Source organism: Massilia sp. 2TAF26 (assembly GCF_052115005.1).
Lineage (GTDB): Bacteria > Pseudomonadota > Gammaproteobacteria > Burkholderiales > Burkholderiaceae_D > Telluria.
In genome coordinates this window covers 1-55,701 of the sequence record NZ_JBFRFV010000019.1, presented here as the reverse complement: position 1 = coordinate 55,701, position 55,701 = coordinate 1, and the positions used below count along the sequence as shown (strand labels likewise).

Here is a 55,701-nt window from a genome sequence, read left to right as displayed (position 1 = left end):
TTGTACCTCGCCCCAGGTGCCGCGCGTCTTCACATTGGTCAGCACGCGTTTCAGGTCGCCCACGCCGATGGCCAGCTGCTGCATCTCGCCCAGGCCCTGGTGCACGCGCTCGAGGCGGTCGGACACCTGGCGGAAGGATTCGGTCAGCCTGGTCTCCAGCGTCGCGTGCAGCTTTTCGTCGACGGTCTGGCGCATCTCTTCCAGGCGGCGCGCATTGTCGGCCTGCAGGTCGCGGATCTTGGTCTCGAGCGTGCCGCGAACTTCCAGCATGCGCTGGGCGTTCGATTCGGTCAGCGTGGCGATGGCCGTGTTCATGCTGTCGGCGAAGCGCTTCAGCACGCGCGCCTGTTCTTCGCGTCCGCCGGCGGCGTGCAGCTGGATCTGCTGGCGCATCGCTTCCAGCTGCTGGGCGGTGGCGGCCTGGTTCTGGGCCAGGTGGGCGGCCAGTTCCTGGCGCGTGGCCTGGGCGCTGGTCTGCAGCTCGTGGCGCAGCTCGCGCTCCAGGCGTTCGAAGGCGTGGGCCGGGCCGTCCGCGTCTTTTCCGTTGCCGCGGCTGCGCGCGAACAGGGCGAACTGCAGGGCGAGCACGGCCAGCAGGCCGATCGCGAGGACGATGAACTCGATCGTGGACATATCAGTGCGGGCGATTCCGCATCCAGTCGGCGGTCTGGTAGAAGGCGCCCATCAGGCGCAGGCGCAGGTCGTAGTCGTAGCCGAGATCTTCCAGCGCCATCGCCATGCAACGCAGCCATTGGTCGCGTTCGGTGGTGCCGATCGCGAACGGCAGGTGGCGGGCGCGCAGCATCGGGTGGCCGTAGAGTTCGATGAAGAGGTTGGGGCCGCCCAGCCAGCCGGACAGGAACATGAACAGCTTCTCGCGCGAGCTGTCGTTGGGCACCGGGTGCATGGCGTGGATGCCGGCGAAGTCCGGCTCGAGCTGCATGATGTCGTAGAAACGGTCGACCAGTTCGCGCAGGCGGGACTCGCCGCCGATCAGTTCATAGGCGCTGCGTTCGTCCGCGGCTTCCTGGTCTTGGGGGGTGGTCTGAGATTCTTGCATCTGCCCATGATAGCGCAGCGGACAAGGCCCGTGGGAGGGCCTTTTGTCCCAGGTCGGCGATGCGCAACAGATGCGTGGGCACGATGTGCCCACGTTCTCCGCCTCGATTACGCCTCGCGCAAAGTCTGCAGCGGCGGCTGCCGCAACACATTGCGCAGTCCCAGCCAGCCGCCGATCAGCGCGCACGCCGCCCCCACCAGCAGCCCGGCCGCCCACACCTGGGGCTCGAAATGCCAGGGGAATTTGAACTGGTATTCGGCCAGCGCCCAACCCAGTCCCGCCGCGCCGGTCGCCGCCAGCAGGCCGGACAAGCCTCCCACCAGCGCGAACTCGATCCGCTGCGCGCTCGCCAGCTGGCGGCGGGTGGCGCCCAGCGCGCGCAGCAGGCCGGCTTCGCGGGTGCGCTCGGCCGTCGATCCCATCAGGGCCGCGTACAACACCAGCACGCCGGAGACCAGGGTGAACAGGAACAGGAACTCGACCGCGGTCACCACCTGGTCCAGCACGTCCTGCAGCTGGCGGATGATGCCGCTGACGTCGATCACGGTCAGGTTCGGATACTTTCGCGTGAGCGTGTTCGCCAGGCCAACGCCGCGCGCCGGCAGGTGGAAGGCGGTCATGTAGGTGGTCGGTGCGTCGCGCATTGCGGCCGGGTTGATGACGACGAAGAAGTTGGCGCGCATCGAGCCCCATTCCAGCTTGCGCAGGCTGGTGATCTTCGCATCGACCTGCAGGCCGCCCATGTCGAAGCGCATGGTGTCGCCGAGCTTCAGGCCCAGGGTCTGCGCGATACCCTGCTCGACCGAGGCTTCGGCCACGCCGGGAGCGTCGCGATACCACTGGCCGGCCACGACGTCGTTCCCTTCCGGCAGATCGTTCACGCTGGAGAGGTTGAATTCGCGGTCCGACAGCGCCTTGGCGCGCTCGCTGGTGTAGGTGGCGGCGGTGATCTCCTTGCCGTTCACCGCCACCAGGCGGCCGCGGATCATCGGATAGAGCATCGGGTTGTCGACGCCGGCCGCGCTGATGGTCTTTTCCACGCCCTCCTTCTGGTCGGGCTGGATGTTGATGATGAAGCGGTTCGGCGCGTCGGCCGGGGTGGCCAGGCGCCAGGCGTCCATCAGGTCGCCGCGCACCACGGTCAGCACCAGCAGCGCCATCAGGCCCAGTGACAGCGAAACGATCTGCACCACCGTGGCGCCGGGCCGCCGCTGCAGCGAGGTGATGGCGAAGCGCCAGCCCTGGTTGCGGGAGACGCCGCGCAGGCTGCGCAAGCCCAGCAGCGCCAGCCAGCCGACCAGCGCGAACACGGCCAGGCCGCCGAGGAAGCCGCCGGCGGTCAGCAGCGCCAGTTTGAGGTCGCCTGCCTGCCACAGCAGCAGGCCGACGAAGACCGCGGTGCCGAGGCCATAGGTGGCAAGCGCCATCGGCCGCGGCGGCGCTTGCTCGCGGCGGATCACGCGGTTGTGCGGCACGTTGCGCAGCTGGAGCACGGGCGGCAGCGCGAAGCCGACCAGCAGCAGCAGGCCGGTGGCCACGCCCTGCAGCGCCGGCAGCAGCGATACCGGCGGCAGCTCGGTCGGGATCAGATTGCCGATCAGTTCCAGCAGCACGTAGTGGGCGGCGAAGCCGACCAGCACGCCGAGCAGGCTGCCCGCCAGGCCGACCAGTGCGAACTCGATCAGGAACAGCAGCCCGACCTGGTTCTGGGTTAGCCCCAAGCAGCGCAGCATGGCCACCGAATCCAGGTGGCGCTGCATGAAGCGGCGCGCCGCCATCGCCACGGCCACCGCCGCCAGCATCGCCGACAGCAGGCCGACCAGGGCCAGGAAGCGCTCGGCACGATCGAGGGTCGAGCGCATCTCGGGGCGGCCGTTTTCCAGGTTCTCGATGCGCACGCCCTTGACCTTATCGAGCGCGATGCGTTCGCGCACCCAGCGCTCGTAACCGGCCACCGCGGCCTGGTCGTTCGGCGAACGCGCGGCGACCTGCATGCGGTAGGTGATGCGCGCGTAGTTGTCGGCCAGGCCGGTGGCTTTCAGGTCCGACAGCGCCAGCATCACGCGCGGCGCGAAGTTCGAGAACGAGGCGCCGCGATCGGGTTCGGTGGCGATCAGGCGGGCAATCGTGAAGCTCTTGTCGCCCAGCTGGATCACGCTGCCGATCTTGACTTTCAGCGGTGGCAGCAGGTTGACGTCGACCCAGACCGTGCCCGGGGCCGGGGTGTCGCGGGTGGCGTCGCCGAGGGCCTCGCTGGCGTCGACCGGGCTGGTGGTGATCTTCAGCTGGCCGCGCAGCGGATAGGTGGGCGAGACCGCCTTCACCGATGCCAGCACGGCCTGGGATGCATCCCCGGTTCCGGCCTGGGCCATGCTCGGGAAGGTGACGGTGTCGGCCAGCCGCAGGCCGCGCCGCCGGGCTTCATCGCGCCAGTCCTGGCGCAGCGGCTGGTCGGCGTTGATCAGGAGGTCGGCGCCGAGCAGCTGGTGGGCGTCGCGGTTCAGGCCGGCGCGCATTCGGTCCACGAAAAAGCCGACCGCGGTGAGGGCCGACACCGCGACCACCAGCGCCACCAGCAGGAAGCGCAGTTCGCCGGCGCGCCAGTCGCGCGCGGTCATGCGCAGGGATTGCATCAGCATTAATTGGCCTCACTGAAAAAACGGTCGACTTCGGCCAGCCAGGCGCGCTTCTGTTCCGGCTCGAGGAAGGCGGCGGCAAAGCTGTTGCGCGCGAGCTGGCGCGCATGCGAGCGGTCCAGCGGCAGCGCCTCGAAGGCGGCGACGTAGTTCTCGTTGAGGTAGCCGCCGAAGTAGGCCGGATCGTCGGAGTTGACGGTGGCGACCAGGCCGGCGTCGAGCAGGCGGCGCAGGTTGTGCTCGCCCATCACGTCGAATACGCGCAGCTTGATGTTCGACAGCGGGCACACCGTCAGCGCCATCTGCTCGCGCACCAGGCGCTGCACCAGGGCGGGATCGTCGAGGCAGCGCACGCCGTGGTCGATGCGCTCCACGTTCAGCACGTCCAGCGCGCTCTCGATATAGGCGGGCGGCCCCTCCTCGCCCGCGTGCGCGACCAGGTGCAGGCCGAGATTGCGGGCGCGTTCGAACACGCGCGCGAATTTTTCGGGCGGGTTGCCGACTTCGGAGGAATCGAGGCCGACGCCGATGAGCTTGTCGCGGTAGGGAATCGCCTCCTCCAGCGTGGCGATCGCCTCTTCCTCCGACAGGTGGCGCAGGAAGCACAGGATCAGGCTCGCGCTGACCGGGCTGTCCTGGCAGGCGCGCCAGATGCCGTTGATGACGGTCTCGAAGGCGACGCCGCGCGCGGTATGGGTTTGCGGGTCGAAGAAGATCTCGGTGTGGCGCACATTGTCGGCTTGCGCACGCCGGAGATAGGCGGCGGTCATGTCGTAGAAATCCTGCTCGGTCAGCAGCACACTGGCGCCCGCGTAATAGATATCGAGGAAGGATTGCAGATCGCTGAAGGCGTAGGCCTGCCGCAACGCTTCGACGGTGGGGTAAGCGAGGGATACGCCGTTTCTTTGCGCTAGCTCAAAAATCAGCTCGGGTTCCAAAGAGCCTTCGATATGGATGTGCAATTCTGCCTTCGGCATTGCCTGCAGGGTGAGGCGCAGCTCTTCGTTCAGCATGAGGGATCTCCACGGTGGACCGGCGTTTGTCGCCATTTGGAGAAGTGTAGCGCATGCGCTCTCCAGGCTCATTTCACCCTGGAATTTTATAGACGGCCGACGGCATACGCGCGTGCGCCACTGCTTAGCAAGTTGGTGCACTATTGACTTACCTTTTGACAAACACGACGCTGTCCAACGGGGCCAAAAACCCTGTCAAACATGACCTCGCCAGGACCCTGCAAAACGGCGTCAAGACTGGATCCGCAGGCTCGTCAAAATGGTTTTTTTCGACGCACGACACTGTTTTGACTTCGAGAACTAATAGGCACATAATAAATTTCATAAGCGTAAGAAGACGCTCTCTGCGGGCGCTAACCAACCGGTTTTCATAACCGGATGAGAACAAGAAAATCGCCCTCCGTTTCATGTCAGGTCACATGCCTGACCTCTCAAACGTAGACGGCGACCCCACAACAGCTTGATGCCAGAACCGGGGCCTGGGCAGTCGTCTTTCATCGGCTGCCGCGACAGTGATCAGTGTTAGCACATTAGAGGACATTCACATGACCATTTTTGATAACTACGCAGCCCGCTATGAGCGTACCCGGGAAGAGGAATACTCCCTGTCGGAGTATCTTCAACTGTGCAAGAAAGACCCCCTGACTTACGCCAGCGCTCCCGAGCGCATGCTGGCCGCCATCGGCGACCCCACCCTGGTCGACACCCGCCTCGACCCGCGCCTGTCGCGCATCTTCGCCAACAAGGTCATCAAGATTTATCCCGCCTTCCGCGAGTTCTACGGCATGGAGGAAGTGATCGAGCAGGTCGTCTCCTACTTCCGTCACGCGGCCCAGGGCCTGGAAGAACGCAAGCAGATCCTTTACCTGCTGGGCCCGGTTGGCGGTGGCAAATCGTCGATTGCCGAAAAGCTCAAGCACCTGATGGAACAGATTCCGTTCTTCGCGATCAAGGGCTCGCCGGTGAACGAATCGCCGCTGGGCCTGTTCAACGAAGAGGAAGACGGCGCCATCCTGGAAGAGGACTACGGCGTCCCGCGCCGCTACCTGCGTGGCGTCCCCAGCCCGTGGGCAGTCAAGCGCCTGCACGAGTTCGGCGGCGACATCAACAAGTTCCGCGTCGTCAAGCGCTACCCCAGCATCCTCAAGCAGATCGCGATCGCCAAGACCGAGCCGGGCGACGAGAACAACCAGGACATCTCCTCGCTGGTGGGCAAGGTCGACATCCGCAAGCTCGAAGACTATTCCCAGGACGATCCGGACGCCTACAGCTACTCCGGCGGCCTGTGCCTGGCCAACCAGGGCCTGATGGAATTCGTCGAGATGTTCAAGGCCCCGATCAAGGTCCTGCACCCGCTGCTGACCGCGACCCAGGAAGGCAACTACAAGGGCACCGAGGGCTTCGGCGCGATCCCCTTCGAGGGCATCATCCTGGCGCACTCGAACGAGTCCGAGTGGAAGACCTTCCGCAACAACCGCAACAACGAGGCTTTCCTCGACCGGATCTACATCGTGAAGGTGCCCTACTGCCTGCGCGTGTCCGACGAGATCAAGATCTACGACAAGCTGCTGCGCAACTCCTCGCTCGACAAGGCGCCCTGCGCACCGGGCACGCTGCGCATGATGGCCCAGTTCGCGATCCTGTCGCGCCTGAAGGATCCGGAAAACTCCAGCATCTATTCGAAGATGCTGGTGTACGACGGCGAGAACCTGAAGGATACCGATCCGAAGGCCAAGTCGATGCACGAATACGTCGACTACGCCGGCGTGGACGAAGGCATGAACGGGCTGTCGACGCGCTTCGCCTTCAAGATCCTGTCGAAGGTCTTCAACTTCGATAACACCGAGGTCGCGGCGAATCCGGTCCACCTGCTCTACGTTCTCGAGCAGCAGATCGAACGCGAGCAGTTCGCCGGCGAGACCGAGCAGCGCTACATGTCCTATATCAAGGAACACCTGGCGCAGCGCTACGTCGACTTCATCGGCAAGGAGATCCAGACCGCCTACCTGGAAAGCTATTCCGAGTACGGCCAGAACATCTTCGACCGCTACGTGACCTTTGCCGACTTCTGGATCCAGGACCAGGAATTCCGCGATCCGGACACCGGCGAGAGCTTCGACCGCGAATCGCTGAACGCCGAGCTGGAGAAGATCGAGAAGCCGGCTGGCATCTCGAATCCGAAGGATTTCCGAAACGAAATCGTCAACTTCGCCCTGCGTGCGCGTGCGACGAACGGCGGCAAGAATCCGGCCTGGACGAGCTACGAGAAATTCCGCACCGTGATCGAGAAGAAGATGTTCTCGAACACCGAGGAACTCTTGCCCGTCATCTCCTTCAATGCGAAGGCGAGCACGGAGGATGCAACCAAGCACGCCGACTTCGTGGCCCGTATGGTCGAGAAGGGTTATACGCCGAAGCAGGTTCGGCTGCTGTGCGAGTGGTACCTGAGGGTTCGCAAATCCTCGTAACCAGGCCATTGCCACACCAGGTGCGTGGTTGGGCGGACCAGATTTCTGGTCCGCCCGTAGGCTTTGTCCCACCAAAATCCGGGACGCCAACCACGTTGATGCGCGGCGCGTTAATATAGGGGTACCGGTGGTGACCCGGCCCGCCGCGAATTTGAGCAGGAGGCCTGTTTTGACTTACCTCATCGACCGACGCTTGCAGGGCAAGAACAAGTCTGCGGTCAACCGCGAACGCTTCTTGCGCCGCTACAAGGCGCAAATCAAGGATGCGGTCGGTCGGGCGATCAAGGGTCGCTCGATCACCGACATCGAAAATGGCGAGAAGGTCTCGATTCCCGTCAAGGACGTGAACGAGCCCAAGTTCGGGCACGCCCATGGGGGTGTCTGGGAAGTCGTCAACCCCGGCAATACCGAATACCAGAAAGGCGACCAGATCAACCGTCCGCGCAGCGGCGGCGGCGGCAGTGGACGCGGCCGTGCCGGCAACAGCGAGCAGACCACCGAAGACGATTTCATCTTCGAACTGAGCCGCGAAGAATTCATGAATTACTTCTTCGAAGACCTCGAGCTGCCGAACATGATCAAGACGCAGCTGACCCAGGTCGTCGAATTCAAGAACCAGCGCGCCGGCTACAACATCTCCGGCACGCCGTCCAATATCCACGTGCTGCGCTCCCTGCGCGGCGCGCTCGGCCGCCGCATCGCCGTGGGCGGACCGAGCCGCAAGAAGCTCGCCAGCCTGGAACAGGAGCTCGAAGAGATCCAGGCGCTGGGCGCCGAGGACGACGACCCGCGCGTACTCGAACTGAAGCACAAGATCCACGCGCTGCACACGCGGCTGCTGGCGATCCCCTTCATCGACCCGATCGACCTGCGCTACAGCAACCGGATCAAGGTACCGAAGCCGTCGACCTCGGCCGTGATGTTCTGCATCATGGACGTCTCCGGCTCGATGGACGAAAGCCGCAAGGACACCGCCAAGCGCTTCTTCATCCTGCTCTACCTGTTCCTGAAGCGCGCGTACGAGAAGATCGACGTGGTCTTCATCCGCCACCACACGGCCGCCGCCGAGGTCGACGAGAACGACTTCTTCCACTCGCGCGAATCGGGCGGCACCGTCGTGTCCTCGGCGCTGCACCTGCTGAACAAGGTCATCAGCGAGCGCTACAGCAGCGGCGACTGGAATACCTACGTGGCCCAGGCTTCCGACGGCGACAACTGGGACAACGACTCGGTCCTGTGCAGGCAGATCCTGACCAATGCGATCATGCCGCGGGTCCAGTACTACACCTACGTCGAGATCACGGACGGCCCGCCGCAGAACCTGTGGGAGCAGTATTGCGAGGTGGCGGCCACGCATGCGAACTTCGCGATGCAGAAGATCGTGACCCCGGCCGACATCTACCCGGTATTCCGCGAATTGTTCAAGAAGCAGCCCAAGTAGACGAGGCCCGCTCATGCCAAGAGATCCCAAGAATCCGCGTGCCCTGCCCGACCAGTCGGAGTGGACCTTCGACCTGATCGAGCAAGCCCACGAGGAAATCCGCCGGGTGGCCAGGAAGTTTGGCCTGGACACCTACCCCAACCAGCTCGAGATCATCACCGCCGAGCAGATGATGGATGCCTACACCTCGGTAGGCATGCCGGTGTCGTACAACCACTGGTCTTTCGGCAAGCATTTCCTGACCACGGAAAAAAGCTACCGCCGCGGCCAGATGGGCCTGGCCTACGAGATCGTGATCAATTCCAACCCCTGCATCGCCTACCTGATGGAGGAAAACAGCCTGACGATGCAGGCGCTGGTGATCGCCCACGCGGCCTATGGCCACAATTCCTTCTTCAAGGGGAATTACCTGTTCCGCACCTGGACCGACGCCGACGCCATCGTCGACTACATGGTCTTCGCCAAGAACTACATCGCCGAGTGCGAACAGCGCCACGGCATCGACGCCGTCGAGGAACTGCTCGATTCCTGCCACGCGCTCCAGAACTATGGCGTGGACCGCTACAAGCGTCCGGCCAAGCTGTCCGTGGCCCAGGAACAGAACCGGCAGAAGGAGCGCGAGGAATACGCCCAGTCCCAGATCAACGAGATCTGGCGTACCCTGCCGCGGCGCGAGGAATCCCACCGGGATGCGCCGCCGCCGCGCTTCCCGGTCGAGCCCGAGGAAAACCTGCTCTACTTCATCGAGAAGTACGCGCCGCTGCTGGAACCCTGGCAGCGCGAGCTGGTGCGCATCACGCGCAAGATCTCGCAGTATTTCTATCCGCAGCGCCAGACCCAGGTGATGAACGAGGGCTGGGCCACCTTCTGGCACTACACGATCCTGCAGGAACTATATAAAGAGGGCATCGTCGGCGACGGCTTCATGCTCGAGTTCCTGCAGAGCCATACCAACGTGGTCTACCAGCCGCCGGCGACCAGCCCCTATTACAATGGCATCAATCCTTACGCGCTCGGCTTTGCGATGATGACCGACATCAAGCGCATCTGCGAAGACCCGACCGACGAGGACCGCGCCTGGTTCCCGGACATCGCCGGCAGCGACTGGATCAAGACGCTCGATTTCGCGATGCGGAACTTCAAGGACGAAAGTTTCATCGCCCAGTACCTGTCGCCCAAGCTGATCCGCGACTTCCACTTCTTTGCCGTGCTCGACGACGACCGCAGCGACAAGCTGACGATTTCGGCGATCCACGACGAAGCCGGCTACCGCTACGTGCGCCAGCAGCTGGCCGAGCAGTACAACCTGGGCAACCGCGAGCCGAACATCCAGGTCTGGCAGGTCAATACCCGCGACGACCGCGCGTTGACCCTGCGCCATACGCAGTTCCAGCGCCGTCCGCTGAACCAGCAGGCCCATGAAGTGCTCAAGCATGTGGCCCGGCTCTGGGGTTTCGATGTCAGATTGGAAACGGTAGACCCATCGGGGCGCGTGGTCAGCAGCCTCGAGTGCCGCCGCGAGAAGCGCGCGCGCTACTAATATATATATGCTGGTGCCAACGGTGCCGCCAGGCCTGTCTGCTTAGGACAGGCCTTTTTTCTGTGTCAACGCAAAATTCTACATGCGTGGCAAGTGAGCCATATCAAACAGGGGTCCGTACATAAGTGCCTCTTATGGCCTTCACTCCTACCACAAGGGCGAGGCCGTTTCAACAGTACGCCCCCCATGAATGAATATGGCTATAGTTTGCAGAAACGCCATTATTGAATCATATCTTATTTGCCAACTGGCAAAATCGGCATGGAAAATTTGGCGGAAGGGGCTATTTGGCCTGATCTTCTACACATCGGCAAGGGGATAACGCTAACATTGCCATAAAGATAACTGCATTCTCGATTATGCACCCCATCCTTCCTCATTACGGATGAGCTTGTTTGCTTGTTTTTACAGGCAGTTAGCCCCTCTTTGGAGGTATAAAAATGTATGTGCAAAAAAGAATTCGTAGGTATAATTCCTCGATGTCCCGGATGCGGCCCTGAGTTTTTGTCGTGTTTAGTGGGTTTAGTAGCAACAAAAAAGAGATGGTATTGGAGAAATATGGCATGAATTTTTCGCATGAGAAAAACCCCGGGAAGAATTTCACAGGAATAGCCATCGTCGTTCTGTTGCACGTTCTGGTCGCTTGGGCAATCGTTAATGGCCTTGGCACCAAGATCGTCAGCAAGGTGACGGAAGCTGTGGAAACGAAACTGATCGAAGACGTGAAACCGCCGCCACCGCCGGAAACTCCGCCGCCGCCGCCGCCGCCAGAAATGAAGGCGCCGCCGCCGCCGTTCATCCCGCCGGTCGAGGTGCAGGTGCAGCAACCGCCGCCGCCGCAGAACACCATCTCGGCTGCGACCAACACGCCTCCGCCGTCCCGGGACCTGGCTCCGCCCGCTCCTCCGGCAAACCCGGCTCCTTCGGCTCCGCCGTCCAAGGGTCCGAGCCGTACCGAGGCAGTGGCCGACTTCAATACCTGCGCGAAGCCGGAATACCCGAAATCGTCGCTGCGTAACGAGGAAACTGGTATCTCCACTATTTCGTTCCTGATCGGTGCCGACGGTCGGGTGATGGATTCCAAGATCACGAAGTCGAGCGGCTTCCGTGACCTGGACAAGGCAGCTCAGGCAGCTCTGGGTAAGTGCCGCTTCAAGGCAGCAACGGAGAATGGCGTGCCCGTGCAAGCATGGCAGCCGGTGCAGTACGTCTGGACGCTTGAATAAGAGAGACGCTCGTAAGAAAGTCTCAAGTTTTAAATTTCGTTGTCATTTGTTCAGCGAACTGTTCATTTTAAATTTTTGGAGGAAGCATGTTTAAGAATACCCGTTTGTCCGCTCTCCTGGCGGCAGTCCTGTTCTCGGTAACGGCAGCATCGGCCCTGGTGTCTGCACCGGCCTTCGCTGACGCACCAGCAGGCGCCGCAGCTCCGGCGGCAAGCGCACCGGCCGCCGACGCAGCAGCTCCGGCTGCCGACGCAGCAGCTCCGGCTGCCGCTCCGGCCGCCGAAGGCACCAAGGAAAAGGTCGAGAACCCGTACGGTCCCGCAAAAATGTGGGCAGAAGGCGACTTCGTCAACAAGGGCACCATCATCATCCTGTCGCTGATGTCGATCGGTTCGTGGTACATCATCATCACCAAGCTGCTGGACCAGGCCAAAGTGATGCGTCAGTCGAAGGAAACCACCCAGAAGTTCTGGAAAGCTCCGTCGATCGCTGCCGGCTCGGCACAACTGAAGGATGGCTCGCCGTTCCGCTTCATCGCTGAAACCGGCACCAAGGCAACCCAGCACCACGACGGCGCCCTGCTCGAGCAGATCGACCTGTCGACCTGGGTGACCATGCAGATCCAGCGCGCCGTGGACAAAGTCCAGTCGCGTCTGCAGGATGGCCTGTCGTTCCTGGCAACCGTCGGTTCGACCTCGCCGTTCATCGGTCTGTTCGGTACCGTCTGGGGCATCTACAACGCACTGACCGCTATCGGTATGTCGGGTAACGCCTCGATCGACAAGGTTGCAGGTCCGGTCGGTGAAGCACTGATCATGACTGCATTCGGTCTGTTCGTCGCAGTTCCGGCAGTTCTGGGTTACAACTGGCTGGTTCGCCGCAACAAGGCAGCCATGGAAGACATCCGTTCGTTCAGCGCCGACGTTCACTCGGTCCTGATCTCGGGCGCAATGTCGACCTCGGAAGCTGGTCGCGCGGCAGCGAGCGCCAAGAAAGTGGGATAAATTATGGCAATGAGTGTCGGCTCCGATTCCGGAGATGAAGATACCGTGATGTCAGAGATCAACACGACGCCGCTCGTCGACATCATGTTGGTTCTCCTGATCATCTTCCTTGTCACCAGCCCGGTGGTCCTGAAGTTGAAGAATGTCCACCTGCCGATTGAAGCGAACCAGGTCACCAAGACCAAGCCGGAAGACATCAACATCACTGTGACCTCCGAAGGCGAGATGTACTGGAATCAGAAACACATCGCTAACACGGATGAACTGTTCAAGTTCTTCGCGGAACAGTCGGTGAAGGTGCCGCAGCCTGCAGTCAAGATTCGCGGCGACCAGACCACCCGCTACGAAGCGATCGGCCGGGTGATCTATACGGCACAGCGTGCTGGGGTACAGAAGGTCGGTTTCATCATCGAACCGCCTGACAAGGGCTAAACCCCTCGGTGGCGCCGGGCTAGCCCGGCGCCACCGCCGTGCCCCGACATTTGAAAGGAAACACCATGGGTATGAACGTAGGTGGCGGCTCCGCCAGGAACGCAGAGCCGGAAGCAATGATGGAAATGAACATGACGCCGCTGATCGACGTCCTGCTCGTTCTCATCGTTATGATGATCATCACGATTCCGAAGCAAAACCACTCGGTCAATCTGAACATGCCGGTTGGCACCCCGCCGCCGCAGACGGAAAAACCGCAAGTGGTCACGATCGACGTGGACTTCGACGGCACCATCCTCTGGGATGGCCAGGCGATTCCTGATCGTGCAACTCTGGAAGCCAAGATGAACAGCATCGCTGCAATGCCTAACCAGCCGGAAGTGCATCTGCGTCCGAACAAGCTGGTTGAGTACAAGGCGGTTGCTGGCGTCATGGCGACGGCGCAGCGCCTGGGCGTTACCAAGATCGGTATGGTCGGTAACGAACAGTTCCAGTAAAGTCACTTTGGCTATAATGAACACGGCAGGGATTCCCTGCCGTGTCTATTTTGAAGGAAGAAATCTAACAATGTCCAAGTTCCGCCTCGCACATCTCGGCCTCGCACTGGCCGCACTCGGATTCACCGCTGCCGCTCCCGTGGTTGGCCTGGCTCCGGCTTACGCCGCCGAAACGGTCCGTCCGGAAATCGGCAAACCGCTGCAGCAAGCCCAGCAACAGATGAAGTCGGGCAAGAACAAGGAAGCTCTGGCGACACTGCGCCAGCTCGACAGCGTCAGCGGCAAATCCGCCAACGAAACCTATCTGATCGAAATGACCCGTCTCGGCGCGGCCGTGCAGGCCGGCGACTACGACACCGCCGCCAAGGCCTCCGAGACCCTGCTCGCCTCCGGTAAGCTGTCCGCCGCTCAAAAATCGCAGGTCTCCGATGGCCTGATCGGCATCTACATGCGTGCCGGCGACCTGAACAAGGCGAACGCCGCGATCGAGAAGCAGCTGAAAGAGCGCGACGATCCGAAACTGCGCGCCTACCTGCTGCAGAACTACTACAAGCAGGGCAACGTCGCCGCGCTGGAAAACGAACTGCGCACCGCCGAGAAGCGCGGCTCGCTCAGCGAAGACCAGCTGGGCATGCTGGCCAACATCCAGCTCAAGAAGAACGACAAGGCCGGCTACGTCAACACCATCGAAAAGCTGGCGGCCAACTATCCGAAAGCCCAGTACTGGAGCGACCTGCTGAACCGCGTGCAGGGCAAGCCGGGCTTCGCGAGCCGCCTGTCGGTGGACGTCTACCGCCTGAAGCTGGCCAACAACCTGATGAAGAAGCCGAGCGAGTTCATGGAAATGGCCCAGCTCGTTCTGCAGGCCAAGGCACCGGCTGAAGCCGTGAAGGTCGTCGACAAGGGCTACAAGGCCGGCGCTCTGGGCACCGGCCCGGATGCCGAGCGTCACCAGCGCCTGAAGGACCTGGCCGAGAAGAACCTGGCCGAGCAGAACAAGAACCTGGCCACCACCGAAGCCGACCTGAACAAACTGGGCGACGAGGACGGCCTGTTGGCCCTGGGCTACGCCCTGGTGCAGGCCGGCCAGGCCGACAAGGGCCTGAAAATGATGGAAGCCGCCATCAAGTCGGGCAAGCTGAAGTATCCGGAAGATGCCAAGCTGCACCTGGGTGAGGCCTATGCCACAGCCGGCAAGAAGCAGCAGGCCATCAGCACGCTCAGGACCGTGGGCGGCAAGGATGGCGCGGCCGACCTGGCCCGTTACTTCATCATGGCGATCAACAAGCCGGCGGCCTGAGCCCCGACTTTCCTCCAGCATCGCTGAAAAGCGCCGCCCTGCCCTGCAGGCGGCGCTTTTTTCTTTCCCATGGTCATATAGGGCATTGAGGGCATTGCGCTGTGCAACATGTCCTTTGCCGTATAATCTGGTATTTCGCCTCGGAGCACGAATCATCCAATGAAGGTATTTCGCGGACTTCCCAACGACAGGGCGCGCGCCCCTTGCGCACTCACGATCGGCAACTTCGACGGTGTCCACCGCGGACATCAGGCGTTGTTGGCGCACGTGACCGCGGCCGCACGGCGCCTTGGACTGGAATCCGCCGTGATGACCTTCGAGCCGCATCCGCGCGAATATTTCGCCCGCCGGGCAAACGACCTGTCGAAGGCGCCGGCCCGCATCGCCAACCTGCGCGACAAGCTGGAATCGCTATCCGAGGCAGGCGTCGACCGCGTCATCGTCGAGCATTTCAATGAGCACTTCGCCTCGATGTCACCGAGGGAATTCACGGAAAAGGTGCTGGTCGAAGGCCTGCACGTGAAGTGGCTGATGGTCGGCGACGACTTCTGCTACGGCGCCCGCCGCGCCGGCAATGTCGCCCAGCTGCTTGAAGCCGGCAAGGAATACGGCTTCGAGGTGCACAGCCTGCCCGCCGTGCTGCACGACGCCACCCGGATCTCGTCCTCGGCCGTGCGCGCCGCGCTGGCGGCCGGCGATTTCGACGCCACCCGCGCCCTGCTCGGCCATCCCTATTCGATGTCCGGCCACGTGATCCATGGCGCCAAGCTCGGCCGTACGCTGGGCTTCCCGACACTGAACCTGCGTGTCGCCCACCGCCCGGCCCTGGCCGGCATCTTCGTGGTGCAGGTACATGGCCTGGCGGATCAGCCGCTGCCGGCCGTCGCCAGCCTGGGCGTGCGCCCGACCGTCGAGGATGCAGGCCGCATGCTGCTCGAAGTCCATGTGTTCGACTGGAACCAGCCCTGCTACGGCAAGCTGGTGCGCGTCGAATTCCTGAAGAAACTGCGCGACGAAGAAAAATACATCGACCTGCCGACCCTGACCGCGGCAATCGACCGTGACGCCCAGCAGGCACGGGCCTGGTTCGCCCAGCGCCGCGCTGCCCTCACCGCCACCGACCGAATTTGAACGTGAACGACCCTGGCCATGCCGCCTGACGCGGCGTGGCCCGCTCTACACGCTTCACGCACAACAGCAGTCCACTTTAGAAAAATCCTATGTCCGATACGAAGAACGGCCCGAAAGGCGCCAAACAAGGGGGCAACAAGCCCGACAGCAAATATCCGGTCAACATGACCGATACCGCCTTCCCGATGCGCGGCGACCTCGCCAAGCGCGAACCGGGCTGGGTCAAGCAATGGCAAGAGAAAAAGATTTACGAGCGCGTCCGCAAGGCGGCTGCCGGCCGTCCGAAGTTCGTGCTGCACGACGGTCCGCCCTACGCCAACGGTGACATCCACCTGGGCCACGCCGTCAACAAGATCCTGAAGGACATGGTCGTCAAATCGCGCACCATGGCCGGTTTCGACGCGCCCTATGTGCCGGGCTGGGACTGCCACGGCATGCCGATCGAGATCCAGATCGAAAAACTGTACGGCAAAAATCTACCGACTGCCGAAGTTCTTCAGAAAGCCCGCGCCTACGCCCTCGAGCAGATCGACCGCCAGCGCGCCGGCTTCATCCGCCTGGGCGTACTGGGCGAATGGGACAATCCCTACATGACCATGGCCTACGGTAACGAGGCCGACGAACTGCGCGCCCTCGGCACGCTGCTGGAAAAGGGTTACGTCTACCGCGGCCTGAAGCCGGTGAACTGGTGCTTCGACTGCGGCTCGGCGCTGGCCGAGGCAGAGGTGGAATACCAGGACAAGCGCGATCCGGCGATCGACGTCGGCTTCCCGTTCGCGGAACCGCAAAAGCTGGCCGCCGCTTTCGGCCTGGCCGAACTGCCGGCAGGCGACGGCTTCATCGTGATCTGGACCACCACCCCGTGGACCATCCCGTCGAACCAGGCGCTGAACGTGCACCCGGAAGTGACGTATGCGCTGGTGAAGACCGAGAAGGACGGCAAGCCGGTCCTGCTGATCATCGCGAAAGACCTGGCGGAATCCGTCCTGCAGCGCTACAAGCTGGAAGGTGAGATCGTCGCGACCACCGAAGGCGCCAAGCTGGAAGGCATCCGCTTCAAGCACCCGCTGCACAAGGCCGACCCCTTCTACGACCGCACTTCGCCGGTCTACCTGGCCGATTACGTCACCACCGACAGCGGCACCGGCGTGGTCCACTCGGCCCCGGCCTACGGCCTGGAAGACTTCCAGTCCTGCAAGGCGCACGGCATGAAGGATGACGAGATCCTGAAACCGGTGATGGGCGACGGCCGCTTCGCCTCGACCCTGCCGCTGTTCGGCGGCATGACGATCTGGGAAGCCAGCAAACCGATCTGCTCCGCCCTGACCGAAGCGCGCGCCCTGTTCGAGCTGAAGATGTTCGACCACAGCTACATGCACTGCTGGCGCCACAAGACCCCGATCGTCTACCGCGCCACCAGCCAGTGGTTCGCCGGCATGGACGTCACACCGAAGGACGGCGGCCCGACCCTGCGCGAGACCGCGCTGGCCGGCATCGACGCCACCAAATTCTTCCCGGACTGGGGCCAGGCGCGCCTGCACGGCATGATCGCCAACCGTCCGGACTGGACCCTGTCGCGCCAGCGCCAGTGGGGCGTGCCGATGGCCTTCTTCATCCACAAGGAGACCGGCGCGCTGCACCCGCGCACCCCGGAACTGCTGGAGCAGGTGGCCAAGCTGATCGAAGCGAACGGCATCGACGCCTGGCACCAGCTCGACCCGCGCGAGCTGCTGGGCGATGACGCCGAGATCTTTGAGAAGAACCGCGACACCCTGGACGTCTGGTTCGATTCCGGCACCACCCACCAGACCGTGCTGCGCGGCTCGCACAAGGAACAGCTGGCCTTCCCGGCCGACCTCTACCTGGAAGGCTCGGACCAGCACCGCGGCTGGTTCCACTCCTCGCTGCTGACCTCGTCGATGCTGAACGGCCGTCCGCCGTACAAGGCGCTGCTGACCCACGGCTTCACCGTCGACGAAAACGGCAAGAAGATGTCGAAGTCGCTGGGTAACACGCTGGCGCCGCAGAAGATCTCGGATACGCTGGGCGCCGACATCCTGCGCCTGTGGGTGGCCTCGACCGACTATACCGGCGAGCTGTCGATCGGCGAAGAGATCCTCAAGCGCGTGACCGAGTCCTACCGCCGCATCCGCAACACCCTGCGCTTCCTGCTGGCGAACACCTCGGACTTCGATCCGGCCAGGAACGCCGTGCCAGTGGCCGAGATGCTGGAGATCGACCGCTACGCGCTGGCCGAGACCGAGAAGCTGCAAGCCGACATCGCAGCCCATTTCGAACGCTACGAGTTCCACCCGGTGGTCGCCCGCCTGCAGAACTTCTGCTCGGAAGACCTGGGTGGCTTCTACCTCGACATCCTGAAGGACCGCCTGTACACGACCGGCGTCGACTCGCTCTCCCGCCGTTCGGCGCAGACCGCGCTGTGGCATATCGCGCACGCCCTGCTGCGCATCATGGCGCCGATCCTGTCCTTCACCACCGAGGAAGCCTGGGCCGTGTTCGCCGGCGAGAAAGCCTATGCGGAAAGCGACGAGACGATCTTTACCCAGACCCTCTGGAACTTCCCGGAGATCGCCGGCCGCGACGCCCTGGTGGCCAAGTACGCCCTGCTGCGCGCAGTGCGTGCCGACGTCACCAAGCAGCTCGAGGAAGTGCGCGCATCCGGCGCGATCGGCTCCTCGCTGCAGGCGGAACTGGCGCTCAAGGCCGCCGGCGAGAAGTACGACGCGCTGGCCAGCCTGGACGACGACCTGAAGTTCGTCTTCATCACCTCGCAGGCGGGCGTCGAGAAGGTCGAGGACGCGGCCCAGGAAGCGGTAACCGTGACCCCGTCCGAAGCGGAAAAGTGCGAGCGCTGCTGGCACTACCGCCGCGACGTCGGCCACGACCATGCGCATCCGGGCCTGTGCGGCCGCTGCACGAGCAATCTGTTCGGCAGCGGTGAGCAGCGCCGCTTTGCCTAAGCATTGAGAAGCCGCCGCCCGCATGCGGTCCGACAGGGCCGCGCGGGCGGGCACCCCCTCCCTCATCGTCCAAGCCATGGCCACAAAAAAAACCAAACCAAGCTTCACCGCCGTCAAATCCAGCTCCGGCGCCAGCCTCGCGCCCTGGATTGGCATTGCCTTCATCGTGATCCTGCTCGACCAGATCAGCAAGATCACCATCACCCGCACCTTCATGCACGGCGAAGAGAAGCCGATCACCAGCTTCTTCAACCTGGTGCTGGCGTATAACCCGGGCGCCGCCTTCAGCTTCCTGTCCAACCAGGGCGGCTGGCAGAAGTACTTCTTCGCCGGCATCGCCATCGCCGCCGTGGTATTCATCATCTACCTGCTGCGCAAACACGCCGGCCAGCGCATGTTCTGCTGGGCCCTGGCCCTGATCATGGGCGGCGCGCTGGGCAACCTGATCGACCGCCTGGCCTACGGCCACGTGATCGACTTCCTCGATTTCCACCTGTCCGGCGTCGGCCACTTCCCGGCCTTTAACATCGCCGACAGCGCGATCACCATCGGTGCGGTCCTGTTCATCTTCGACGAACTGCGCCGGGTGAACAAGCACTAAGGAGCTTCCCATGAGCATGGACCTGAAGGGCAAGAAGATCGTCCTCGGCCTGTCCGGCGGCGTGGCCTGCTACAAGGCCGCGGAACTGTGCCGCGCCCTGGCCAAGGAAGGCGCGAGCGTGCAGGTCGTGATGACCGATGCCGCCACCCACTTCATCGGTCCGGTGACGATGCAGGCCCTGTCCGGCCGCACCGTCTACACCGACCAGTGGGACGGCCGCGTCCCCAACAACATGGCCCACATCGACCTGACACGCGACGCCGATGCGATCCTGGTCGCGCCCTGCTCGGCCGACTTCCTGTTCAAGCTGGCCCACGGCGCCACCGACGACCTGCTGTCGACCCTGTGCCTGGCGCGCCCGCACCAGGTGCCGCTGCTGGTGGCGCCGGCCATGAACGTCGAGATGTGGGAAAAGCCGGCGACCCAGCGCAACGTCGCGCAGCTGCGCGAAGACGGCGTGCAGATCTTTGGTCCGGCCGCCGGCTCCCAGGCCTGCGGCGAGACCGGCATGGGCCGCATGCTGGAGCCGCACGAGCTGCTGGAAGAGCTGGTGGCCTCGTTCCAGCCCAAGGTCCTGGCGGGCAAGCGCGTGCTGATCACGGCCGGTCCGACCTACGAGGCGATCGACCCGGTGCGCGGCATCACCAATCTGTCGTCCGGCAAGATGGGCTATGCGGTGGCGCGCGCCGCGCGCGAAGCCGGCGCCGAGGTGACCCTGGTATCGGGTCCGACCGCGCTCGACACGCCGCACGGCGTGCGCCGCATCGACGTGCAGAGCGCCCGGCAGATGCTGGACGCCGTCATGGCGGGCATCGCCGGCCAGCACATCTTCGTCGGCGTGGCCGCGGTGGCAGACTGGCGCGTCGAGAATGCCAGCGCGCAGAAGATCAAGAAGGACGGCAGCGGCACGCCGGAGCTGCAGTTCGCGCAGAATCCGGACATCCTCGCGACCGTCGCCGCCACCACCTCGCTGAGCGGCTGGCCCTACTGCGTCGGCTTTGCCGCCGAGTCGGAAAACCTGATCGAATACGGCGCCGCCAAGCGCGAGAAGAAAGGCATCCCTTTGTTGGTCGGCAATATCGGCCACCATACCTTCGGGCAGGATGAGAATGCCATCGTCCTGTTCGACGACAGCGGCCACACCGTGCTGCCACAGGCGGGCAAGCTGCAGCTGGCGCGCCAGCTGGTCTCGGAAATCGCCAAGCGCCTCGAACAGCGGTCGCTACTTACCTGATCCACCCATCAACGCTTCACGCTCCACGCATCACTCTCCATGAAACAGATCGACCTCAAGATTCTCGACCCGCGCATGAAGGACTTCCTGCCCGCCTACGCCACCGGCGGCAGCGCGGGCCTGGACCTGCGCGCCTGCATCGATGCGCCGCTCGTGCTCGAACCGGGCCAGACGGTGCTGGTGCCGACCGGCCTCGCCATCCACATCGCCGACCCGGGCCATGCGGCTATGATCCTGCCGCGCAGTGGCCTCGGCCATAAGAACGGCATCGTTCTCGGCAATCTGGTAGGCTTGATCGACTCCGATTACCAGGGCCAGCTGATGGTATCGACCTGGAACCGGGGCCAGTCCACGTTCACGCTGCAGCCGATGGACAGGCTTGCGCAGCTGGTCGTGGTTCCCGTCGTTCAGGTTGGTTTCAACGTCGTGGAGGAGTTCGCATCGAGCGACCGGGGCACCGGAGGATTCGGCAGCACCGGCAAACAATAAACCAGACATGAGGAGCACATGAGCGCCAATCGCTTCGCGGCTGCATTCGCCACATCCATCGCCCTGCTGTTGACCGGCTGCGCCACCCAGGCACCGCAGCAACCAGGAACGGTACCGCGCGTCGTCGAACGCACGCCCGAGGCGCCTGTCCTGAACCCGCAGATGGCCGCCGCCGCCGACACCCTGACCAAGATGGCGGACCTGCAAAATCGCCTGTACAAGGTGGCCGCTCCCCTCCTCATCCAGAACGCCGAACTGTGCAAGGGCCAGGCCAGGGCCCTGCTCGGCTTTACCGCCAAGAACCGCTGGTCCTACCCGGGCGACTACAACGAGGCCGCGCATGTCGCCTTCGGCATGGACGAACGCCTGCAGGTGACCAGCGTGCTGGCCGGCAGCGGCGCCGCCAAGGCCGGCCTGCAGACCGGCGACGTGCTGCTCTCCGCCGGCGGCAAGCCGCTGCCCACCGGCCAGCACGCGCTGAGCCAGGCCGGCAGCATCTTCGGCAAGATCATCGCTTCCCAGGCCACGCTGCCGATGACGGTGGAACGCCACGACAGCGAGCGCCAGCTCTCGATTCCGGTCACGCGCGCCTGCGCCTTCGCGATCGAACTGGGCAACGCCGACAACGTCAACGCCTATGCCGACGGCTCGCGCGTGCTGGTCACGCGCGGCATGATCAACTTCACGCGCAACGACGAGGAACTGGCCTACGTACTGGCCAAGACCATGGCCCACAACATGCTCGGCCACGCCGCCGCCCAGCGCAACGTGTCGACCATCGGCAGCATCATCGACAACCTCAAGAGCGTCACGCCGGACACTTCGATGCTGATCGGCAGCGGCGGCGTCAAGGCCATGCCGCCCGAGATGGATGCCGCCGCCGACCGCCTCAGCCTCTACCTGGCCGCCCGCGCCGGCTACGGCATCGACAACGCCGACAATTTCTGGAAGCGCCTGAACGAAACGCATCCGGCCACGGTGCTGAACGGCTACAGCGCCAACCACCCGGCCATCGCGGCACGCCTGGCGGCGATCGAGAAGGCGCAGGCGGAAATCAAGGCCAAGAGGGCGGCGAAGAAGGCCATGGTGCCGTAAGCCTGTAACCGTCATTCCCGGGCCGTCAGCAGCTGCCCAGCATTTTTTGTATCATTGCCAGTTCCCCGCCGCACTTTCCAATTCGGCAGCAAGAAACGGAGAGCCTTCGGCGCCGCATCAGGCCATCATGCCTGACGCTTCACACGGAATAACGCAATGAACACCGCCAACCTGCTGCGCCTCATCTCCCTTGCCGCCATCTGGGGCGGCTCCTTCCTCTTCATGCGCATCAGCGCCCCCGTGCTGGGGCCGGCGGTGCTGATCGAGTTCCGCGTGCTGTTCGCCGCCCTGTTCCTGGCCGCGGTCGGCTTCGTGCTGAAGAAGCGCCTCGACCTGCGCGCCAACTGGAAACATTTCTTCATCCTCGGCTTCTTCAATTCCGCCCTGCCCTTCCTGCTGTTCGCGTTCGGCGCGCGCACCCTGTCGGCATCGGTGCTGTCGGTGCTGAACGCCACCGCGCCGATGTGGGGCGCGATCGTCGGCGCGATCTGGACCCGCCATGCGATCGGCCTGCGCACCGCCCTCGGCCTGCTCCTGGGAACGGCGGGCGTGGCCCTGCTGGTCGGCTTCGATCATGTCTCCAGCAAGCCGGGCGCCGGCCTGGCCGTGGCCGCCGCCCTCGTGGCCGCGCTGAGCTACGGCATCGCCAGCCAGTATGCGCGCTCGGCGAAGAGCGTCGAACCCTTCGCCAACGCCCACGGCACCATGTGGACCTCGAGCCTGATGGTGCTGCCGGCCCTGCCCTTCTTCCCGATGACGGGCACGCCGACACCAGGCATCGTCGGCGCGGTCGTGGCACTGGGCGTGCTGTGCAGCGGCATCGCCTATATCCTCTACTTCCGCCTGATCGAGGAAGTCGGCACCACGTCGGCCCTGACGGTGACCTTCCTGAACCCGGTTTTCGGCATCCTGTGGGGCGCCCTCTTCCTCGGCGAGACCATCGGCTGGTACACCATCGCCGGCTCCGCCATCGTGCTGCTCGGCACCGCCCTGGTGACGGGCTTCGTGCCGCGCTTCGGCCGCGGCGCGGAGCGGCGCTCCACTGCACCGGCAACAGGTAAATGAGCCGCTTCGAACTGGCCATCGCGCTGCCGCCGGACTACCGCCGGCAGGACGTCTTCACCTTCCACGGCCGTGACGCCGAAGGCCTGGCCGAGCGCATCGACGCCCGCACCATCCGCAAGGGCGTGATGGCCGACGGCGTGCCGGCGGTGCTCGGCATCGACCTGGGTACGCATCCGGACCGGGCCCTGTGCACGGTCGACATCGATGCCGCCCGGCTGCCGGCCCAGGTGGAGGGCATGCTGCTCAACGTGCTGGGCCTGCGCATCGATCCCGCTCCCTTCGAGGCGCAGGTAGCGGACGATCCCCTGTTCGCGCCGCTGGTGGCGCGTGAGCACGGGCTGCGCGTGATCCAGTCGGCCAGCGTCTTCGAAGCCCTGAGCTGGGCCGTCATCGGCCAGCAGATCAACCTGGCGTTCGCGATCTCCCTGCGCCGCACCTTCATCTCGCTGGCCGGCTGCGCGCACCCGGACGGCCTGTGGTGCTATCCTGACGCGGAGGATGCGGCCCGCCTCGACCTCGACCAGCTCACCAGCCGCAAGTTCTCGCGCGCCAAGGCCGAGACCCTGCTGCGGCTGGCGCGCCTGCTGGCCGACGGACTGCTTCCCCTGGACCGCGATGCCGATCTGCACGAGGTCGGCGAGCGCCTGCTGGCGGTAAAGGGCATCGGTCCCTGGACCGTGAATTACGGCCTGCTGCGCGGCTATGGCTTTGCCGATTGCTCGCTCGAAGGCGACGTTGCCGTGCGGACCGCCATCGCCCGCCTGCTCGGCACGGCGGAACGCCCGAACCTGGCGGAAGCCGCGGCCTTTCTCGCCAACTACCGCCCGCATCGCACCATGGCCGCGGCCCACCTGTGGGCGAGCCTGAGCTAACACAAGGCGGCGGCATCCCGCCTGGTGAGACTGATGAGGTCGTCAGCTACGGGGTCGGGAATGAAAGCACGAGCATGCATCTGCGTACTGCTGCTGGCCTGGGCCGGCAGCGCCAAGGCCGGGGATGAGACGGCCGACAGCGGCACTTATCTTTCGGTGCAGCACGGCGGCGGCCGCATCGAGGGCGGCCAGGCCGTCGGCAACCGCTGGATGCGCAGCCGCGCCGGCGAACTGCGCATCGGCCGGCCGCTGAACGAGGCTGCCGGCAGCCGCATCGACGTCGTCTACTACAACGAAGGCCACCCCGACAACAATCACCGCGACGGCTTCGCCCTGCAATGGGCGGGTGTCTGGCGCGCCGGCGAGCGGCTGTCCGCCGAGTTCGGCGTCGGCCCCTACCTGAGCATGAACACGACCTTCCTCGACGGCCGCCAGCTCGACGATACCCGCTGGGGCCTGCTGCTCAGCGCGGCGCTGCGCATGCGGCTGTTCTCCGCGCCGGAGGGAACGTATGTGCGCCTGGGCTTCAACCATGCCCAGATGCCGGGCGTGCACCGCTCGGATGCCCTGATGCTCGGCGTCGCCCGCCAGTTCGGGCCGGTTGCGCAGGGGCCGATCCGCGAAGCGTCCACGCCGCTCTGGTTCGGCGTGTCGGGCGGCGCAGCGGTCACCAGCATGCCCGGCACCGCCACCGGCCGCGTCACCGTGCTCGATGCCGGCCGCGACCTCGACCACGGCGCCGTGCACTGGGCCTGGTCGGCGCGGATCCTGTTGGAAGGCAGCGACGGCAGCCGCGTCGACCGGCGCGGCCTGGCGGGCCAGCTTCGCTACGTGCAGGAAGTCACGCCGGGCTTTTCGATGAGCGCAGGAATCGGTCCGTATTTCGCCAGGAACCGCCGCGAGCGCGACCAGACCGACGCCCCGGTGCGCGGCAACCTCCTGATCAGCCTGCAGGCCGAGCGCGCCCTGTCGCGCGATATCCAGGTCTTTTTCGACTTCGGACGCGTAAAAACCTTTGTCCGGATGGACGACCGCGATCTGTTTCTGGTGGGGATACGCAAGCGGTATTAAACTTAGGTCATGAACATTAAACCGACCTTATCCTTTTCCCTGCTCGCCATGCTGCTCGCATGCGCCAGCCCCGCCCAGGCCCAGAGCGCTCAACGTACCCAGAACGCACCGACCGACATCACCGATGCCCCGGACGACCACGGCGCCTACCTGTCGGCGATATTCGGCAACGGCCGCATCCAAGGCGGCAATGCCGAGGGTAACGTCTGGATGCGCGGACGCACCTTCGAGGTTCGCGCGGGACGCCAGCAGCGCACCCTGTTCGGTTCGCCCCTGCCGGACACGCTCAGCGAACGAATCGACTTCGTCCATTACAACGAAGGCCATCCGGACAACAACCACCGCGACGGTTTCGCCGTGCAATGGCTGATGGTGCGCCAGCTGGGCGCGGGCAGTGCCATCGAGCTGGGCATCGGCCCCTACCTGAGCATGAACACGACCGTCATCGACGGCCGCCAGATCGACGACGCCAACGTCGGCGCGCTGGTCAGCGTGGGCCTGCGGCTGCCGCTGAACTTCATGCCGCAAGGCACCCACCTGCGCATCGGCTACAACCACGTACAGATGCGCAATGTGCACCGCTCCGATGCGCTGATGATCGGCATCGGCCGCCAGTTCGGCCGCTCGGAAGCCGATCCCGAAACCGACCCCGCCGACGGCCAGACCTGGTTCGGCATCTCGGGCGGCAACTCGATCACCAATATGTCCGGCACCGACGCCGCCCTGGCCGCCGTGCTGGAAGCGCGCCGCTACCTGGGCGAGCGCATGGAGCACTGGGCCGTGTCCGGCAAGTTCCTGTTCGAAGGCGACGACGGCGCCCGGGTCGATCGCCGCGGCGTGGCCGCCCAGTTGTTCTACGTGCAGCGGGTCACGCCGCGCTTCGCGATCAGCGCCGGACTCGGCCCCTATGTCGCCCGCAACCGGCGCGCCGACAACATCACCCACGGCAACCTGCTGATCACCTTCCAGGCCGAGCACGCCGTGTCGCGCCACGCGCGCGTGTTCGCGAACTTCAACCGGGTCAAGACCTTCCGCCAGACCGACGACCGCGACCTGTTCCAGGTGGGATTCCTGAAGGACTTCTAAGTGTGTTCGCAGCCTCCGTGCGGCTGCTCACTTCCAGCGCGGCAGGCCCTCGAACTGCTGGGCGCCTTCGCCGGCGAAGCGGATCAGTTCGGACAAGGGCACGGTGGCCAGGTTGTCGCGCCCGTAATGGCCGCCCAGCGCGCTCGGTATCTTGAGGCAGTACTTGCGGCCGGCGCTGAGCGGACCCAGCGTGGATTCGGCCAGGTACACCTGTTCGGGCATATACCAGTCGTTCAGGAATTCCTGGTTATACGACAGGGCATCGAGGGCGGCGCGGTCTTCGGCCACCGGTTCGCAGCACAGGTCCTGCGGCGACAGGCGCCAGTAGCGGTCCTCGTCGTCGCGGATGATCAGGTTGCCGAAGGCATTCTCCCCGAGCACTTCCACGGCGTTCAGGCCGGTCCAGCCCCAGGCTTCGTTAATCTCGTCCACAGTTATCATCGAAAGACTCCGCATTCAGCCGACATGTCTTCGACCGGACTGGGCCGCAGGGGTTGCGGCGAAGGAGATGGGGATTGAGGCGCTTCAGGCGCTGCCGGGGCCGGCAGGGAAAATGAAAAGGCCGCTGATCCTGAACAGGATCAACGGCCTTGGAATCTGGTTGCGGGGACAGGATTTGAACCTGTGACCTTCGGGTTATGAGCCCGACGAGCTGCCAGACTGCTCCACCCCGCGTCTGATGGTTCGTATTATACGCAGCTCCGGCCATTTGCGCAATGCCGGTCCGGTTTGCCGGGCCGGGTGCGGCATAAGCTGCTTGCATGGGGCCTCGCAGCGCGTACGGATTGCGGCACAGCCGGCACGATACGGTGGTAAAGTAAGGGCAACGTTACTACCTACTTTTTTCATGAAATTCTGCTCCGAGTGCGCCCATCCGGTGACGGTGGCCATCCCCGAAGGCGACAACCGTCCGCGCTACGTGTGCACCCAATGCGGCACCATCCATTACCAGAACCCGAAGATGGTGATCGGCTCGATTCCTGTCTGGGAACAGGACGGCGAACTCAAGGTACTGCTGTGCAAGCGCGCGATCGAGCCGCGCTACGGCTACTGGACGCTGCCGGCCGGCTTCATGGAAAACGAAGAGACCACCGGCCAGGCCGCGGTGCGCGAGACCGAGGAGGAAGCCGGCGCCAACGTCGAACTCGGCGACCTGTTCACCCTGCTCAACGTCGCCCACGTGCACCAGGTCCACCTGTTCTACCTGGCGCGCCTGCTCGACCTGGATTTCGCGCCCGGCATCGAGAGTCTGGACGTGCAGCTGTACACCGAACACGAGATCCCCTGGGACGAGCTGGCCTTCCCGACCATCCGCACCACGCTGGAGCTGTTCTTCGCCGACCGTCGCAAGGTGCTCGAAGGCGGCAGCTACGGTTTTCACAGCCGCGACATCACGAGGCCGATGCGAGCCCCCGTCGAACCCGATTGACCCATCCCGCACCATGATTCCCTGGCTCGAGGCAAATACGCCGTTCCCCGACGTATCCGAAGCGTTGACCACCGACGCGCCCGGCCTGCTCGCGGCCGGCGCCGACCTCTCGCCCCAGCGCCTGCTGCAGGCCTACCGCAACGGCATCTTCCCCTGGTTCTCGGAAGGCCAGCCCATCCTGTGGTGGAGCACCGATCCGCGCATGGTGCTGTACACCGACCACTTCAAGATTTCCGACAGCCTCAAAAAGACCCTGCGCAAGGTCGAACGTTCGCGCTGCGAGGACGGTCCCTGGGTGGTGCGCTTCGACAGCGCCTTCGAATCCGTGATGCGCTCCTGCGCCGCGCCGCGCAAGGACGGGCCCGGCACCTGGATCTCCGAAGACATCATCGCCGGCTACACCGGCCTTCACCGGATGGGCTATGCGCATTCGGCGGAAGTGTGGCTGGACGGCGAACTTGTCGGCGGCGCTTATGGCGTCTGCATCGGCCGCATGTTCTACGGCGAGTCGATGTTCGCGCGCGTGTCCGACGCCTCCAAGGTGGCGCTGGCCTACCTGGTCGCTTTCCTGCGCAGCCATGGCGTACGCATGCTCGACTGCCAGCAGGAGACCGGCCACCTGGCCTCGCTCGGCGCCTTCCCGATTCCGCGCAAGGTCTTCCTCGACCACCTGCGGCAGGCGATCGCCGAGCCCCCCATCGAGAGGTGGGAAGTTACGTCACCGTTGACCACCTAACGGTGCGCCGCGCCGTCTTTGGCTACAATGGGTCAAACACGTCGTCTCGAGAGCATTGCATGACGCACTTAAATGACTTGCCCTTTTCCACGCTGCAGTTCTATACCACGGCGCCCTATCCGTGCAGCTACCTCGACGCGCGCCAGGCGCGCTCGCAGGTCGCCACGCCTTCGCACCTGATCAACGCGGACGTGTATTCGGAACTGGTGCGCAACGGTTTCCGCCGCAGCGGGATCTTTACTTACCGGCCCTACTGCGACGGCTGCCGCGCCTGCATCCCCGTGCGCGTGGCCGTCAACGACTTCGCGCCCAACCGCAGCCAGCGCCGCGCCTGGAAGCACCACGCGGACCTGTCCGCGATGGTGGCCAACCTGTCGTTCTCGGACGAGCACTATGCGCTCTACCTGCGCTACCAGACCACCCGCCACGTCGGCGGCGGCATGGACCAGGACAGCCGCGACCAGTACGCCCAGTTCCTGCTGCAGAGCCGCGTGAATACGCGCCTGGTGGAGTTCCGCGAGCCGGACGGCACGCTGCGGATGGTGTCGATCATCGACGTGCTGTCCGACGGCCTGTCATCGGTCTACACCTTCTTCGATCCCGACGTCGAGGGCGCTTCCTTCGGCACCTTCAACGTGATGTGGCAGATCGAGCAGGCGCGCGAGCTGGGCCTGCCCTACGTCTACCTGGGCTACTGGATCGAACAGAGTCCCAAGATGGCGTACAAGATCAATTTCCGGCCGCTGGAGGCGCGCATCGACGGCGTGTGGGGCGTGCTGGAACCCTGACCCCGGGCGGTGCGCCACACCCACCCGTACAAGGTAGAATGTCGGCAACTCACTTTTGGCCAGCCATGTCCGACAAACTCTTGTACGCCCTCGCCCGCCCGCTGCTGTTTTCCCTCGATCCCGAAACGGCCCACAACCTGACCCTGCCCGCCTTGCGCCGCGCGCACGCGCTCGGCCTGACCGGCCTGGTCAGGAAGCCCAGGCCCGACCCGCGCACCGTGATGGGCATCACCTTCCCGAACCCGGTCGGCCTGGCCGCCGGCCTCGACAAGGACGGCGCCTATATCGACGGCCTGGCGGCCCTGGGCTTCGGCTCGATCGAAGTCGGCACCGTGACGCCGCGCCCGCAGGCCGGCAATCCGAAGCCGCGCATCTTCCGCCTGCCCGCCGCGCGCGCCATCATCAACCGCATGGGCTTCAACAACGGCGGCGTCGACGCCTTCGTCGCCAACGTGCGCGCTTCGCGCTTCTACCTGGAGCAGCAGGGCGTGCTCGGCCTGAACATCGGCAAGAACGCCGACACCCCGATCGAACGCGCCGCCGAGGACTACCTGCACTGCCTGCGCAAGGTCTACCCTTACGCCAGCTACGTGACGGTGAACATCTCGTCGCCGAACACCAAGAACCTGCGCCAGTTGCAGGGCGCCTCCGAACTCGACGCCCTGCTGGGCCAGCTCAAGGGCGAGCAGTCGCGCCTGGCCGACGAGCACGGCCGCTACGTGCCGCTGGCCCTGAAGATCGCGCCCGACGTCGACGCCGACCAGATCCGCGACATCGGCGCGGCCCTGCTGCGCCACGGCATCGACGGCGTGATCGCCACCAACACCACGCTCGGCCGCCGCGACGTCGAGAACCTCCGCCACGCCAATCAGCAGGGCGGCCTGTCCGGCGCCCCCGTGTTCGACCTGTCGAACATCGTGATCCGCGCGCTCAAGAAGGAAGTCGGCGATGCGGTCCCGATCATTGGCGTGGGCGGCATCCTGAGCGGCCGCGACGCCAAGGCCAAAATCGCGGCCGGCGCCCAGCTGGTGCAGTTGTACAGCGGACTGATCTACCGTGGGCCGGGGCTGGTGAAGGAGTGTGCGGACGCGCTCAGGGGGCAGAACCCGGTGCTCAGCCGCGCAAGCTGAAAGGATCCGAATGAAGACGAACAAACTCGGCCGCACCGACCTCACCGTCTCCCGCGTCTGTCTCGGCACCATGACCTTCGGCGAACAGAACACCGAAGCCGACGCGCATAGCCAGCTCGACTACGCACTCGAACGCGGCATCAACTTCATCGACACCGCCGAGATGTACCCGGTACCGCCCAGCGCCGGCACCCAGGGCTCGACCGAACGCTTCATCGGCAGCTGGCTCAGGAAATCCGGCAAGCGCGGCCAGGTCGTGCTGGCCACCAAGGCCGCCGGCCCGAACGCGAACCAGACCTGGATCCGCGGCGGCCGGCACAACCTGGATGCGAACAACATCCGCGCCGCCGTCGACGAGAGCCTGAAGCGCCTGCAGACCGACTACATCGACCTCTACCAGCTGCACTGGCCGAGCCGCAACGTGCCGATCTTCGGCGCCAACCAGTTCGAGCCGAAGAAGGAACGCGCCGGCGTGCCGATCGAGGACACGCTGGCCGTGCTGGGCGAACTCATCAAGGAAGGCAAGATCCGCCACATCGGGGTGTCGAACGAGAGCCCCTGGGGCGTGTGCGAGTACATCAAGCAGGCCGAGATGAAGGGCCTGCCGCGCATCGCCACCATCCAGAATCTGTACAACCTGACCGCGCGCGCCTTCGAAACCACGCTGCTGGACGAAGTCTGCTACCGCGAAGACGTGAGCCTGCTGGCCTACAGCCCCCTCGCCTTCGGCCAGCTGAGCGCCAAGTACGTCGACAACCCGCAGGCACGCGGCCGCCTCACGATCTACCCGCCGACCTGGAGCCCGCGCTACTTGCGTCCGGCCGTGTTCGCGGCAGTGAAGGAATATGCGGAACTGGCGCGTGCCAACGGATTGAGCCCTGCGCAGATGTCGCTGGCGTGGTGCCATTCGCGCTGGTTCGTGGGGTCGACCATCATCGGGGCGACCACGCTGGCGCAGCTGAAGGAGAACATCGATGCGGAGAGCACCGTCTTGCCGGTCGAAGTGATGAAGGCGATCGATGAGATTCATGGGCGGTATACGAATCCCGGCCAGTAACTTCTGACCGTCGTCCCCGCGCAGGCGGGGACCCAGGTTGGCAGCCGACCACCGAACCTGGATTCCCGCCTGCGCGGGAATGACGGCGGTAACTATTCCGCCACGACGGGATGCAGCGCCCGCTCGATATCCGCCCGCGTAAAGCCCTGGGCAAACCGCTCGATGAAGTCATACGCATACGCCCGCAGGTAAGCCCCCTTGCGCACCGCCAGCCGGGTCACATTCGGCGCAAACAGGTGTGAGGACTCGATCGCCCGCAGCCCGCGGTCACGTCCATGGTCGAAGGCCATCGAAGCGACGATACCGACCCCCATCCCCAGCGACACATACTGCTTGATCACGTCCGAATCCATGGCGGTGAGGACGATGTCCGGATTCACGCCGGCGGCCGCGAAGGCGGCGTCGATGTGGCCGCGGCCGGTGAAGCCGACGTCGTAGGTGATCAGGGGATACTCGGCCAGGTCGGCCAGCTTGATCGGGCTTTTCTGCAGCAGCGGATGGCCGTCCGGCACCACCACCAGGTGGCTCCAGCGGTAGCACGGGAAGGAGACCAGGTCGGGGAAGGTCGACAGGCCCTCGGTGGCGATGCCGATGTCGGCGCGGCCCGAGAGCACCCATTCGGCGATGTGGTCCGGCGCGCTCTGCTGCAAGGCGATGCGCACGCCGGGGAAGCTGGTGCGGAAGGCCTGCACCACCTGCGGCAGCGCATAGCGGGCCTGGGTGTGGGTGACGGCGACGGTGAGCGTGCCGCTGTCCTGGGCCGCGTACTCGCTGCTGGCCTGCTGCAGGTTCTCGGCCTCGACCAGCAGGCGCTCGATGATCTTGAGGATGCCCTTGCCGGGATCCGTCATGCCGGTCAGGCGCTTGCCGTTGCGCTCGAAGATGACCACGCCCAGCTCGTCCTCGAGCTCGCGGATCTGGCGCGACACCCCGGGCTGCGAGGTGAACAGGGCGTTCGCCACATCGGTCAGGTTGAAATTGCGACGCGCCGCCTCGCGCACTGAACGCAGCTGTTGAAAGTTCATATTCCCTCACCCTGATCAACGAAAACGTGCATGCGGCGCGGCTTCACCAGCAGGGTCTCGCCGTCGCGCAGATTGAGCGCGCGGAACTGCTCATTTGGTATCACTGCTTCGATCAATTGAGCATTGTCGGCGCGCTCCAGGTCGAGCTGGGCGAGCGGGCCGATCGCATGCGCGCGGCGCAGCTTGACCGGCACGCCCTCGCCGCCCGGCACGAAGCGCTCGACCTCGAGGTCGTGCGGACGCACATAGGCGATGCCCTCGCCGTTCTGCACGCCGGCATACTGGGGCGCATGGAACTTCGCATCGCCGCTGGCCAGCACGCCGTCGTTGACGCGGCCGTGGAAGAGGTTGACGTTGCCCAGGAAGCCGTAGACGAAGGGCGAAGCCGGCTGGTTGTAGACGGCGTCCGGCGTACCGAGCTGTTCGACGCGGCCCTTGTTCATCAGGACCACCTGGTCGGCCACTTCCAGCGCTTCTTCCTGGTCGTGGGTGACGAAGATCGAGGTCACGTGCAGTTCGTCGTGCAGCTGGCGCAGCCAGCGGCGCAGTTCCTTGCGCACCTTGGCGTCCAGCGCGCCGAAGGGTTCGTCGAGCAGCAGCACGCGCGGCTCCACGGCAAGGGCACGGGCCAGGGCGATGCGCTGGCGCTGGCCGCCGGACAGTTGCGGCGGATAGCGGTCGGCGATCCAGTCGAGCTGCACCAGTTCGAGCAGCTTTTTCACTTTCTCGCGGATCTGGGCTTCGCTCGGGCGTTCCTTGCGCGGTTTCACCCTTAAGCCGAACGCGACGTTCTCGAACACCGTCATGTGCTTGAACAGCGCATAGTGCTGGAACACGAAGCCGACCTGGCGCTCGCGCACGTGGCTGGCGGAGGCATCGGCGCCGTCCAGCAGCACGCGGCCGGCGTCCGGAAACTCCAGGCCGGCAATGATGCGCAGCAGCGTGGTCTTGCCGCAGCCGGAAGGCCCGAGCAGCGCGGTCAGCTCGCCGTCCGCGAACTGCAGGGAAACGTCATCCAGGGCCGTGAACTGGCCGAACTGCTTGCGAATGTGTTGGACTTCGATCGTCATGCCGATTGCTCCGAAATATTGGCTTTGCGGCTTTGATGCAAGCGCCATTCGATAAAGGATTTCACCGCCAGCGTGACCAGGGCCAGCAGGGCCAGCAGCGAAGCGATCGCGAACGCCGCCGTGAAGTTGTATTCGTTATAGAGGATCTCGACCTGCAGCGGCATGGTGTTGGTCTCGCCGCGGATGTGGCCCGACACCACGGACACGGCGCCGAACTCGCCCATCGCGCGGGCATTACACAGGATCACGCCGTACAGCAGGCCCCACTTGATGTTGGGGAGGGTCACGCGGCGAAAGGTCGCCCAGCCGGACGCGCCCAGCACCAGCGCCGCCTCTTCTTCCTCGCTGCCCTGGGCCTGCATCAGCGGGATCAGCTCGCGCGCCACGAAGGGGAAGGTAATGAAGACGGTCGCCAGCACGATGCCCGGCACCGCGAACAGGATCTTGATGTCGTGGTCCATCAGCCAGGGGCCGAACCAGCCCTGGGAACCGAACATCAGCACGTAGATCAGGCCGGCGATCACGGGCGAGACCGAGAACGGCAGGTCGATCAAGGTCAGCAGGATGCTCTTGCCGCGGAAGTCGAACTTGGCGATGGCCCAGGCCGCTGCCACGCCGAACACCAGGTTCAGCGGCACCGAGATGAGGGCCGCGATCAGGGTCAGCTTGATGGCCGACAGCGCGTCCGGATCGAGGATCGCTTCCTTGTAGGTGGACCAGCCGTTCTTCAGCGCTTCGGCGAACACGGCCACCAGGGGCACGAACAGGAACAGGGTCAGGAACAGCAGCGCCACCGTGATCAATGCGTAGCGCACCCAGCCCGGCTCGAGGGTATTGGTGGCCTTGCGCGGCGCCCGGGCGGCGGCCGCGTCGGCAGGTTTGATGTCGTCGAGGACTGCGCTCATTTACTTGCCCGCCCGTTTGCGTGCCCAGGCCTGCAGCAGATTGATGGCCAGCAGGAGGAGGAAGGAAGCGACCAGCATGACCACGGCGATCGCGGTGGCGCCCGTGTAGTCGTACTGCTCCAGCTTGGTGATGATGAACAGCGGCGTGATCTCGGAAACCATCGGCATGTTGCCGGCGATGAAGACGACCGAGCCGTATTCGCCGGTGGCGCGCGCGAAGGCCAGCGCGAAGCCGGTCAGCAGCGCCGGCACGATGCCCGGCAGGATCACGCGGGTGAAGGTCTGCCAGGGGCTGGCGCCCAGGCTGGCGGCGGCCTCTTCCAGCTCGCGTTCGGCGTCTTCCAGCACCGGCTGCACGGTGCGCACCACGAAGGGCAGCCCGATGAAGGTCAGCGCCACCACCACGCCCAGCGGGGTGAAGGCGACCTTGATGCCGAGCGGTTCCAGGTATTTGCCGATCCAGCCGTTGCTCGAATAGAGGGCGGTCAGGGTGATGCCGGCCACCGCGGTCGGCAGCGCGAACGGCAGGTCGACCAGGGCGTCGATGAAGCGCTTGCCGGGAAACTGGTAGCGCACCAGCACCCAGGCGACGATGCCGCCGAATACGACGTTGATGGCGGCGCCGATCAGGGCCGCGCCGAAGCTCAGGCGGTAGGAAGCCATCACGCGTTCCGAGGTGACGGCGTTCCAGAACGCGTCCCAGCTCATGGTGAAGGTTTTCAGGAAGATCGCCGACAGCGGGATCAGCACGATCAGCGCCAGGTAGAAGATCGTGAAGCCGAGCGACAGCCCGAAGCCGGGAATCACCCGGTTGGCGCTGCTGCGGCTGGTCACTAGCGTATTCATGGAAGGGCCTTATTACAATTTCTTCTAATAGGGCGCCATAATTGCACGCGAATTACATATTACAAACGAAGCATTTTCTATTTGTATAGAAGATTTCGGTATGAGGCCGCCGCCTCAGTAGATCAGCTTCAGCGCCACCCCGGCCAGGGTCATCGCCAGCAAACCGCGCAGGAAGCCTTCCGGCACCGCCTTCGCGGCCCAGGAACCGAGGGTGATGCCCGGCACCGAACCGACCAGCAGGGTCACCAGCAGCATCCAGTTGATCGAGCCCAGCCACCAGTGGCCGAAGGCGGCGATCGCGGTCAGCGGCACGGCATAGGCGATGTCGGTGCCCGCGACTTCCGCCGGGCTCAGCTTCGGATACAGCATCACCAGCAGGGTGGCGCCGATCGCACCGGCGCCGATCGAGGACACGGTGACCAGGGTGCCGAGGACGGCGCCGGCGGCGATGGTGGCGGCCGCCAGGCTCCTGCCCTGCAGCTGGCGCCCGGGTCTGGCGTGGACCCAGGCCAGCATGCGGGTGCGGAACAGGATCGCCACCACGGTCAGCAGCACGGAGACGGCGATCGAATAGCGGATCACCTGGCCGATGGCGGCGTTCAGGGGACCGAGGTATTGCAGGGCCAGGGTGGCCAGCAGTGCGGCGGGCAGCGCGCCCATGCACAGGCGGCCGACGATATGCCACTGGACGTTACCGCGCTTGCGGTGGGTGATGGTGCCGGCGCTCTTGGTGAGCGAGGCGAAGGCGAGGTCGGTACCGACGGCCACCGACGGCGTGACGCCGAACAGCAGCGTCAGGAGCGGCGTCATCAGCGAGCCGCCGCCGACGCCGGTCATTCCGACCAGCAAACCGACGGCGAACCCCGACAGGATATACGTTAAGGACATGCTTTACCCCCAGATTGGCTCCAAGGGTAAAGTGCCTCAACCGTAAAGCAAACAACAGATTACTTCTTTGCTTATGCAAGCCTTGCGCATGGGCACGGGGAGCATTACTTGTTCGGCTGCGGGGTGAGGCGCAGGTAAGGACGCGGCGCCGAATAGCCTTTCGGGTATTTCTGCTTGAGCTGTTCCGGATCCTGGATGGTCAGCGGGATGATGACGTCGTCGCCATCCTTCCAGTTGCCCGGGGTCGCGACGGTGTAGCCGTCGGTCAGCTGCAGGGCGTCGATCACGCGCAGGACTTCGTCGAAGTTGCGGCCGGTGCTCATCGGGTAGGTGATGATCAGGCGCACTTTCTTGGCCGGGTCGATCACGAACAGCGAGCGCACGGTGGCGGTGGCCGACTGGTTCGGGTGGATCATGTCGTACAGCTCGGAGACCGATTTGTCCGCATCGGCGATGATCGGGAAGCCGACCACGGTCTGCTGGGTTTCCTCGATATCCTTGATCCAGGCCTTGTGCTGCTCGGCCGGGTCGACCGACAGGGCGATGGCCTTGACGTTGCGCTTGTCGAATTCCGGCTTCAGTTTTGCGGTCAGGCCCAGCTCGGTCGTGCACACCGGCGTGAAGTCGGCCGGGTGCGAGAACAGTACCACCCAGGAATCGCCCGCCCAGTCGTGGAAGCGGATGCGGCCCATGGTGGAGTCCTGCTCGAAATCGGGAGCGGTGTCGCCCAGGCGTAAAGTCATGCTGATCTCCTTCAGGTTAAGGGACTGAAACTGCGGTCAAAAAAAGCGGTTGTACAAGACCACGGCCCAGGTCGCGGCAGCCATCGTGATCGCCAGTGCCACCGCCGCGCTGCCCAGGTCCTTGGCGGCCTTGGACAGCGGATGGCGCTCCAGCGACACACGGTCGACCACCGCCTCGATGGCGGCGTTGATCAGCTCCACCAGCAATACCAGTCCGAGCACCGCGATCAGGGCCAGCTTCTGGAAGGCGGACACCGGCAGCAAGAGCGCGATGATCGCCGCCGGCACCGCCACCATCAGTTCCTGGCGGAAAGCATGCTCATGCCGCCAGGCCGTCTTGAAGCCTTCGATCGAATAACGGAAAGCGCCGGCGATCCGCGCCAGTCCGCCCTTGCTCTTGAACTCGCTGCTTGGTTGATCCATGGGTGTCGTGATTGCTTGCAGGATTGGCATTATGCCCCACTCCGAAACAACGCGTTAAACACAATTTTCACATTATGGTATAAAGTAGAGAAATATACCGCACCGCAGCAAGCACAACATGAAAATGGAAACTCTCGAACCGGCGAAAACTTCCATCCAGGTGATCGAACGCATGGTTGCCCTGCTCGACGTCCTGGCCAGCTATACGGACCCCGTGAGCCTGAAGGAATTGTCGAAAGTATCCGGCCTGCACCCCTCGACCGCGCACCGGATCCTCAACGACATGGTCGTGACGCGCTTCGTCGACCGCGTCGAGCCCGGCACCTACCGCCTCGGCATGCGCCTGCTGGAACTGGGCAATGTGGTGAAGAGCCGGCTGTCGGTGCGCGAAGCGGCGGTCGACCTGATGCGCGCCCTGCACAACAAGACCCGCCAGACGGTCAACCTGTCGGTGCGCCAGGGCGACGAGATCGTCTACATCGACCGCGCCTTCTCCGAGCGCTCCGGCATGCAGGTGGTGCGCGCGATCGGCGGCCGCGGCCCGCTGCACCTGACCTCGACCGGCAAGCTGTTCCTGTCGATCGACGATCCGAAGGCGATCCGCGCCTACGCGACCCGCACCGGCCTCGCCGGCCACAACAAGAACTCGATCACCGACCTCGGCCGCCTGGAACGCGAACTGGCGCTGGTGCGCTCGCGCGGCTATGCGCGCGACAACGAGGAACTGGAACTGGGCGTGCGCTGCATGGCAGCCGGCATCCACGACGACAGCGGCAAGCTGGTCGCGGGCCTGTCGATCTCGGCGCCGGCGGACCGGCTGCAGGATGAGTGGCTGGAAGATCTGGTGAACACGGCGGCGCAGATTTCGGCGACGCTGGGGCATCGGGTTTCATAGGCCCGTCGTTCCCGCGCAGGCGGGAATAGTGCCCCAGCACTATTCCCCCCAAGTTATGCGTGCGTTTCGACTGCTTAAGCAAGCTTGGGTCCCCGCCTTCGCGGGGACGACGTTTACAAGTTAGCGGTCAGAATTACTGCGCAGTCGTCCCCGGCACCACCGCCGACACCGTCACCGGCACCCCAGCCGCAGCCGACGCCGGAATCGCCGCCGGCTTCAATGCCTCGAGCCACTTGCGCATCCGTCCCGCGTCCGCGGTCCGCGACTGCTTCCCTTTCGAATCCAGGAACACCATGACCACGTTGCGGCCCTGGATCATGGCCTGCATCACCAGGCAGCGCCCCGCTTCGTTGATGAAGCCGGTCTTCTGCAGGCCGATGTTCCAGTCCGGCATGGCCACCAGATAGTTGGTGTTGTGGTACTGCATGCGGCGGCCGCTGGCTTCGACCACGTAGTTCGGATCCGTCGTGTACTGGCGCAGCAGCGGTTCGTGGTGGGCCGTCATGACCAGCTTGGCCAGGTCGCGCGCGCTCGACACGTTCTGGCTCGACAGGCCGCTCGAATCCACATAATGCGTGTCGTTCATGCCGAGTTCTTTCGCCTTGGCATTCATCGCATCGACGAAGGCATTGATACCGCCTGGATAGTTGCGGCCGAGTGCGGCGGCGGCGCGGTTTTCCGAGCTCATCAGGGCAATGTGCAGCAGGTTGCCGCGCGTCATGCGGGTGCCGACGGGCAGGCGCGAGGTCGTGAACTTGTGCTTGTCGACGTCGGCATCGGTGATGGTCAGCACCTCGTCCAGGCTTTGCTGGGCCTGGACTACCAGCAGGCCGGTCATCAGCTTGGTGATCGAGGCGATCGGCAGGGCGACGGTGGAATTCTTTTCGAACAGCACTTCCGAGCTGGCCTGGTCCATCACATAGGCGACCGAGGAGCGCAGCTCGAGCGGATCGTGGGTCTTGGCCAGGCCGGCCAGGTCGCCGGCGCTGAGGAAGGCGATGGCCGGCGCGGCGCGGCGCACGCGCTGGTAGACCACCCTGCGCTTGCCGTGCACCATCTCGATCCGGCGCACCATCTGCTCGCGGTTCTCGGCGGCGATGGACTTGGCGAGGTCGGTGCGCTTGGGCGGGTGTTTCACCCGCTTGGTGCTTACCGCGCGTCCCTTGTGCTTGGTGCCGGCCATGGCTTGCGAGGGTTCAAGCAGGAACATCATGGAAATGGCGGCAGCCAACGCGAGCTTGAGCATCTGAAAATCCTTGAACGCGAACTGAAGAGCACACAATGCAGTGTAGCGAAACACGAGTGAAGCGCAAGGAATGTAACACCTGCGCTCTCATTTTGCTACAACGCAATTTTTCTCACGTTGTAGAAATCTCTTGATAATTCAACAGCTTGCCGCATCAGTATACCGAACTAATCGATGAAGCGCACGAAGCTGGATACCGGCTCGCGTTCCGTTACCAGGCTGTTCTCGATCTTGGCCGGATCGGCGAAACCGAGCGCCATGCCGCAGACCAGCATTTCATTGTCCGGCAAGCCCAGTTGCCCGGCAATGATGCGGTGGAACTGGGTAAAAGCCGCCTGCGGACAGGTGTCGAGGCCGCGTCCGCGCGCCGCCACCATGATGTTCTGCAGGAACATACCGTAGTCGAGCCAGGAGCCCTGCTCCATCACGCGGTCGATCGTGAACAGCAGGCCGACCGGTGCGTCGAAGAAGCGGTAGTTGCGGCCATGCTGGGCCGCCATCCCGGCCTTGTTCTCGCGCGTCAGGCCCAGCAGTGAGTACAGGTCCCAGCCGACCTTGCGGCGCCGGTCGATGAAGGGCGAGACCCATTCGCGCGGATAGTAGGCGTATTCCTCGGAGTGTTCCTTCGCCTGCTGGGGGTCGCGGTAGGCGTCGAGGATCGCGTTGCCCAGGCGCTCCTTGGCTTCGCCGGTCAGCACGTAGACTTTCCAGGGCTGGGTATTCGTGCCGGACGGCGCGCGCGACGCGACCTCGAGGATGGCTTCGACGTCTTCGCGCGCGACCGGGGTGTCCAGGTAGGCGCGGATCGAACGGCGCGTGGTGATGGCCGCGTCGACGGCCTGTTGCTGTGGGCTGGTGATCATGGAAAATCTCCTTGGATTATTTTTTGACGACGAAGGCCACGCCCATCACCGCGACCGCCATGCCCACCAGTCCGAGCGGGCTCAACGCTTCGCCGAACATCAGCCAGGCCATCACGGCCGTGGTCGGCGGGGTCAGGTAGAGCAGGCTGGTGACCTTGGTGGCGTCGTTGCGGCTGATAAGGCGGAACAAGAGGAAGATGGCGCCGATCGACAGCGCGAAGATGGACCACAGCAGCGCGCCGAGGAACTGCGGGGTCCAGTGCACGTTGCCGAGCGAGGGGCCGAAACCTTCCAGCGCCACCGCGGGCGGCAGCAGCAGCAGGGCGCTGGCCGTGAACTGGATCAGGGTGCCGGTGCGCAGGTCGAAGTGCGGGCAGAAGCGTTTCTGGTACAGGGTGCCGCAGGTGATCGACAGCAGCGCCAGCACGCAGAAGCCGATGGCCGTGGGCGCCAGGCCGTTCAGGCTGATCTTGGCGTAGACGACCAGGGCCACGCCGCCCAGGCCGAGCAGCAGGCCCAGCCACTGGCGCGCGCTGACCCGTTCGCCGACCAGGGGCGCGGCAAAGGCGGTCAGGATGGGTTGCAGGCCGACGATCAGGGCCGACAGCCCGGCCGGCATGCCGATCTTGATTGCGCTCCAGACCCCGCCCAGGTAGCCGGCCTGCAGCAGCAGCCCGGCGACGGCGACGTGCAGGATGCGTCCGTGCGGCCACGGCGCCCGGCTCAGCAGCACCAGCGGCAGCAGGACCAGTATCGCGCCCACGCAGCGCAGGATCAGGAAACTCAGCGGCGGCGCATACGGCAGGCCGTACTTGGCCGCGATGAAGCCGGTACTCCAGAGGACGACGAAGAACAGCGGCACCGGCGACAGCCAGGCGGCGCGCGCCGGCGATGCGGACCGGACCGTTGAAGCCTGGGCGGGCGGCGTGGCGGCGGTATCGGAAGAGGTGTCGGGGGTCATCGGATTGCCAGTCTAGCATGCTGCCCGGGTCGCCGCCGGCCGCCCAGTTGCCAGCTCGATTGTTGTATCCGTGCAAACGGAATGCCACGCAAACGATTGCCTGCATTGATATAACTCAAAACAAGCACTTTCTGTTGTGCGCCGCATCAAAAGTGCTTGACGCATAATCGGAACCCGGTAAAATCGAATTATGTTGCGGCGCACAAAAGAGGTTCAGAACGCTGCCAGCATGCATCCGAGCAACATCCGGGTCCACCCAAGTTCAATATTTGTCCAATACTGGAGAACTACATGTTTGCATTCCCCGAGCAGTTTTCGAACGCGACCAAAGCTAATCTGGATTCCCAATTCGCCCTGCTGACGGCCCTGACCTCCAAGACTTTCGAGGGCATGGAAAAGCTGGTGGACCTGAACATCAACACCGCCAAGACCGCGCTGGAAAATTCGTCGGCAACCGCACGTCAGCTGCTGGCCGCCAAGGATCCGCAGGAATTCTTCTCGGTGACCGCCGCCCAGGCCCAGCCGAACGCTGAAAAAGCCCTGTCGTACAGCCGCCAGGTTGCCGCCATCGCCGCCGACACCGGCGCCGAGTTCTCGCGCGCCGCCGAAAGCCAGTTCGCCGAAGTCAACCGCAAGGTGATCTCGCTGGTCGACGAAGTGACCAAGAACGCCCCGGCCGGTTCCGAGACCTATGTGTCGGCCCTGAAAACCGCCATCAGCAACGCCAACGCCGGTTACGAGCAGTTCACCAAGACCACCAAGCAGGCCGCTGAAGCGATCGAGTCGAACCTGAACGCCGCCGTGTCGCAGTTCACCCAGGCTGCCGGCAAGGCCGCCAACGGCGCTGCCAACGCTGCCTGATTAATTTTTGCCGTTTGGCAAAAGAACGGCCCGGACTGCGTGAGCGGTCCGGGCCGTTGTTTTTCTGCCGTCATCCCGCGAGCTTATGTTGCGTCATTCCCTATACGTAGAAGCAGATCATTCGCCCAGGTAAGCCGCCTGCACCCGCGGATCATTCAACATGTCCGCCGCATTCCCCATCATGGTAATCGCCCCCGACTCCATCACATAGGCACGGCTGGCAGCCTGCAGCGCCAGCCGTGCGTTCTGTTCCACCAGCAGCACGGTAATGCCCTGGGAAGACACGTTGCGGATCACCTCGAAGATCTTCTCGACCATGATCGGCGACAGGCCCATCGAGGGCTCGTCCAGCAGCAGCAGGGTCGGATGGCACATCAGGGCGCGCGCCATCGCCAGCATCTGCTGCTCGCCGCCGGACAGGGTGCCGGCCAGCTGGTTCGCGCGCTCTTTCAGGCGCGGGAATACCGTGTACCACTTGTCGATGTCGGCCTCGATCCCGGCCTTGTCGTCGCGGGTGTAGGCGCCCATCAGCAGGTTTTCGTGGATGCTCATGCGGGTGAACACGCCCCGCCCTTCCGGCACCATCGCCAGCTTGTTCTGCACCAGCTTGAAGGACTTGGCGCTGCCGAGAGGCTGGCCGAGGTAGGACACGCTGCCTTCGACCTTGCAGGCCGGCAGGGTGCCGGTGATGGCTTTCAGGGTGGTGGTCTTGCCCGCGCCGTTGGCGCCGATCAGGGTCACCAGCTCGCCGCGATTGACCTCGAGGTCGATGCCCTTGACGGCCTTGATGCCGCCGTAGGCGACCTTGAGGCCGGCAATTTTAAGAATGTTCTCGCTCATCAATGACTATCTTTTCACACTGAGCCGGTGCCGAGGTAAGCCTCGATCACCGCCTTGTTCTTCTGGATCTCGGCCGGCAGGCCTTCCGCGATCAGCTTGCCGTATTCCAGCACCGAGATGCGGTCGCACAGGCCCATCATGAGCTTGACGTCGTGCTCGATCAGCAGGATGGTGACGCCGGCGGCCTGGATCTTCACCAGCAGCTCGCGCAGCGCCAGCTTCTCGGTCGCGTTCATGCCGGCCGCCGGCTCGTCCAGCGCCAGCAGGCGCGGTTCGGTGGCCAGCGCGCGCGCGATCTCGAGGCGGCGCTGGTCGCCGTAGGACAGATAGCGCGCGGTGCGGCTCGCGAACTGGCCGATGCCGACGAAGTCCAGCAATTCCTGGGCCCTGGCGCGGATCGCCGCTTCTTCGAGACGCGCCGCCTTGTGGCGCAGGATCGCGCCGATCACGCCCTGGCGGGTGCGCACGTGGCGTCCGACCATCACGTTCTCCAGCGCCGTCATCTCGCCGAACAGGCGGATGTTCTGGAAGGTGCGGGCGATGCCGGCCTTCGCCACCTCGTGCGGCGCCGACGGCGAGTAGGGCTTGCCGCCCAGCTCGAAGCTGCCGGTATCCGGCTGGTAGAGGCCGGTGATGACGTTGAAGAAGGTGGTCTTGCCGGCGCCGTTCGGGCCGATCAGGCCATAGATCTGGCCCTGCTCGATGCGGATGCCGACATCGGTCAGGGCCTGCAGGCCGCCGAAGCGCTTGTTGACGCCGGAGATGTTCAGCAGCGCAGTCGTCATGGTCGCGCTCATGCCGCCTCCTCCGCTTCTGCTTTCGCGAGCGCCGCGGCCGGACGGTCTTCCTTGCGCGGCGACGGCCACAGACCGGCCGGGCGGTACAGCATGATGACCACCATCGCCAGGCCGTACAGCAGCTGGCGCAGCACTTCCGCCTCGATCAGCACCTTGCCGAACAGGGTGCGCTGGGCCGGCTCGACCACGTGGCGCAACACTTCCGGCAGCGCCGCCAGCAGCACGCCGCCCATCACCACGCCGGGGATGTGGCCGATACCGCCCAGCACCACCATCGCCAGCACGGCGATCGATTCGGTGAAGGAGAAGGATTCCGGCGAGATGAAGCCCTGGAAGGCCGCGAACATGGCGCCGGCCACGCCGCCGAAGGAGGCGCCCATCGAGAACGCCAGCAGCTTGACGTTGCGGGTGTTGATGCCCATCGCCTTGGCGGCGATCTCGTCCTCGCGGATCGCCACCCAGGCGCGGCCCAGGCGCGAATGCTGCAGGCGGCTGGTCATGAAGATGGTGACGATGCACAGCAGCAGGAACAGGAAATAGTAGGCGTTCACCGACGGCAGCTTGAGCCCGCCGATATAGACCGTGGCGCGCGAGCCCGCCTCGCCCGCCAGCGACACGCCGAAGATGCGGATCGGATCGATCAGGTTGATGCCCTGCGGACCGTTGGTGAAATTGATCGGATCGTTCAGGTTGTTCATGAAGATCCGGATGATCTCGCCGAAACCGAGGGTCACGATGGCCAGGTAGTCGCCGCGCAGCTTCAGGGTCGGGGCGCCGAGCAGCGCGCCGAACAGTCCCGCCACGAGGGCCGCCAGCGGCACGATCGCCCACACCGACAGGTGGATGCCGTCGGTGCGAATGCTCTCGCCGAACAGCGCCGTCAGCGAATCGCCCAGCGCCGGCGAATAGTTGACGACCGATTCCAGCAGCGAGGCAAACTGGGGCGAAGCCATCAGGCCGGTGAGGTAGGCGCCGACCGCGAAGAAGGCGATGTAGCCGAGGTCGAGCAGGCCGGCGAAGCCGACCACGATGTTCAGGCCCAGCGCCAGCATGATGTACAGCAGGGCCATGTCGAGGATGCGCACCCAGGAGTTGCCGAACTGGCTTGCGACGAAGGGGAAGACGAGCATCACCGCCAGCAGGATGGCCATGCTGGCATAGGCCTGGCGCGGTTTGTCGGCGGTGTCGAAGGTCAGGAGAGCCATGTTGTCGTTTCCTTTCCTCAGGCGCGGTCGGCCACGCGTTCGCCCATGATGCCGGACGGGCGCACGGTCAGCACCAGGATCAGCACGATGAAGGCGAAGATGTCCTGGTAGTTACTGCCGAGGAAGCCGCCGGTCAGGTCGCCGATATAGCCGGCGCCCAGGCTCTCGATGATGCCGAGAACGATCCCGCCGATCATCGCGCCATAGATATTGCCGATGCCACCCAGCACCGCGGCCGAGAAGGCCTTCATGCCCGGCACCGTGCCCATCGCGAACTGGATCGACGCATAGTTGGCGCCCCACATCACCCCGGCGACGGCGGCCAGGGCCGCGCCGATGGCGAAGGTGGTGACGACGACGCGGTTCGAATCCACGCCCATCAGGCCGGCCACGCGCGGGTTCTCGGCGACGGCGCGCATCGCGCGGCCCATCTTGGTCTTCTCGACCAGGAACACCAGGCCCATCATGGCGCAAGCGGCCAGCACCAGCAGCAGCACCTGGGTCTGCGAGATGACGGCGCCGCCGACCATGATCGGTTCCGAGGATAGCAGCTGCGGGAAAGGCAGCGGGCTGCGGCCCCAGATCATCATCGCGATCGTCTGCAGCAGGATCGAGACGCCGATCGCGGTAATCAGGGGCGCCAGGCGCGGCGCGTTGCGCAGGCGGCGGTAGGCGATGCGTTCGATCAGCACGTTGACCAGCATCGCCACCGGGATCGCGCCGACGATGGCGATCGCCAGCTGCAGTCCGCCGGCCATGCCGGGGAAGCTGGCGTCGAGGAATTTCAGGATGCTCAGGCCGACCATGGCACCGATCATCAGCACGTCGCCGTGGGCAAAGTTAATCAGGTTCAGCACGCCGTACACCATGGTGTAGCCGAGCGCGATCAGCGCATACATGCTGCCCAGCACCAGTCCGTTCAGGATCTGCTGGATAAAAGTTTCCATTGTGGGTTTTCTCTTTCTCTTGTTGCGCCGCGCGGCGGCAGACCACATTTCCGAGCGACATCATCATATTACATCCATGACCCACGCATGAAAAAAATGCCATGCCGCCGTCACAAATTTGCCGTCTGTAGTATGCTCCGCGCCTCGCGACCTCAGCCATACCCATGCCGGGGCCGCGCATAGTCAATACAACAATCAGCGAGACTTACTTGAAACAAAAATACCTGACCCTGATGGTCGCCGTGGCCCTGGCCGGCGCCTCCGCCACCGCCGCCGCCTCCGGCTACCGCTTCGGCTCCCAGAGCGTGTCCTCCCAGGGCACCGCGGAAGCCAACGGCGCCGAAGCCGCCGACGCCTCCACCATCTTCGCCAACCCGGCCGGCCTGTCGCGCCTGGAAGGCAGGCAGATCATGGGCGGCGTGACTGCCGTCGTGCCGCACTCGAGCTACCTGGATGCCGGCTCGACCCGCTTCACCCGCACGCCCACCGGCGGCCAGGCGTCGCAGGACGATTACGTGCCGGGCGTGGTCGCCGGCCCCTCGCTGTACTACAGCCAGAAGATCGACGGCCAGTGGAGCGCCGGCCTGGGCGTCTTCGTCCCCTACGGCACCAAGCTGGACTACGACAGCAACTGGGCGGGCCGCTATTCGCTCACCAACATCAAGCTGGAATCCGTCAACCTGAACCCCTCGGTCGCGTTCAAGCTCGATGAGCGGCACGCCTTCGGCTTCGGCATCGACATCGAATACATGAAGGCCCGCCTGGGCCAGGCCGTCGACGTGCCGGGCACCATCGCGGCCGCCCAGGCCGCCGGTACCGGCGCCGCGCTGGCGCGCCAGATCGCGGCCATGGGCGGCAACCCTGCCGCGCTGGCATCGGCCGGCGACGCCCATGCGGGCGTGGAAGGCAAGGACTGGGGCTATGGCTTCAACCTGGGCTACCTGTTCTCGCTGGACCAGAACACCCGCTTCGGCATCGCCTACCGCTCCTCGATCAAGCATGAGCTGAAGGGCGGCGCGGTGTGGGACTTCTCGACCGTGAGCGGCGACAAGGTCGTCAACGGCGTGCTGCAGGCGGCCGCGCGGCGCGCCAACTCGGCCGCCCGCGTCGAGATCCGCACCCCGGAAACCCTGTCGCTGAACGCCTTCCACCAGTTCGACGAAAAGTGGGCCGGCATGGCGGACGTGACCTGGACCCGCAACTCGCGCATGCAGAACATCGACATCGAATTCGTCGGCACCGGCGAAGGCGACGAGGTAATCCGCCAGCAGTGGAAAAACACGGTGCGCGTGGCCCTGGGCGCCAACTACAAGCTGAACGAGAACGTGACGCTGCGCGGCGGTATCGCCCATGACGACGCCCCGGTGCGCAGCAGCGAACTGCGCCACGCCGCCCTGCCCGACGCCGACCGCCTGCAGCTGTCCTTCGGCGCCAACTGGAAGCTGAGCCCGGCCTCGTCGCTCGACCTGGCATACACCTGGCTGGACTTCAAGGATGCGCCGGGCAGCTATACCAATAACTGCAACCCGGTCGCCACCGCCTGCACCGGCAACGGCGAGACCACGCGCGGCACCTGGAAGACCCATATGCAGCTGATCGGCCTGGCCTACAGCTACAAGTTCTGAGCGGCCGCTGAATGAACGAAGCCGGCGCCTCCTCGCGGGGACGCCGGCTTTTTTACTTGTGCCGCGAGGGCGCCCGGTTCAGACGTCGCGCAGGGTGATGACCGGCATGGTCAGGGTGCGCTTGTCCTGGAAGAAGGCGATGTCGAACAGGGCCGCCGCGCCCACCACTTCCTTGTCCATCCGGCGCAGCAGGCTGGCCGCCGCCTCGATGGTGCCGCCGGTGGCCAGCACGTCGTCGACGATCAGCACGCGCTCGCCCTTGATGCGGGCCGGCTGGATCTCGATGGTGGCGCTGCCGTACTCGCGCCTGTATTCGATGCTGATCGCCTCGCCCGGCAGCTTGCCGGGCTTGCGCGCCATCGCAAAACCGATCGCCCGCTTGTAGGCGAGCGCGCCGGCGATCATGAAGCCGCGCGCATCCATCGCGACGATGAAGTCGAAATGCAGCTCGGCGGTGCGCTCGTACAGGGTGTCGATGGCAACCTGCCAGTGCACCGGATTGTCGAAGATGCAGCCGACGTCGATGAAATTGACGCCCGGCTCAGGATAGTCCTTGAAGAACTCCAGCGGAATCGAATCGAAAGCCATCGTCTTTCCGCTCAGGCCGCCGCCGACGCGTCAGCCGCCGGATCGCCGGTCAGGCCCTTGGGCAGCGGGAAGGTGACGTGCTCTTCCACGCCTTCGAGGGCGCGCACGCTGGCGGCGCCGAGTTCCTTCAGGCGGTCGATCACGGCCTGCACCAGCACTTCCGGGGCCGAGGCGCCGGCGGTCACGCCGATGCGCTTCTTGCCGGCGATCCAGCCTGGATCGATGGCGGAAGCATTGTCGACCATATAGGCCGGGGTACCCTTCTTCTCGGCCACCTCGCGCAGGCGGTTCGAGTTCGAGCTGTTCGGGCTGCCGACCACGACCACGACCTCGACCTGGGGCGCCAGGAACTTCACGGCTTCCTGGCGGTTGGTGGTGGCGTAGCAGATGTCGCCCTTCTTCGGCTCGATGATGTTCGGGAAGCGCTTCTTCAGCGCGGCGATGATCTCGGCGGTGTCGTCGACCGACAGCGTGGTCTGCGACACGTAGGCGAGCAGGTCCGGATTGGCGACCTGCAGCTTCTCGACGTCCTCGACCGTCTCGACCAGGTGCATGCCCTCTTCCGCCTGGCCCATGGTGCCCTCGACTTCCGGGTGGCCGGCGTGGCCGATCATGACGATCTCGGCGCCCTGCTTGCGCATCTTGGCGACTTCGACGTGGACCTTGGTGACCAGCGGACAGGTCGCATCGAACACTTTCAGGCCGCGCGATTCGGCTTCGTCACGCACCGCCTTCGACACGCCGTGGGCCGAGAACACGAGGGTGTTGCCCGCCGGGACGTCGTCGAGGTCCTCGATGAAGATCGCACCCTTGTTGCGCAGGTCGTTGACGACATAGGCGTTGTGCACGATCTCATGGCGCACGTAGATGGGCGCGCCGAACTGCTGCAGGGCACGCTCGACGATCTCGATCGCACGGTCGACGCCGGCACAGAAGCCGCGCGGCTGGGCTAACAGGATTTCGTTGTCCATGTCTTAGAGTACGGAAATGAGTTGCACTTCAAACTTCAGCGGCTGGCCGGCCAGCGGGTGGTTGAAGTCGAACAGGGCGTCGTTTTCGCGCATCTGCAGCAGCACGCCGGCGAAGCGGCCGCCGCCCGGCGCCGCGAAATCGACCAGGTCGCCGACCTGGTAATCGGCGTCCGGCACCGAGTTGTCGTCCAGCGTCTTCTTCGACACGGCCTGGATCAGTTCCGGGTTGCGCTCGCCGAAACCCTCGGCGGCGCTCAGCTCGAAGCTCGTGTGCGTGCCTTCCGCCAGGCCCAGCAGGCGCTGTTCGAGGAAGGGCGCAAGCTGGCCCTGGCCCAGCAACAGGGTGGCCGGCGTGCTGCCGAAGGTTGTGACGATATCAGTACCGTCGGCGGTGGCGAGACGATAATGCAGAGTCAGGTAAGCCGATTCGGTGACGATGGGAGCGTTGGTGGTGGACATTGCGGGATTGTGCGTGTGCGTTACGTGCAAACCGCTATTGTAAGCCGAACCCACCTGTCGCGCCCGAAAGGACCTCTTTATTCCACTTCGGGAGATCAAATGGGTATCAATGACTGGTCCGAACAGGAAAGGCCACGCGAGCGCCTGGTGCGCGAAGGGCCGCAGGCGCTGTCCAATTCCGAGCTGCTGGCCCTGATGCTGCGGGTGGGCGTGCGCGGCAAGAGCGCGGTCGACCTGGGGCGCGACATGCTGCAGCACTTCGGCTCCCTGCACGGCCTGTTCGGCGCGACCCTGGCCGATTTTTCCGAGGTGCACGGGCTCGGCATGGCCAAGTATGCGCAGATGCAGGCCGTGATGGAACTGGCCCGGCGCGCGATCGCCGAGCAGCTGCAGGCCGGCGACCTGCTGTCCTCGCCGGAAGCGGTCAAGCGCTACCTGCGGATCAAGCTGGGCGGCCGCCCCTACGAATCCTTCGTGGTGTTGTTTGTAGACATCAAGAATCGGCTAATTGCCGATAAAGAAATGTTCCGTGGAACCCTGAGCCACGCCAGCGTCCACCCGCGCGAAGTGGTCAAGGAAGCGCTGGCCTGCAATGCCGCCGGCGTGCTGCTGGCCCACAACCACCCGTCCGGCTCGCCGGAGCCGAGCGACGCCGACCAGCGCCTGACCCGCACGCTGTCCGAGGCGCTGGGCCTGGTCGATATCCGCGTGCTCGACCATTTCATCATCGCCGGGCCGCTGGCGCACTCGTTTGCGGAGCACGGCCAGCTCTAGCGCGGCGCTTCCCCTGCGACACAGGCCAGCATGAAGTCCATGCGCCCGCCGCTGCCATCTTCCAGCGCCAAACTCACCACCTCGCGCCGCGCCAGGCTCGCCTGCGGCCAGGCGGCATGGAAGACCGCCAGCGCAGACGGCGCGTCCTGGGCATGCGTCACCAGCGCGGCGCGTCATGATCTTGCCGAAGGCCGGGCCCAGCCAGGTACGCACCGGCAGCAGAAGCAGCAGGCCCAGCGCGGCCGCCGTGGCAATACACAGGATGTCCGCATGGATCGCCTCCCTGTCCAGCGCCGGCAACATCACGCACAGGCCCAGCGGCAGCGAAAACAGCAGCGGGATCATCCAGCGTTCCTTGATCGTGCCGACCTCCCCCGTCAGCGCGAGCGCCACCAGCAGCACCCCGCAGACGCCATACAGGCAGGCGAAGAAGCGGCTGGCCGGCGCGCTCCGGTCGAAGCGCAGGCGGCCGCGCCACAGCGCGCGCCGGCGCCAGCACACCACCGCCCAGGCCAGCACAGGCAGCGCCATGAAGGAGGCGAGCGCTTCCAGCACACCCACGCCTCCCTGCCCCATCCGCCCCAGCCAGGGCGCGTCCGCGGCGCCGTCCTGCATCTTGCGCAAGGTGCCGCCGAAGGCCAGCGCGGGATGCCCGGCCCTCCAGGCGGCGTGCGGCAAGACCAGCAGGACGGCCGGCAGCACCGCCGCCCAGACCCTGCGCTTCCATAGCGCCTCGCGGTGCGCGCGCACCAGTAGGCTGGCCCCCAGCAGGCCGGCCAGGAACACGCCATAGTTGTACTTGGTCTGCAGCCCGAGCCCGCACAGCACCCCAAAGCCGATATGGCGCGCCAGCGTCGGCCGCCGCAGCAGGGCGAAATAGAGCCACAGGGTGGCGCAGGCGAGGGCGGTCATCAGGACCGAATGGGTCTGGATGCGCAGCGCTTCCCAGCCGAGCTGGGGAAACAGCGCCAGCGAGGCGGTCACGGCCAGGGCGCCGCGGCGGCTGGGTGCCGTAGCCGAGCCGCAGCTGCTGGGTGAGATAGACGATCTCCGCTTCGTCGCGCTCGAGCGTGCCGTGTTCGGCAAGACGGAGCGCGAGGCAGGCGCAGCACCAGGCCAGCAGCGCCAGCAGCGGGCGCCAGTCCCTCGCCGATGGCGGACCGGGCGGCGCGGCGGGGGCGCCGGCCGGGCGCTCCACCTTGGCCAGGGAATCGTCGTGCATGGCATCCTCGTGTCTGGTGTGTCCACACTGCGGCATCCGCAGCGCATGGGTTTGAACTTGGACAAACGTGCCGGCATGCCGGTTGCAGCTTCCACGCTGCTACACTTGAGAATTATTCCTGCAATGACAAACCAATGGCGGCCATCTTCAGCTTCAAATGCGCGTCCTGCGACGAGATCCACGAAGGCTCGCCCAGCTTTTCCTTCCGCGCGCCGGATCCCTGGCTGGCCCAGCCGGAAGCCGTGCAGGAAGCCGGCCACCTGGGCAGCGATGTCTGCCGCTATGAAGACGAGGACGGCCGCCAGTTCTTCATCCGCGTCGTGCTCGAAGTGCCGATCCATGGCGTCGCCGATCCCTTCCTGTGGGGCGTATGGGTTTCGCTCAGCGAAACGAGTTACGAGCGCTACGTCGATACCTACGACGCCCCGGACACCGGCGACCGCTATTTCGGCTGGTTCTGCAATGCCCTGCCCTGGTATCCGGACACGCTCGGCATGAAGACTTCGGTCCGTCCTCGCGCGAACAAGCAGCGTCCCTATATCGTGCTGGAAGCGTCCGACCATCCGCTGGCGGTCGATTTCCACCAGGGCATCAGCGTGCAGCGCGCCCAGGAAATCGCCGAGGCCGTCATGCACGGTGAGGCATGAAGCTCCTGGCCCTGTGCGGCAGCCAGCGCACGGCATCGATGAGCGGCGGCCTGCTGCGCGCCTGCCGGCGCCTTGCGCCGGACAGCATCGAGGTCTTGCTGTTCGAAGAGCACAAGCAGTTCCCTCTCTTCAATCCCGAACTGGCCGAACTGCCGCCAGGCGTGCACGCCCTCCACGCGGCCGTCGACGCGGCTGACGCCATCCTCATCGCCAGTCCCGAGTATGCGCACGGCGTCACCGGCACCATCAAGAACACCCTGGACTGGCTGGTCGGCCACCCGGGCTTTGCCGGCAAGCCGGTGGCGGTGCTGAATCCGTCCTGGCAGTCCCACCATGCGGACGAGAGCATCAAGGAGACACTGCGAATGATGTCGGCCGAGCTGATCGACGATGCCTGCGTGCGCATTCCCGTGATCGGTGCCGGCGTCGCGCCCGATGCGATCGCGGCCTCCGAGCGCTTCGCCCCGGCCATCGAAGCGGTCCTGCGGGCCGTCGCGCAACACCTCGCCAGGCCCCGATAACAGTGTGTAAACAGCAGCTTACGGCGCAATACTTGCGTAATTTTACGATTGTTAAATTTACGCGATGATTTGAGAAACAATTTATTTTCGCAAGTTGTTGATTACGCGGCTGTTTTCAAGCTATACTCTCGTTTTTCCGATTGTGGAAGTTTACTCAAGGAGTGCGCTATGGCACGTGTTTGCCAAGTTACTGGCAAGGGCCCGATGGTTGGCAACAACGTCTCCCACGCCAACAACAAAACCAAGCGTCGTTTTCTGCCGAACCTGCAGAACCGCCGCATCTTCGTAGAATCCGAAAACCGCTGGGTCTCCCTGCGTATTTCCAACGCCGGCCTGCGCGTCATCGACAAGCTCGGCATTGACGCTGTGCTGGCCGATATGCGCGCCCGCGGCGAGAAAATCTAAATAGGGAGTCATCATGGCAAAAACTGGCCGCGACAAGATCAAACTGGAATCGACCGCAGGTACCGGTCACTTCTACACCACGACCAAGAACAAGCGCACGATGCCGGCGAAGATGGAAATCACCAAATTCGACCCGAAAGCACGTAAGCACGTGATCTACAAAGAAACCAAGATCAAGTAATCTGGTTTTCTTCTGGTCCAAAAAAGCCGCCCACTTCGCAGTGCGCGGCTTTTTTGCTGTTGACTCGGATCAGCCCGTCATCGAATTGCCCCGCTTTCCCCCCCCAGGCTCGCTATAGTCGAGCCCGTCTGCCGACCGCTCCGGCCGGCGTTTCCGGGGAGAGAACGATGCGGCATTCACCTTCGAATTGGCTTCGGCTGCTGACCCTGTTGACCCCTGGCCTGCTGGCCGCCTGCACCACCCCTTATCGCCCACCCGCCGTCGTCCGCGACAGCGCGCCCTTCCCCGGCATCGTCAACCTGGTCCAGACCGGCAGCAAGCATCCGCTCGACGTCATCCTGGTGCACGGCATGTGCACCCACGACGCAAGCTGGGCGAATCACGGCATCGACCGCATCACCGGCGTCGTGTCGGCGAATGTCCCCGAGCAGGCGGCGGCCGCGCCCAACGGCATCCAGCTGGTCGAGCGCACCCAGCAGATCGGCGGCACGCCGGTGCGCTTCCACGCCCTGATCTGGTCGCCGCTGACGGCACCGCTCAAGCGCCAGCTCGACTACGACAATACCGGCAGCCCGAACGATTGTTCGCAGGCCGGCAGCGGCGAGTGCAAGCCGAAGCGCGCCTGGCTGAACGGCTACGTCAAGGACAGGCTGCTGAACGACTGCCTGTCCGATGCCGTGATCTACGAAGGCGCCAGCCGCAACGCGATCCGCGACGCCATGGTCGAATCGGTGTCGCGCATCATCGAAAGCAACCCGAACGGCGACCATACCCTGGCCGTGGTCGCGGAAAGCCTGGGCAGCAAGATCCTCTTCGATGCCCTGAGCAGCATGCTCGAATCGCGCCAGCCGCGGACCCAGGCGCTGGGCCAGCAGGCCGCGCGCCGCCTGGGCCTGCTGTACATGGCGGGCAACCAGCTGCCCATCCTCGGCCTGGCCGAGCAGGACCTCGAACGCCGCCCCGACAACCGCTCGGCCACGGCGCCCGACTCGCTGCAGCGCTTCCTCGAACTGCGCCGCCGCCAGGCCGCCGCCCCGCTCGCGGAATCGATCGCTCGCCTGGCCGTGGTCGCCTTCACCGATCCGAACGACCTGCTGTCCTACCGCCTGCTGCCGGCCCGCTATGCGGCGCCCGACGTGGCGGTGGCGGACGTGCTGGTGTCGAATGCCCGCACCTGGCTGGGCCTGATCGAGGACCCAGTGGCGGCGCACCTTGACTATCTTGAGAATCCGGAGGTGGGGGAATTGATTGCCTGCGGCTATCCGCGCGCATCGTCCTGCCGCTGATGCCGTCCCTGGCGTGACCGGTTGCCGTGCGCCCGGGACTGGAGAATGCGCGTAGATTGAGAGGCTGGCAGCAGCGCGAGGGCATCATGAACAAGACCGACCCGGGAGCCACATTTCGTGGCTTGCCCCTGACTCCGGAACAGGACAGCGAAATCAAGCACTACATCCACGACCGGACGCGCCACGGCGTCCCGTGGGACACACAGGAACTGCAGGCCATGCTGCACGATATGCTCGATCCACCGGAACTCGCCGATGAGGACAGCCAGACGCTGCATGACTGCATGGGCGCGGAACACGCTACCGCGATGGACGAGGCCGGCCTGGACGATGCAGTCCGCTCCGGCCAGGAACATCAGGGACGCTGACGGTCCTAGTGCAGGCGGCGGCGCTTCTGTGCGTACATCTGCTGGTCGGCGAGCACGACGTAATTCAGCAGATCCCGTTCGCTGGCAGGGTCGCAGCCGACGATACCGGCGCTAAACGCGACCCGATAGGGGCGCTCCTGCATCAGGTTAAATGCATGCAGGTTGGCATGCAGACGCGACAGGATGATTTCCGGCTGGCCGTCGTCGAGCGTGTAGGCGACGAACTCGTCGCCACCCAGGCGTGCCACGACGTCGGCGTCGCGGAACGATTCCTGGAACACGGCTGCCGCATCACGGATCAGATTGTCCCCCACCTCATGGCCGAGCTCGTCGTTGACCTGCTTGAGTCCATCCACATCGGCAAAGATGACCGCGCTGCGCGCATGCTTGCGCTGGGCCACCTTGAACATCTGCTCCGCATGGACGAAGAAGCCTCGACGGTTGTGCAGGCCGGTCAGCACGTCGGTCAGCGACAGCCTGCGCATCTCGCCTTCGGCCGCGTCGCGACGCGCCAGCTCCGCAGCGTGAGCCTCGGCGGTATCGGCCATCTGTTCGTACTGCGTGTAAACCAGGTGCTCCAGCGAGCTGTGCGATTGCAGCCTGCTCAGCGCCGCCACGGCCAGCTCCAGGATGGGCGACAGCACCCGCCGGCGCGCCTGCCAGACCGGGAGTCCTGCGTCCTCGTTCCAGCCGACCACCAGCGCAGCCACCGCCGCCGGCGCCGGCACGCCCAGCGCCAGCACCCGCTGGCCGAGCC

The 55,701-nt window shown here is 64.7% G+C and carries 56 protein-coding genes, 1 tRNA gene and 1 pseudogene (1 of these 58 only partly in view); 33 read left to right on the top strand and 25 right to left on the bottom strand.

Translation table 11 applies throughout. The features are described from left to right. The 4 genes from AB4Z32_RS18860 to AB4Z32_RS18845 form a co-directional block, all read right to left on the bottom strand. Nucleotides 1–633, bottom strand: the start of a protein-coding gene (locus tag AB4Z32_RS18860) for a DNA recombination protein RmuC (RefSeq protein ID WP_442123395.1). 711 nt of this gene lie to the left of the window's left edge; 633 of the gene's 1,344 nt are visible here — the first part of the coding sequence; it begins with the start codon at nt 631–633; the stop codon falls past the left edge of the window. A gap of 1 nt (nt 634) precedes the next feature. Next, nucleotides 635–1,060, bottom strand: a complete 426-nt coding sequence (locus tag AB4Z32_RS18855; protein WP_442123394.1) for a group II truncated hemoglobin — start codon at nt 1,058–1,060, stop codon at nt 635–637. Nucleotides 1,061–1,167: 107 nt separating this feature from the next. Beyond that, nucleotides 1,168–3,699 carry an ABC transporter permease gene (locus AB4Z32_RS18850; RefSeq protein WP_442123393.1) on the bottom strand — a complete coding sequence of 844 codons (2,532 nt, stop codon included), beginning with the start codon at nt 3,697–3,699 and terminating at the stop codon, nt 1,168–1,170. Then, nucleotides 3,699–4,709, bottom strand: a complete 1,011-nt coding sequence (locus tag AB4Z32_RS18845; protein WP_442123392.1) for an adenosine deaminase — start codon at nt 4,707–4,709, stop codon at nt 3,699–3,701. Before AB4Z32_RS18845 ends, AB4Z32_RS18850 begins: the two co-directional genes overlap by 1 nt. Nucleotides 4,710–5,254: 545 nt before the next feature. On the opposite strand from AB4Z32_RS18845, the gene AB4Z32_RS18840 reads away from it, so the two are divergent. The 18 genes from AB4Z32_RS18840 to AB4Z32_RS18755 all read left to right on the top strand — a co-directional run bounded on the left by AB4Z32_RS18840 (nt 5,255) and on the right by AB4Z32_RS18755 (nt 26,242). Further along, the gene (locus tag AB4Z32_RS18840) at nt 5,255–7,177 is read left to right on the top strand and encodes a PrkA family serine protein kinase (RefSeq protein ID WP_442123391.1); all 1,923 of its coding nucleotides are present in this window, start codon (nt 5,255–5,257) and stop codon (nt 7,175–7,177) included. A 169-nt stretch (nt 7,178–7,346) separates the two neighbouring features. Further along, nucleotides 7,347–8,618, top strand: a complete 1,272-nt coding sequence (locus AB4Z32_RS18835; RefSeq protein WP_442123390.1) for a YeaH/YhbH family protein — start codon at nt 7,347–7,349, stop codon at nt 8,616–8,618. 13 nt (nt 8,619–8,631) lie between these two features. Further along, on the top strand, nt 8,632–10,158 hold the full coding sequence (locus AB4Z32_RS18830) for a SpoVR family protein (protein WP_442123389.1): 1,527 nt from the start codon (nt 8,632–8,634) through the stop codon (nt 10,156–10,158). A 563-nt stretch (nt 10,159–10,721) separates the two neighbouring features. Beyond that, nucleotides 10,722–11,384, top strand: coding sequence for an energy transducer TonB (locus AB4Z32_RS18825; RefSeq protein WP_442123442.1), 663 nt, complete (start codon nt 10,722–10,724; stop codon nt 11,382–11,384). A gap of 86 nt (nt 11,385–11,470) precedes the next feature. Continuing rightward, the gene (locus AB4Z32_RS18820; protein WP_442123388.1) at nt 11,471–12,388 is read left to right on the top strand and encodes a MotA/TolQ/ExbB proton channel family protein; all 918 of its coding nucleotides are present in this window, start codon (nt 11,471–11,473) and stop codon (nt 12,386–12,388) included. A gap of 3 nt (nt 12,389–12,391) precedes the next feature. Further along, a complete protein-coding gene (locus tag AB4Z32_RS18815; RefSeq protein ID WP_442123387.1) occupies nt 12,392–12,820 on the top strand; it encodes an ExbD/TolR family protein in 429 nt (142 codons plus the stop codon). A 65-nt stretch (nt 12,821–12,885) separates the two neighbouring features. Further along, the gene (locus AB4Z32_RS18810) at nt 12,886–13,317 is read left to right on the top strand and encodes an ExbD/TolR family protein (RefSeq protein ID WP_442123386.1); all 432 of its coding nucleotides are present in this window, start codon (nt 12,886–12,888) and stop codon (nt 13,315–13,317) included. Between the two features lie 70 nt (nt 13,318–13,387). Continuing rightward, the gene (locus AB4Z32_RS18805) at nt 13,388–14,617 is read left to right on the top strand and encodes a hypothetical protein (protein ID WP_442123385.1); all 1,230 of its coding nucleotides are present in this window, start codon (nt 13,388–13,390) and stop codon (nt 14,615–14,617) included. A gap of 159 nt (nt 14,618–14,776) precedes the next feature. Then, complete coding sequence (locus AB4Z32_RS18800) at nt 14,777–15,748, top strand: bifunctional riboflavin kinase/FAD synthetase (protein ID WP_442123384.1); 972 nt, start codon at nt 14,777–14,779, stop codon at nt 15,746–15,748. 89 nt (nt 15,749–15,837) lie between these two features. Further along, complete coding sequence (gene ileS, locus AB4Z32_RS18795) at nt 15,838–18,729, top strand: isoleucine--tRNA ligase (protein ID WP_442123383.1); 2,892 nt, start codon at nt 15,838–15,840, stop codon at nt 18,727–18,729. Between the two features lie 76 nt (nt 18,730–18,805). After that, on the top strand, nt 18,806–19,330 hold the full coding sequence (gene lspA / locus AB4Z32_RS18790) for a signal peptidase II (RefSeq protein ID WP_442123382.1): 525 nt from the start codon (nt 18,806–18,808) through the stop codon (nt 19,328–19,330). 16 nt (nt 19,331–19,346) lie between these two features. Continuing rightward, entirely contained in the window at nt 19,347–20,564 is a 1,218-nt protein-coding gene (gene coaBC / locus AB4Z32_RS18785; protein WP_442123441.1) for a bifunctional phosphopantothenoylcysteine decarboxylase/phosphopantothenate--cysteine ligase CoaBC, read from the top strand. Between the two features lie 39 nt (nt 20,565–20,603). Beyond that, complete coding sequence (gene dut / locus AB4Z32_RS18780) at nt 20,604–21,053, top strand: dUTP diphosphatase (protein WP_442123381.1); 450 nt, start codon at nt 20,604–20,606, stop codon at nt 21,051–21,053. A gap of 18 nt (nt 21,054–21,071) precedes the next feature. Continuing rightward, nucleotides 21,072–22,148 (top strand): M48 family metalloprotease, encoded by a 1,077-nt coding sequence (locus AB4Z32_RS18775; protein WP_442123380.1) that lies wholly within the window; start codon nt 21,072–21,074, stop codon nt 22,146–22,148. Nucleotides 22,149–22,304: 156 nt separating this feature from the next. Next, nucleotides 22,305–23,213, top strand: a complete 909-nt coding sequence (locus AB4Z32_RS18770; RefSeq protein WP_442123379.1) for a DMT family transporter — start codon at nt 22,305–22,307, stop codon at nt 23,211–23,213. Beyond that, on the top strand, nt 23,210–24,085 hold the full coding sequence (locus AB4Z32_RS18765) for a DNA-3-methyladenine glycosylase 2 (protein ID WP_442123378.1): 876 nt from the start codon (nt 23,210–23,212) through the stop codon (nt 24,083–24,085). Before AB4Z32_RS18770 ends, AB4Z32_RS18765 begins: the two co-directional genes overlap by 4 nt. Nucleotides 24,086–24,145: 60 nt before the next feature. Further along, nucleotides 24,146–25,156, top strand: coding sequence for a hypothetical protein (locus AB4Z32_RS18760; RefSeq protein WP_442123377.1), 1,011 nt, complete (start codon nt 24,146–24,148; stop codon nt 25,154–25,156). Between the two features lie 9 nt (nt 25,157–25,165). Then, nucleotides 25,166–26,242, top strand: coding sequence for a hypothetical protein (locus tag AB4Z32_RS18755; protein WP_442123376.1), 1,077 nt, complete (start codon nt 25,166–25,168; stop codon nt 26,240–26,242). Nucleotides 26,243–26,269: 27 nt separating this feature from the next. On the opposite strand, the gene AB4Z32_RS18750 is transcribed toward AB4Z32_RS18755, so the two are convergent. Beyond that, the gene (locus AB4Z32_RS18750) at nt 26,270–26,683 is read right to left on the bottom strand and encodes a T6SS immunity protein Tdi1 domain-containing protein (RefSeq protein WP_442123375.1); all 414 of its coding nucleotides are present in this window, start codon (nt 26,681–26,683) and stop codon (nt 26,270–26,272) included. 157 nt (nt 26,684–26,840) lie between these two features. Further along, nucleotides 26,841–26,917 (bottom strand) — tRNA-Met (locus AB4Z32_RS18745). A gap of 172 nt (nt 26,918–27,089) precedes the next feature. On the opposite strand from AB4Z32_RS18745, the gene AB4Z32_RS18740 reads away from it, so the two are divergent. From AB4Z32_RS18740 to AB4Z32_RS18720, 5 genes are all read left to right on the top strand, one after another. Beyond that, the gene (locus tag AB4Z32_RS18740; protein ID WP_442123374.1) at nt 27,090–27,671 is read left to right on the top strand and encodes an NUDIX hydrolase; all 582 of its coding nucleotides are present in this window, start codon (nt 27,090–27,092) and stop codon (nt 27,669–27,671) included. A gap of 13 nt (nt 27,672–27,684) precedes the next feature. Beyond that, nucleotides 27,685–28,407 (top strand): leucyl/phenylalanyl-tRNA--protein transferase, encoded by a 723-nt coding sequence (gene aat, locus AB4Z32_RS18735; protein WP_442123373.1) that lies wholly within the window; start codon nt 27,685–27,687, stop codon nt 28,405–28,407. A 59-nt stretch (nt 28,408–28,466) separates the two neighbouring features. Further along, on the top strand, nt 28,467–29,195 hold the full coding sequence (locus AB4Z32_RS18730; protein WP_442123372.1) for an arginyltransferase: 729 nt from the start codon (nt 28,467–28,469) through the stop codon (nt 29,193–29,195). 65 nt (nt 29,196–29,260) lie between these two features. Further along, nucleotides 29,261–30,325 (top strand): quinone-dependent dihydroorotate dehydrogenase, encoded by a 1,065-nt coding sequence (locus tag AB4Z32_RS18725; protein WP_442123371.1) that lies wholly within the window; start codon nt 29,261–29,263, stop codon nt 30,323–30,325. A 10-nt stretch (nt 30,326–30,335) separates the two neighbouring features. Further along, a complete protein-coding gene (locus AB4Z32_RS18720; protein ID WP_442123370.1) occupies nt 30,336–31,382 on the top strand; it encodes an aldo/keto reductase in 1,047 nt (348 codons plus the stop codon). Nucleotides 31,383–31,474: 92 nt separating this feature from the next. Here AB4Z32_RS18720 and AB4Z32_RS18715 read toward each other — a convergent pair whose 3' ends face one another. From AB4Z32_RS18715 to AB4Z32_RS18685, 7 genes are all read right to left on the bottom strand, one after another. Beyond that, nucleotides 31,475–32,407 (bottom strand): CysB family HTH-type transcriptional regulator, encoded by a 933-nt coding sequence (locus AB4Z32_RS18715; RefSeq protein ID WP_442123369.1) that lies wholly within the window; start codon nt 32,405–32,407, stop codon nt 31,475–31,477. Continuing rightward, nucleotides 32,404–33,477 (bottom strand): sulfate/molybdate ABC transporter ATP-binding protein, encoded by a 1,074-nt coding sequence (locus tag AB4Z32_RS18710; RefSeq protein ID WP_442123368.1) that lies wholly within the window; start codon nt 33,475–33,477, stop codon nt 32,404–32,406. The genes AB4Z32_RS18715 and AB4Z32_RS18710 overlap by 4 nt, the downstream gene beginning before the upstream one ends. Beyond that, nucleotides 33,474–34,382 carry a sulfate ABC transporter permease subunit CysW gene (gene cysW / locus AB4Z32_RS18705; protein ID WP_442123367.1) on the bottom strand — a complete coding sequence of 303 codons (909 nt, stop codon included), beginning with the start codon at nt 34,380–34,382 and terminating at the stop codon, nt 33,474–33,476. The genes AB4Z32_RS18710 and cysW overlap by 4 nt, the downstream gene beginning before the upstream one ends. Beyond that, complete coding sequence (gene cysT / locus AB4Z32_RS18700) at nt 34,383–35,228, bottom strand: sulfate ABC transporter permease subunit CysT (protein WP_442123366.1); 846 nt, start codon at nt 35,226–35,228, stop codon at nt 34,383–34,385. Nucleotides 35,229–35,342: 114 nt separating this feature from the next. Beyond that, entirely contained in the window at nt 35,343–36,116 is a 774-nt protein-coding gene (locus tag AB4Z32_RS18695) for a sulfite exporter TauE/SafE family protein (RefSeq protein ID WP_442123365.1), read from the bottom strand. A 104-nt stretch (nt 36,117–36,220) separates the two neighbouring features. Continuing rightward, on the bottom strand, nt 36,221–36,859 hold the full coding sequence (locus AB4Z32_RS18690; protein WP_442123364.1) for a peroxiredoxin: 639 nt from the start codon (nt 36,857–36,859) through the stop codon (nt 36,221–36,223). Nucleotides 36,860–36,895: 36 nt separating this feature from the next. Further along, entirely contained in the window at nt 36,896–37,282 is a 387-nt protein-coding gene (locus AB4Z32_RS18685; protein ID WP_442123363.1) for a diacylglycerol kinase, read from the bottom strand. 118 nt (nt 37,283–37,400) lie between these two features. On the opposite strand from AB4Z32_RS18685, the gene AB4Z32_RS18680 reads away from it, so the two are divergent. Then, the gene (locus AB4Z32_RS18680) at nt 37,401–38,177 is read left to right on the top strand and encodes an IclR family transcriptional regulator (protein WP_442123362.1); all 777 of its coding nucleotides are present in this window, start codon (nt 37,401–37,403) and stop codon (nt 38,175–38,177) included. A 133-nt stretch (nt 38,178–38,310) separates the two neighbouring features. On the opposite strand, the gene pbpG is transcribed toward AB4Z32_RS18680, so the two are convergent. The 3 genes from pbpG to AB4Z32_RS18665 form a co-directional block, all read right to left on the bottom strand. Then, nucleotides 38,311–39,423 carry a D-alanyl-D-alanine endopeptidase gene (pbpG, locus tag AB4Z32_RS18675; protein ID WP_442123361.1) on the bottom strand — a complete coding sequence of 371 codons (1,113 nt, stop codon included), beginning with the start codon at nt 39,421–39,423 and terminating at the stop codon, nt 38,311–38,313. A 167-nt stretch (nt 39,424–39,590) separates the two neighbouring features. Then, the gene (locus AB4Z32_RS18670) at nt 39,591–40,286 is read right to left on the bottom strand and encodes a nitroreductase (RefSeq protein WP_442123360.1); all 696 of its coding nucleotides are present in this window, start codon (nt 40,284–40,286) and stop codon (nt 39,591–39,593) included. A gap of 16 nt (nt 40,287–40,302) precedes the next feature. Further along, nucleotides 40,303–41,247 carry a DMT family transporter gene (locus AB4Z32_RS18665; RefSeq protein WP_442123359.1) on the bottom strand — a complete coding sequence of 315 codons (945 nt, stop codon included), beginning with the start codon at nt 41,245–41,247 and terminating at the stop codon, nt 40,303–40,305. A gap of 291 nt (nt 41,248–41,538) precedes the next feature. Here AB4Z32_RS18665 and phaP point away from each other — a divergent pair, with 291 nt between their 5' ends. Next, entirely contained in the window at nt 41,539–42,108 is a 570-nt protein-coding gene (phaP, locus tag AB4Z32_RS18660; protein WP_442123358.1) for a TIGR01841 family phasin, read from the top strand. A gap of 117 nt (nt 42,109–42,225) precedes the next feature. Here phaP and AB4Z32_RS18655 read toward each other — a convergent pair whose 3' ends face one another. Genes AB4Z32_RS18655 through AB4Z32_RS18640 form a run of 4 tightly spaced genes read right to left on the bottom strand, consistent with a single transcriptional unit; the run spans nt 42,226 to nt 45,897 of the window. Beyond that, nucleotides 42,226–42,948 carry an ABC transporter ATP-binding protein gene (locus AB4Z32_RS18655; RefSeq protein WP_442123357.1) on the bottom strand — a complete coding sequence of 241 codons (723 nt, stop codon included), beginning with the start codon at nt 42,946–42,948 and terminating at the stop codon, nt 42,226–42,228. Nucleotides 42,949–42,962: 14 nt separating this feature from the next. Next, the gene (locus tag AB4Z32_RS18650; protein WP_442123440.1) at nt 42,963–43,733 is read right to left on the bottom strand and encodes an ABC transporter ATP-binding protein; all 771 of its coding nucleotides are present in this window, start codon (nt 43,731–43,733) and stop codon (nt 42,963–42,965) included. Nucleotides 43,734–43,741: 8 nt separating this feature from the next. Then, nucleotides 43,742–44,950: an ABC transporter permease subunit gene (locus AB4Z32_RS18645; protein ID WP_442123356.1), complete on the bottom strand. Its 1,209-nt coding sequence runs from the start codon at nt 44,948–44,950 to the stop codon at nt 43,742–43,744. A gap of 17 nt (nt 44,951–44,967) precedes the next feature. Beyond that, complete coding sequence (locus AB4Z32_RS18640) at nt 44,968–45,897, bottom strand: branched-chain amino acid ABC transporter permease (protein WP_442123355.1); 930 nt, start codon at nt 45,895–45,897, stop codon at nt 44,968–44,970. A gap of 209 nt (nt 45,898–46,106) precedes the next feature. Between AB4Z32_RS18640 and AB4Z32_RS18635 the strand changes: the two genes are divergently transcribed. Next, a complete protein-coding gene (locus AB4Z32_RS18635) occupies nt 46,107–47,522 on the top strand; it encodes an OmpP1/FadL family transporter (protein ID WP_442123354.1) in 1,416 nt (471 codons plus the stop codon). A gap of 78 nt (nt 47,523–47,600) precedes the next feature. On the opposite strand, the gene AB4Z32_RS18630 is transcribed toward AB4Z32_RS18635, so the two are convergent. From AB4Z32_RS18630 to AB4Z32_RS18620, 3 genes are read right to left on the bottom strand one after another with little or no spacing between them, the layout of a single operon-like run. Then, nucleotides 47,601–48,110 (bottom strand): adenine phosphoribosyltransferase, encoded by a 510-nt coding sequence (locus AB4Z32_RS18630; RefSeq protein ID WP_442123353.1) that lies wholly within the window; start codon nt 48,108–48,110, stop codon nt 47,601–47,603. 11 nt (nt 48,111–48,121) lie between these two features. Next, the gene (gene ispH / locus AB4Z32_RS18625; protein WP_442123352.1) at nt 48,122–49,081 is read right to left on the bottom strand and encodes a 4-hydroxy-3-methylbut-2-enyl diphosphate reductase; all 960 of its coding nucleotides are present in this window, start codon (nt 49,079–49,081) and stop codon (nt 48,122–48,124) included. 3 nt (nt 49,082–49,084) lie between these two features. Further along, nucleotides 49,085–49,540 (bottom strand): FKBP-type peptidyl-prolyl cis-trans isomerase, encoded by a 456-nt coding sequence (locus AB4Z32_RS18620; protein ID WP_442123351.1) that lies wholly within the window; start codon nt 49,538–49,540, stop codon nt 49,085–49,087. Nucleotides 49,541–49,639: 99 nt separating this feature from the next. On the opposite strand from AB4Z32_RS18620, the gene radC reads away from it, so the two are divergent. Next, entirely contained in the window at nt 49,640–50,314 is a 675-nt protein-coding gene (radC, locus tag AB4Z32_RS18615) for a RadC family protein (RefSeq protein WP_442123350.1), read from the top strand. 672 nt (nt 50,315–50,986) lie between these two features. Here the strand turns inward: radC and AB4Z32_RS18610 are convergent. Further along, nucleotides 50,987–51,541, bottom strand: a pseudogene (locus tag AB4Z32_RS18610) (glycosyltransferase family 39 protein); the annotation flags it as partial. Nucleotides 51,542–51,670: 129 nt separating this feature from the next. Between AB4Z32_RS18610 and AB4Z32_RS18605 the strand changes: the two are divergent. From AB4Z32_RS18605 to AB4Z32_RS18580, 6 genes are all read left to right on the top strand, one after another. Further along, nucleotides 51,671–52,183 (top strand): DUF2199 domain-containing protein, encoded by a 513-nt coding sequence (locus AB4Z32_RS18605; RefSeq protein WP_442123349.1) that lies wholly within the window; start codon nt 51,671–51,673, stop codon nt 52,181–52,183. Further along, nucleotides 52,180–52,704, top strand: a complete 525-nt coding sequence (locus tag AB4Z32_RS18600; RefSeq protein WP_442123348.1) for an NADPH-dependent FMN reductase — start codon at nt 52,180–52,182, stop codon at nt 52,702–52,704. Before AB4Z32_RS18605 ends, AB4Z32_RS18600 begins: the two co-directional genes overlap by 4 nt. Nucleotides 52,705–52,872: 168 nt before the next feature. Beyond that, nucleotides 52,873–53,109 carry a 50S ribosomal protein L28 gene (rpmB, locus tag AB4Z32_RS18595; RefSeq protein WP_025511730.1) on the top strand — a complete coding sequence of 79 codons (237 nt, stop codon included), beginning with the start codon at nt 52,873–52,875 and terminating at the stop codon, nt 53,107–53,109. A 13-nt stretch (nt 53,110–53,122) separates the two neighbouring features. After that, the gene (gene rpmG, locus AB4Z32_RS18590; RefSeq protein WP_005665735.1) at nt 53,123–53,290 is read left to right on the top strand and encodes a 50S ribosomal protein L33; all 168 of its coding nucleotides are present in this window, start codon (nt 53,123–53,125) and stop codon (nt 53,288–53,290) included. Between the two features lie 167 nt (nt 53,291–53,457). Continuing rightward, nucleotides 53,458–54,576: a hypothetical protein gene (locus tag AB4Z32_RS18585; protein WP_442123347.1), complete on the top strand. Its 1,119-nt coding sequence runs from the start codon at nt 53,458–53,460 to the stop codon at nt 54,574–54,576. Between the two features lie 86 nt (nt 54,577–54,662). Then, nucleotides 54,663–54,944, top strand: coding sequence for a hypothetical protein (locus AB4Z32_RS18580; RefSeq protein ID WP_442123346.1), 282 nt, complete (start codon nt 54,663–54,665; stop codon nt 54,942–54,944). Between the two features lie 5 nt (nt 54,945–54,949). Here the strand turns inward: AB4Z32_RS18580 and AB4Z32_RS18575 are convergent. Next, on the bottom strand, nt 54,950–55,701 hold a 752-nt coding region (locus AB4Z32_RS18575; protein WP_442123345.1), incomplete at its 5' end, for a GGDEF domain-containing protein.

Coding starts and splice junctions, on each gene's coding strand:
- AB4Z32_RS18855 (WP_442123394.1), bottom strand. CDS start 1,060: ATGCAAGAATCTCAGACCACCCCCCAAGACCAGGAAGCCGCGGACGAA.
- AB4Z32_RS18850 (WP_442123393.1), bottom strand. CDS start 3,699: ATGCTGATGCAATCCCTGCGCATGACCGCGCGCGACTGGCGCGCCGGC.
- AB4Z32_RS18845 (WP_442123392.1), bottom strand. CDS start 4,709: ATGCTGAACGAAGAGCTGCGCCTCACCCTGCAGGCAATGCCGAAGGCA.
- AB4Z32_RS18840 (WP_442123391.1), top strand. CDS start 5,255: ATGACCATTTTTGATAACTACGCAGCCCGCTATGAGCGTACCCGGGAA.
- AB4Z32_RS18830 (WP_442123389.1), top strand. CDS start 8,632: ATGCCAAGAGATCCCAAGAATCCGCGTGCCCTGCCCGACCAGTCGGAG.
- AB4Z32_RS18825 (WP_442123442.1), top strand. CDS start 10,722: ATGAATTTTTCGCATGAGAAAAACCCCGGGAAGAATTTCACAGGAATA.
- AB4Z32_RS18820 (WP_442123388.1), top strand. CDS start 11,471: ATGTTTAAGAATACCCGTTTGTCCGCTCTCCTGGCGGCAGTCCTGTTC.
- AB4Z32_RS18815 (WP_442123387.1), top strand. CDS start 12,392: ATGGCAATGAGTGTCGGCTCCGATTCCGGAGATGAAGATACCGTGATG.
- AB4Z32_RS18810 (WP_442123386.1), top strand. CDS start 12,886: ATGGGTATGAACGTAGGTGGCGGCTCCGCCAGGAACGCAGAGCCGGAA.
- AB4Z32_RS18805 (WP_442123385.1), top strand. CDS start 13,388: ATGTCCAAGTTCCGCCTCGCACATCTCGGCCTCGCACTGGCCGCACTC.
- AB4Z32_RS18800 (WP_442123384.1), top strand. CDS start 14,777: ATGAAGGTATTTCGCGGACTTCCCAACGACAGGGCGCGCGCCCCTTGC.
- ileS (WP_442123383.1), top strand. CDS start 15,838: ATGTCCGATACGAAGAACGGCCCGAAAGGCGCCAAACAAGGGGGCAAC.
- lspA (WP_442123382.1), top strand. CDS start 18,806: ATGGCCACAAAAAAAACCAAACCAAGCTTCACCGCCGTCAAATCCAGC.
- coaBC (WP_442123441.1), top strand. CDS start 19,347: ATGGACCTGAAGGGCAAGAAGATCGTCCTCGGCCTGTCCGGCGGCGTG.
- dut (WP_442123381.1), top strand. CDS start 20,604: ATGAAACAGATCGACCTCAAGATTCTCGACCCGCGCATGAAGGACTTC.
- AB4Z32_RS18775 (WP_442123380.1), top strand. CDS start 21,072: ATGAGCGCCAATCGCTTCGCGGCTGCATTCGCCACATCCATCGCCCTG.
- AB4Z32_RS18770 (WP_442123379.1), top strand. CDS start 22,305: ATGAACACCGCCAACCTGCTGCGCCTCATCTCCCTTGCCGCCATCTGG.
- AB4Z32_RS18765 (WP_442123378.1), top strand. CDS start 23,210: ATGAGCCGCTTCGAACTGGCCATCGCGCTGCCGCCGGACTACCGCCGG.
- AB4Z32_RS18760 (WP_442123377.1), top strand. CDS start 24,146: ATGAAAGCACGAGCATGCATCTGCGTACTGCTGCTGGCCTGGGCCGGC.
- AB4Z32_RS18755 (WP_442123376.1), top strand. CDS start 25,166: ATGAACATTAAACCGACCTTATCCTTTTCCCTGCTCGCCATGCTGCTC.
- AB4Z32_RS18750 (WP_442123375.1), bottom strand. CDS start 26,683: ATGATAACTGTGGACGAGATTAACGAAGCCTGGGGCTGGACCGGCCTG.
- AB4Z32_RS18740 (WP_442123374.1), top strand. CDS start 27,090: ATGAAATTCTGCTCCGAGTGCGCCCATCCGGTGACGGTGGCCATCCCC.
- aat (WP_442123373.1), top strand. CDS start 27,685: ATGATTCCCTGGCTCGAGGCAAATACGCCGTTCCCCGACGTATCCGAA.
- AB4Z32_RS18730 (WP_442123372.1), top strand. CDS start 28,467: ATGACGCACTTAAATGACTTGCCCTTTTCCACGCTGCAGTTCTATACC.
- AB4Z32_RS18725 (WP_442123371.1), top strand. CDS start 29,261: ATGTCCGACAAACTCTTGTACGCCCTCGCCCGCCCGCTGCTGTTTTCC.
- AB4Z32_RS18720 (WP_442123370.1), top strand. CDS start 30,336: ATGAAGACGAACAAACTCGGCCGCACCGACCTCACCGTCTCCCGCGTC.
- AB4Z32_RS18715 (WP_442123369.1), bottom strand. CDS start 32,407: ATGAACTTTCAACAGCTGCGTTCAGTGCGCGAGGCGGCGCGTCGCAAT.
- AB4Z32_RS18710 (WP_442123368.1), bottom strand. CDS start 33,477: ATGACGATCGAAGTCCAACACATTCGCAAGCAGTTCGGCCAGTTCACG.
- cysW (WP_442123367.1), bottom strand. CDS start 34,382: ATGAGCGCAGTCCTCGACGACATCAAACCTGCCGACGCGGCCGCCGCC.
- cysT (WP_442123366.1), bottom strand. CDS start 35,228: ATGAATACGCTAGTGACCAGCCGCAGCAGCGCCAACCGGGTGATTCCC.
- AB4Z32_RS18695 (WP_442123365.1), bottom strand. CDS start 36,116: ATGTCCTTAACGTATATCCTGTCGGGGTTCGCCGTCGGTTTGCTGGTC.
- AB4Z32_RS18690 (WP_442123364.1), bottom strand. CDS start 36,859: ATGACTTTACGCCTGGGCGACACCGCTCCCGATTTCGAGCAGGACTCC.
- AB4Z32_RS18685 (WP_442123363.1), bottom strand. CDS start 37,282: ATGGATCAACCAAGCAGCGAGTTCAAGAGCAAGGGCGGACTGGCGCGG.
- AB4Z32_RS18680 (WP_442123362.1), top strand. CDS start 37,401: ATGAAAATGGAAACTCTCGAACCGGCGAAAACTTCCATCCAGGTGATC.
- pbpG (WP_442123361.1), bottom strand. CDS start 39,423: ATGCTCAAGCTCGCGTTGGCTGCCGCCATTTCCATGATGTTCCTGCTT.
- AB4Z32_RS18670 (WP_442123360.1), bottom strand. CDS start 40,286: ATGATCACCAGCCCACAGCAACAGGCCGTCGACGCGGCCATCACCACG.
- AB4Z32_RS18665 (WP_442123359.1), bottom strand. CDS start 41,247: ATGACCCCCGACACCTCTTCCGATACCGCCGCCACGCCGCCCGCCCAG.
- phaP (WP_442123358.1), top strand. CDS start 41,539: ATGTTTGCATTCCCCGAGCAGTTTTCGAACGCGACCAAAGCTAATCTG.
- AB4Z32_RS18655 (WP_442123357.1), bottom strand. CDS start 42,948: ATGAGCGAGAACATTCTTAAAATTGCCGGCCTCAAGGTCGCCTACGGC.
- AB4Z32_RS18650 (WP_442123440.1), bottom strand. CDS start 43,733: ATGACGACTGCGCTGCTGAACATCTCCGGCGTCAACAAGCGCTTCGGC.
- AB4Z32_RS18645 (WP_442123356.1), bottom strand. CDS start 44,950: ATGGCTCTCCTGACCTTCGACACCGCCGACAAACCGCGCCAGGCCTAT.
- AB4Z32_RS18640 (WP_442123355.1), bottom strand. CDS start 45,897: ATGGAAACTTTTATCCAGCAGATCCTGAACGGACTGGTGCTGGGCAGC.
- AB4Z32_RS18630 (WP_442123353.1), bottom strand. CDS start 48,110: ATGGCTTTCGATTCGATTCCGCTGGAGTTCTTCAAGGACTATCCTGAG.
- ispH (WP_442123352.1), bottom strand. CDS start 49,081: ATGGACAACGAAATCCTGTTAGCCCAGCCGCGCGGCTTCTGTGCCGGC.
- AB4Z32_RS18620 (WP_442123351.1), bottom strand. CDS start 49,540: ATGTCCACCACCAACGCTCCCATCGTCACCGAATCGGCTTACCTGACT.
- radC (WP_442123350.1), top strand. CDS start 49,640: ATGGGTATCAATGACTGGTCCGAACAGGAAAGGCCACGCGAGCGCCTG.
- AB4Z32_RS18605 (WP_442123349.1), top strand. CDS start 51,671: ATGGCGGCCATCTTCAGCTTCAAATGCGCGTCCTGCGACGAGATCCAC.
- AB4Z32_RS18600 (WP_442123348.1), top strand. CDS start 52,180: ATGAAGCTCCTGGCCCTGTGCGGCAGCCAGCGCACGGCATCGATGAGC.
- rpmB (WP_025511730.1), top strand. CDS start 52,873: ATGGCACGTGTTTGCCAAGTTACTGGCAAGGGCCCGATGGTTGGCAAC.
- rpmG (WP_005665735.1), top strand. CDS start 53,123: ATGGCAAAAACTGGCCGCGACAAGATCAAACTGGAATCGACCGCAGGT.
- AB4Z32_RS18585 (WP_442123347.1), top strand. CDS start 53,458: ATGCGGCATTCACCTTCGAATTGGCTTCGGCTGCTGACCCTGTTGACC.
- AB4Z32_RS18580 (WP_442123346.1), top strand. CDS start 54,663: ATGAACAAGACCGACCCGGGAGCCACATTTCGTGGCTTGCCCCTGACT.